The sequence below is a fragment of the Pelotomaculum terephthalicicum JT genome (genome assembly GCF_022410535.1).
Classification (GTDB): Bacteria; Bacillota; Desulfotomaculia; order Desulfotomaculales; family Pelotomaculaceae; genus Pelotomaculum_D; species Pelotomaculum_D terephthalicicum.
The window spans coordinates 1-57,671 of sequence record NZ_JAKNBL010000006.1; the positions used below are offsets into that span (position 1 = coordinate 1).

Below are 57,671 nucleotides of genomic sequence, written 5' to 3' on the forward strand. Positions count from 1 at the left end.
TCTTTGCCATGCCCATTTTTAGGAATGTCGTGAAAAGGACAGTCTTTTTAGCCTGGCATGCCAGAATTTCCAGTTGCTTTATTCCAGATTTAATGATTCCTCCCATCTAATGCCGAGAGCCTATTTATTTAGTTAAGGAGGATGACATTATGGATTACTTTTTAGGACAAATTGTCGTATTTCCATATTCATTTGTACCCATGGGCTGGTTGCTCTGCAACGGCCAAATTCTTCAGATTCAACAATATACCGCGCTGTTTTCCTTAATCGGCAATAAATTCGGCGGTAACGGGACTACCACTTTTGCCATACCTAATTTACAGGGCGCCGAACCGCAGCCCGGCACTGGTTATTATATTTGCATTTCCGGTATATATCCAACCAGAGACTAAGGGTAAATAAGATTATTCTTACAACTCTATCAAGAGATGTGAAAAAGACTCAGAAGGGGTGGAATTTTATGGGTGATAACATTGCCCGGAACAAGTTCGCTAATGCGAGCAGTTTCGTTTATCCTTATGCACCGGCCAAGGCGGTTGACGGTACTTTAACTCCGCTGGGACGGTGGCTGGGTACCTCTCCGTTGCCGCCTGAACCGACGCCGCCATCACCTGTTTGGCTGATTGTCGATCTCGGCGCTTTTTATTGGGTTAACCGCTGGTTGGTCAAGCAGATGGGTTTGATCGGCTGGTCGCCAAATTATAATTTAACCGATTACAAGTTGCAGGGAAGCCTTGATAATGCCAACTGGTTTGATTTGGATTCCGTGACTAATAATTCGGCCAACCAAACCGACCGGGCAATTGCCCCGCACAAGACCAGGTGGGTTAGAGTTTATGTGACCAAGGGACTACGTTGCAATACGAATTTTGCCTCAATCGTGGATCTGGAGATATATGCCGCCGATCCGACCAATCCCTATCTCTCAAATCTGGTATTAAGCAACTCACTGGTGCTTAATCCGCCATTTAGCCAGACGACCAATGCTTATGCCTCAAACGCAGGTTATGATCTGAGCAGTATCACAATAACGCCCACGGTGGCGGACAGTAACGCGACCATAAAGGTTAACGGTATTGCCTGCGCCAACGGGCAGCCCTCGGCGCCGGTCAATTTGAATGCCGGCGTGAATAATCCGATACCGGTGGAGGTATATCCGGCGATTGGAGAGGTGAATACCTACACGGTTAACGTGACCAGGGCCAGCAGCCCGTATTTGTCGGCGATGCTAATTGTCGGGATAAAGGGCGGAGGTCTTACGCCAACCTTCAACAAAACTACTTATGCTTATACTTCTTCTGTGGCCAATACAAAGACAACAGCTCAGATACAGGCAACAGCAGAGGCTGGAGGAAGCATAACGGTGAACGGTGTTGCAGTCCAGAGCGGACAACCATCTCAGGTTATCGACCTGCAGGTAGGAACTAACCTGGTAACTGTTATCTGCAATGCGGCTATAGGGTCGGATTTCAAGAAATATGAAATTACCATAACCAGAGCGGCAACATAAATAAAGTTTACGGTGAAAACCTGTAGCCACGCTGTGGTTGCAGGTTGATTGTTTTAACGGCTCTGGGGTAGGAGTCTTGTGAGAAAAATATCTGTTTCAATAAATGCCAAGCAATTACTGTGCCATTGAAAGAAGAAGGCAAAGAAAAACGCTGTCGCAAACGTAATACCCACTATTTCGAAGTAGTCGTAAAATACGAAGGTGTAGGGGAAGTCAAATTATATTTTTGTCGTTATCCTTACCAGAAGAGATGGAGATTGTTTCTTTCAACTGATAACGCTCCTTTAATATCAAAATTAAGTTCCAACTGGAAAATTAACGAATAGAAAGCAAGCGGATATAAATTCAGGCCGCAGGGGATGTAACTAAATCAGGCAGAGAGAAAGGGGAGAGTTGGGATATTTAGAAGAGTATTCAACAAAATAATGGTAATTTTTATTACAACGCTGATGATTTGCTGCCTGTCGTTCGGACTGAATGAAGGAATTGACAAGGCATTTGCCGCGTCGGAACAGCCGACAGGAAACGGAACAGCTGCAAGTCCATATCTTATCTCTACGGCTGGAAACTTGCAATGGCTCTCAGAAAATATCAGCACGGTCAGAGATAAAAATTTTAAGCAGATCAATGATATTGATTGCTCGGGAGTTACTTTTGACCCTATAGGTACTGAAGCGGACATGTTTAGCGGTATATATGACGGCAGCGGCAGAAGCATATCCAATCTTAATATTACTACTCCGCTTCGGACTGCGGGTTTATTGGGTAATGTATCGAATTTCAATACAGATGCACCGGGAGTAATAAAAAATCTAACTTTGAAGAACTCAGCTATTTTATGTACCGATCCAAGTTCTGTTTGTAGTGTGGGAGGAATTGCCGGATGGAGCAGCGGGACTATCCAGAACTGCAGTGTTGTGAACACAACCGTAGAAGCTCAAAGCGATACTTCATCCGTCGGAGGCATTGCTGGCAACAATCAGGGCACAATAAAGGATTGCTACAGCACTGCTACGCTTCAGGGGGTGTCGGGAGCATCGGTGGGGGGAATTGCCGGATCTGCAAGTAATGCAACGATTCAAAACTGTTACTTTGCGGGATCATTTGCCGGAGCCTCGACACAAAAAGGCGGTATTGTCTCCAATACATACAACGCTACTGTTTCCGGTAACTACTTTCTGGATACGGCCGCAACTTACGGAATCGCTTCGCCTTCCGGTAATACCGGGGCAGAACCGAAGACTTCGGCAGCGTTGCAGCAAGCGGGAACTTACAGCGGCTGGGATTTTAATGAGGTCTGGTATCTTGGGGCAGAATCTTATCCCCAGCTGCGTATGCCACCGACGCCTTCCGGGTCGATCGACAGTGACATCGTGTCGAAAACGGTCATTGTCACAGGATGTGCCGTTGATGATGTGATTAAAATTTATGACGCGGCAACAGGCGGGACTTTATTAGGCAGCGGCACTGTAGCGGCCGGTCAAACTTCCATAACGATTAGCATCCCCACGCTGCCTTCTCTTCACGAAGTATTTGTTTCAACTGCAACTGCTTCTATGCCCGAGTCAGGGAGGACCCAGCACAGGGTATTTTCCGTACCGTTCTCCGAAGGTTTTGAGAATGCGGGTTATTTTCAGGATGATTGGGAAACGGAAGAGGTAATTGGAGGTTCAACTCCTTTAAAATGGTTCAGAGTTGAAACAGAAACGCAAAGTCAGACTGGTTATGATTTGGATCTTACCATCAACCCATATAGTGGTTCCTATATGATGAAGGAAGATATATGGAACGCTAATAGGCCTCTCAGCACGCGGCTGTTCAGCCGGAGCTTTGGTTTACCGGCGGGTTCTTACGATTTGAGTTTCTATCTCTACCAGCATCCGGATGTCTATAATGATGGCGGAACAATCCTCGGTGCGAATGATTATATCCAAACTCAAATTTCTTTTAATGGGGGAGCCTGGGTAGACTTAGGGCCGCAAATTAAGCGTGTGGACGGGACTGGCTGGGTTCAGCATACAGTCACTTTTACATGCAGTACAGGGGATACTGTACGGATTGGTTTGCTGGGTTATTCCGATTGGGGGTATAACCTCTACGTCGATGATTTAAGCATCGTTCAAAATTCTACTCCGCAAATTTGCACGGTGACCTATGACCCGGAAGGCGGAACAGTAACCCCGGCAACACAGACTAAACTGTTCCAATCTGCCTATGGCAAAGCTGCCGATGGAATGACGTCTGAACCAATGCCGACACCGGGTAAGGCTGGGTATGTCTTTGACGGCTGGTATAACGGAGATAACGGAACAGGGGATCAAATAACAGACACCACGGCTGTGGATACGACAAGCAATCATACCCTGTATGCGAAGTGGATAAAGATACTCACGGCGGACACCACAGACAACAACGTGGATAATGACATAGAGATAACCTTCGGGGCGGATGCAGCGTTTGAGGGAGCGATCACGGGAGTAAGCTTTGGCGGAACGGCATTGACAGTGACCACAGACTATGTGGTATCCAGCGGAAAAGTGACCTTGAAGCCAAGTGGTGGAAATGCGGTACTACAAACCCCGGCAACAGCAGATGTAGTGATCACAGCCCCAGGCTATAACAGCTCGACGGTATCCCAGACAATAAATCACGGGGCTGCTATCACAATGGTGGTTACGCAGAACATTACTGCTCCTGATTCTAATGGAGGACAGTTTGCCCAGCAGCCCCAGGTAACCCTGAAGGACACCTACGGCAACACCTGCACAAACGATAACACGACAGTAGTAACAGCATCCAAAGTAGACACAGGTGACTGGATACTCACTGGAACAGTGACCGTGACAGCAAGCGCCGGCGTGGCGACCTTCACCAACTTGGGTGCTACCAACGCGTCGGCAGTCACAGATGCACAACTGGCGTTCGATACCACCGGGCTTACCCGAATAACCAGTGCAAAAGTCAACCTGCCGGCAACTAGCACGCCCACTCTGGCCATTACCACCGTCAGCTTGCCTAACGGCACTGTGGGCGCATTGTATAGCGCAACATTAACAGCGAGCGGCGGGACCGCACCATATACCTGGAGCGCGACTGGTTTGCCGTTGGGTTTAATTCTAGATACCGTATCAGGTCAGGTTTACGGTAATCCTGTTTCCGCCGGAAATTCCACCGTGTCAGCCACGGTATACGACTACTACGGCAGCAGCGACAGCGCTAGTTTCACCCTGACAGTGAACCCGGCATCTGGCTTAACCATCAGTACCAGCAGCCTGCCAGGCGGCAGAGTGGGAATATCTTATAGCGCAACCCTGATTGCCACGGGCGGGACCGAACCTTATACCTGGACCGCAACCGGATTGCCCGCCGGTCTCACCATCAACCAAGCCAGCGGATTGATCAGCGGTATACCTACCTCCGTCGGGACCTCTACCGTGTCCGCTACGGTATACGACAGCGGGGGCCAGAGCACCGGCGAAAGCTTCATCCTGACGATAACGCGCAAATCCAGCGGCAAGGGACCTAGTACATCCCCAACTCAACAGCCGACTTCACCATCGTCAAACGTGGAGATAATGGTCAACGGCAAAGTCGAAGCTGGAATGGCCACCGCCAGTACTACAACGGTCGGTGACCGCGCCGTGACCACTGTCGTCCTGGATCCCGAGAAACTCGAGGAAAAGCTGAAACAAGAAGGCGAAAACTCAGTAGTTACCATACCGGTCAGCACCGATGCCGATACGGTTATCGGACAGCTTACCGGGCAGATGGTCAAGAGCATGGAGCAAAAGAGCGCAGTTGTTGAAATAAAGACGGAGAACGCTTCGTACACCCTGCCCGCGGCGCAGATTAATATTGACGATGTTTCAGCCCAACTCGGCCAGAATGTTGAGCTTAAAGACATCAACGTGAACATTGAGATTGCCAGGAGCACGGACGAGACGGTCCAATTCGTCGAGGACGCGGCGGAGAAAAATAATTATACCATAGTTGTGCCCCCGGTCGACTTCAAGGTGACCTGCACATACGGGAACAAAACAGTGGAAGTGACGCATTTCAATGCTTTTGTTGAAAGAACCATCGCCATACCGGAGGGGATAGATCCCCAGAGGATAACCACGGCCGTGATCGTGAACAGCGACGGAACATTTACGCACGTGCCGACCCAAATTATAGTCAGGGACGGCAAATATTACGCGGTCGTAAACAGTTTGACCAACAGCACCTACATGGTAATCTGGCATCTCAAGGCGTTCAAGGATGTGGAGAGCCACTGGGCAAAGGATTACGTGAATGAAATGGGCTCAAGGCTGGTTGTCAGCGGCGTCGACGAGAATAATTATTCGCCTGACCGGGAGGTCACCCGCGCCGAGTTCGCGGCAATAATAGTGAGGGCTCTTGGACTCGGTGAAAAGGGCAATAAAAATAACTTCAAAGACGTCAGTGACAGTGACTGGTTTAACGGGGCAGTATCCACGGCGTATGCATATGGTATCATCAACGGTTACAACGACGGGACGTTTAATCCCAACAAGGCTATCTCCAGGGAAGAGGCGATGGTGATTATCGCCGGGGCGGCCAAGCTGGCCGGCATTGATGCCGATAGCGCCGGACCGGATGTGGACGCGCAGCTTGCCAAATTCAAGGATAATGAAAGCATCGACAGCTGGGCCAGGAACTCTGCCGCGGCATGCGTCAAGTCAGGAATAATGGTCGGCGACGACAGTATGCTCACGCCTGATCACGACATTACCAGAGCGGAGGCGGCAACCATTGTTATGAGAATGCTGCAGAAGGCAGACCTGATTTAGATATAAACTGAATAGCATTCCATTACTTGGACAGGAGAGTTTACCTGGACAAATAGTTAATTAATCCGCAAAACGGTGCAAACAACAAGCGTTTGCACCGTTTGAGCATTTATGGCCGGAATGTGTCAGGAATGGATTTTTAAAAAAAATATTTTGTAGACCATACCCCGCAACAAGTCATCCTCTTTCGTATATATATAATGGCTGATGATAATTTTCTACAGGAAATGTCATTATCCGGCAAATACCTAATACAATTGGTGGTGACTTGCATAATGAGGGCAACTGGATTTGTGCGCCGCATAGATGAACTCGGCAGGTTCTTAATACCCAAAGAAATCAGGAACTCACTGCGTATTAAACATTACTCATCTCTAGAAATACTAACCGATTACGAAGGTGAGGTCATTTTTAAGAAATTCTCTCCGATAAAAGAGCTGGGCCTATTAGTGGAAGAATACGCGCAATCCTTATATAATTCACTTGGTCACACTGTTTGTATTGCTGACAAAGAAAATATTATTACCGTGGCCGGCTCTAATAAAAAGAGATTGCTAAACAGACAGCTTAACCCGGAGATCGAAAGGATCATGGAAGAAAGAAGAATAAAGCTTTGCGCGACGCCATTGTCATTAACTGCAGACGATGTTGCGATTTCCACTTCGATTATCATTGCTCCGATAATTGTGGATTGCGATGTTATAGGGGCCGTAATTCTTATGTCTAAAAATCCGGATGCAAAGATGGGGCGGCTTGAGCTAAAAATGGCTGAAACTGCGGCAGGATTCCTGGGAAAACAAATTGCGATATAACAACAGGCAATAATATTTAACCCTTTTTTGAAGGTACCGGAATATTCTCGTCGAATTATAACAAAAGAACAATGTGTTGATTGACCGCCCTAACGGCGGTCGTTGTTATTATTGCACGAATCGACATATTTAGACAGATTAATAATGGAGGCGGTTATGTATAAAAACAAGTCAAAAGCAGCCAATGAGCATCATGATGTCTCAGAAAAACATGATCGGAAAAAGACTGAAGAACATACCTTGACACAAAAAAGTTTACACCCCGGCTTTTTACAAACTCAAGATAATATACTGCAGCTGCAAAGAACAATTGGCAACAAGGCTGTTATGCAATTGCTAAAATCCGCAACCGCCTTGCAACCGGCCGCAGATGGCGGTAATCAAGTTAGTGATAACAGCGCAGTGCTTCAAATGGCTATTGAAGTGGATGATCAGTCTCATGAAGAAGATAATGGGCGCGCGCATCATGTAACAGCGACTGTTTACGGAGAAACTTTAGAGCAAGGCGCAAACCAGCCGAGCGTTGATCCAGAAGGCTGGGATGAATTAAAAGGAGATTCGGCTTACAATACGGAAAATTTGGTGAGGATGCATTTATGGAATGGAAGATTAGGAGGACCAGGCGACAAGAAATGGAACCTGACGCCGGGTGAATCGGATTTTAACTTGCACGAAATGAGTCCGGTTGAAACAGAAATGCAAAGTGAAGTAGACGAAGGAAATATAGTTACCATTGATACGACGGTCACATACGGCAATATGGAAGAGCCGTTATACTACTACCCAACTCATGTAAACTTATCCTGGGCATCATTCGATGGTGAAAACGGCGATGCGCAGAATGAAGGCGAGCTTGATGAAGATGTGCCTGCGCTTGAGGAAGAAGATGGAGAGTGGCTTCCTGACAGTTCAGGGAATGAATCTGAAGAATAATGGGACAGTGTTGCTGGAGGGCAAGAATGGTTCCTTTATGATAAGATCAAGAATATGATATAGAATAAAAGTTGTTTAAGTTTAGATCTGGAGGGACTATCCATGGCAGGGTGGCTGATAAGGTGGATCTTAAACTTTTTTGCTGTGATTTTAACAGCAAGCATTATTAAAGGGTTTGAAGTTACTGTTCCAGGCGCAATATTCGGCTCGATCACTTTAGGGATTATTAACGCTATCATAAGGCCGATAGTAATAATGGTGACGCTGCCGTTAAATGTTATTACGCTGGGCTTGTTTACCCTGGTAATTAACGGACTGATGATATGGCTTGCCGCCGCTGTGATCAAAGGGTTTGATATCCATAGTTTTACAGCAGCAATTATTTCCGCTCTTTTCATATCAATTTTCAGTTTTGTTATCAATTTATTAGTAAAAGATTAACCCCTGAGCCTTTGGTAATTATGGAAGGTAAAACTATGGGCAAGATGGCTTTCAAATATGCGCCTGGATGATGTTCCACCCACTTTAGAGCTTGTTCTGATCGGCGTGCAATGGCTGGCCCATTTCTGTTTGCTTTCATCATTATCAATACATTGCGCAAAAGTCAGATGACGACTAAAATTCAAGCGAACGCTAACAATAAAGGAAACATCGAGATATCGGTGGTGAGCAGAAATGAAAAAATATCGTTCGCCTTTGATGTCGGCCTTGTGGTCGGTAGCCATTCCTGGTTTTGGGCAGCTTTATATCGGGGATTACCTTGTCGGCTTTTTGCTGGTCGCAATGGAATTAATAATTAACATTAAAGCAAGCCTGAATCTAGCCATTCTCTATTCATTCAGGGGAGAGTATCAGAATGCTATTGACGTGGCCGACTTTCAGTGGATATTGTTTTATCCGTGCCTTTACGCGTACTCCATTTGGCATGCGTATAACGAGGCAATGGAGAACAATCGTGGCCTTAGCCAGGTTAAAGAAGCCAGAGTCTCTACCAATACGAAATATAACGGCTTTTTTATCGGGGTTGCTATGGGAGGAACATTGGGTGTTATATATAGTTACGAAATCAGCCCGATATTCTGCGGGATTTTAGGCGGAATAACAGGCGGATTGCTGGGGTCTGTTATTGAAAAATTAGTATTGAACTATAAGCAGCGTAATTAAAATGCATCCCAACCAAGATTCAAAAGCCACCGTAAGAATTAACCAACTTAATTCAATTATATAGCGTGGAGAGAGTGTGGGATTGAAAGCAAAAACCCGGCTGAGCGTGCCGGGTTTTTAATGATCTTATAGACGCGTTACGACTGAAGGAACTAAACTAGCGAATAATAACAGCCATGAAAGTGCGGCTAGCGGTCTTATAAACTGATTAATTACCCGTGTTATGAAAGCAGTAAAGAGTAATCCTATCCCGAGAACCTCATCTAATAATGCTAATAGAACCACTCCAATGGATGATAGGGTTAATTGCCCGAATAACATGATTTCCTGCGGAATGGTGTTTTTTGCTGCTTCGGTTATTATCCTTTCACTTCCAACGGCGATATCCGAAATCGGTACCCCCATAATATAATTCCAGCCTGTGCTAAGCCATTGGAAGACTGGTATTCCATTAAAGATATCAGCCAACGCGGTTGAAATAAAAAATATCATTAGGATTATAGATAAACCTATAAACAATATATTGCCGGGACTCAGAATTTTTTTACCGCTCTTTATAGTAGGACGCATGCTAATAAGATGTTGAAGAAAACTAAAAATAAAACTATATTTGCGAATCTTGAAATAACCCAAGTAATTTACCTCCTTTTTATGAGGAATACACTGTTATTATATATTATTTAGGAAAAATTGTAAACTTATACTTTGGGGGACAAATTTTGAAGGATGAGTTAATTATAAAGAGTGCTGTTGCTGGCGGGAGTGTGTGAGAATCGAACTCACCACGGACAGGAGCACTGCCCGACGACTGGTTTTGAAGACCAGGAGCACCACCAGGCACCATCCACCCCCGCTAGAAATTATAACATACATTCTATTACCCGGCAACGAGAGCCATAATGGAATTAATTCTACTATGCTTTTCGACACTGATAAAAACTTTGTTTGTCTGTTTGTTTATGTATTTTCAACTATCTACTTAATATGGGGAGGAATTTAACATAAATCAGCGAATATTTATTAAGGTGATTTAAAACCGATAAATATGGCTAAGCATGCCACTTTGTTGGCATTTTTGTCTTAAAAACGGAGTAATTGCAGGTGGAAAAATGCTGGAGCTCTATAAAGGCATAGAGGAAGACATGCAAGTTGTAGAAAAAGAGTTGCAGGCAACACTACAGGTGCAAGACCCATTTTTGACAGAAACCTCTACACACCTCTTTTATGCAGGCGGTAAGCGATTGAGGCCTGCGCTGAGTCTGTTGGGAGCCAAGTTTTGCAACTTTAAATTAGAAGATGTAATTCCGCTGGCAGTTGCCCTGGAACTAGTCCACATGGCCACCCTAATTCATGACGACGTGGTTGATAATTCACTTATCCGCCGGGGTGTTCCTACAGTGAACGCCAAGTGGGGTCAAGGTATATCCACTCACATCGGAACATACCTTTTCGCAAAATGCTTGGTTCTTATTTCCCAATACGAAAAGAAAAAGCCATTAATCCCAAAAGTTTTATCTGATGTTAGTGTAAAGATGTGTGAAGGTGAGATCCGGCAGATTACAGCTTCCTTTGATACTGGCCAGGCAACGAAGGACTATTTTTATCGGGTCAAACGCAAAACTGCTTTTCTGATTACGGCAAGTGTACAACTTGGCGCGGTAGCTTGCGGAGCAGACAAAAATATATACCTGCCACTTCGTAGATATGGGAATAATATTGGTATGGCTTTTCAAATAACTGATGATATCCTGGATATGGTGGCTGATCAAAGCAAATTAGGCAAGCCGGTAGGAGGCGATCTCCGCGAGGGAATTATCACCTTGCCGGTTATTTATGCTCTTGAAAAATCCGGAGAGAAAAAGCGTTTGGTGGAATTGGTAAGAAAAACGGAAAAAAGTGAAGAGGAAGTACAGGAAGCAATTGAAATAATCAGAAGCTGTGGAGCTATTGAATGTTCATTTGAAGTAGTAAACAGATATTTGAGCAAGGCCAAAGAAGAACTTATGGCATTGCCGGATTTACCCGCAAGAAATAACCTTTCAATGATTGCTGATTTTATTAAAGTCAGAAAGCATTAAATTTAAAAATGTCTTTAATTTGAATATAAACTATTTATCACGGCGGAGGTTATGGATGGGGCATTACTTGATATCTCTGGACTTAAGTGGTAAATTATGCTTAGTAATCGGCGGCGGGCAGGTGGCGGAACGTAAAGTATGCTCCTTGCTTGAATGCGACGCCTCCGTTCAAGTTGTCGGTCCGGAATTAACCCCAGGTCTCAGGGATATGGCGGAATCCGGCCGGATTCTCTATAGACAGGGGCAATACCGGCCGGCGGACTTAGATAATGTTTTCCTGGTAATCTGTGCCACGGACAACAAAGAAGTAAACCAACAAGTTGCAGGTGACTGCACGGACAGAAATCTTTTTGTGAACATTGTAGACGACCCAAAGAAATGCAATTTCTTCGTTCCTGCCGTAGTCAAACGGGGGGCGCTTTCCATCGCGGTATCGACCGGCGGCAAGAGTCCGTTGCTGGCCAGAAAAATACGCGAGGAACTGGAAACGGCTTACGGCCTTCAATATGGTGAATTTTTAGATTTGATTGCTGATATTCGCCAAGACGTAATTAATAATATATCCGACCCAAAAAAGAAAAAAGAAATTCTTGAGAATATGGTTTGCGACGAAGTGCTGTGTTTTCTTAAAAGCGGCAGGATGGATTTGGTAAAGGAGCGAATAGCTAGTGCTTATCGCAGTAGTCGGACTTAACCACAGAACGGCTCCGGTTAAAGTGCGGGAGAAGTTGTCATTCAGCGGGTTTTCCCTGGAGAAAGCTTTGCAGTTGCTAAAAACTTATCCCGCGATACAAGGATGTGTTATTTTATCGACATGCAACCGGACTGAAGTCTACGCCGCCACGTCGGAGGTGGATGAAGGGCTTAACGCCATCCGGGATTTTTTATCCCGCTGGTCGGGTGTGGATGTTTCCGAAATAATCAATATTACTTATTGCCATGCTCTTTATGATGCTGTCCGGCATCTATTCAGGGTCGCGGCAGGATTGGACTCAATGCTGCTTGGTGAGACCGAAATACTTGGTCAGGTGCGGTCGGCTTACATGCTGGCCTGTGATTATAATACGACCAACCGTATAATAAATACCATGTTTCAACAGGCTATCGCTATCGGCAAGCGCGTCCGTACGGAAACCGGAATCGACCGGAACGCCGTGTCAATCAGTTATGCAGCGGTTGAGCTGGCGAAGAGCAGGCTGGGCAGCCTGTCCAGTTGTTCAGCGCTCATTGTCGGCGCCGGCAAAATGAGTGAACTGGCGGCAAAACACCTGGCGGCAAACAATGTTTCAGGTATTATTGTTTCAAACCGTTCCTTCGACCGGGCAGAGCTGCTTGCGTCACAGATTGCAGGAAAAGCGGTTAATTTTGATGAATTGTCCAAATGCCTTGAAACGGCGGATATTGTAATTAGTTCTACCGCGGCTCCCCATTGTGTAATCAAAACTGACGAAGTAAGTCACATTATCAAAAGAAGGCACGGACGGGAAATGATCATGATTGACTTGGCAGTGCCAAGGGATATCGAAACTGAAGTAGGCGAGCTCAACGGGGTTGCCCTCTATGATGTTGACGACTTGGAGATGGTCGTGGACCGCAACCTGGCCGAAAGAAAACAGGCAGCCATAAAAGCTGAAAAAATAATCGAAGAAGAATTAAGTGAGTTCATGAAGTGGTTGGGGACGCAGTTCGTTATTCCTACTATCTCCGCCTTAAAACAGTGGGGAGAAGAGATTAAACGAAATGAGCTGAGACGCGCGTTAAATCGTTTAGAAAAACTTTCCGAGCACGATCAAAAGGTAGTTTGCTCTCTGGCCAATTCGATTGTCAATCAGATCTTGCATATACCGGTAACTCAGTTAAAAAATTATGCCGTGACCAATGAAGGACATCTCTATACCGAGGTGCTGCAAAATCTTTTTTGCCTGAATGTTCCTGGGCAAAAAACCAAAAATAAAACACCAAATGCCAATGTTGAGAACAAAACCGGTCTTGCCTAAAATAATTAGGAGTTTTGAGCTTTATATGAAAAAAGAAATCGTTATCGGCACAAGGGAAAGCAGGCTGGCTCTTTGGCAGGCCAACTGGGTAAAAGACTGCTTGCAGAAGTATGGGCCGGCATATAGTTTCCGGATAGTGGGCATGAAGACTCTGGGAGATAAAAATCTTGATACAGCCCTGGTGAAAATCGGAGACAAGGGACTTTTTACAAAAGAACTGGAACTGGCCTTGCTGCGTGGTAAAATTGATTTGGCTGTGCACAGTATGAAGGATATGCCCACTGTTTTGCCGGAGGGACTGGCGGTAGGAGCGGTATGCCGCAGGGAAAATCCCGGAGACGTGTTGATTTCCCGTAAGGGCAACAAACTAAAGGATTTGCCTCCGGGCGCGCTTATCGGCACCAGCAGCCTCAGGCGCCGCGCTCAGTTGTGTCACTACCGGAATGATTTTAAAATTATCGACCTGCGAGGCAATATAGACACCCGCCTGAGCAAACTGGAAAGCGAAATGATGGATGCCGTCGTACTTTCCTTCGCGGGGGTGCACCGTCTGGGGCTTGATGACAGGATTACGCAGTTGATTCCTCTTGAAGCGTGTTTACCCGCGGTAGGGCAGGGCTCTATTGGTGTGGAAATACGCGCCGGGGATGAAGAAATGCAGAACCTGACCGGTAGAATTGATCATCATGAGTCGCGTTCAGCTATTACTGCTGAAAGGGCGCTTTTGAGGAAACTTGAAGGCGGCTGCCAGGTACCGGTCGGCGCTCTTGGTACCGTTGAGCACGGGCGCTTATTGCTGGAAGGAGCAGTAGCGGGTTTGGACGGCGGGAAACTAGTGCGCTCTTCATGGTCAGGTTTGGCCGAGGATGCGGTGTCTATCGGCGTACAGCTGGCGGAAAAGCTGTTGCAAAAGGGTGCTGGAGAATTGTTGCGGAATATGCGGCAGGAGAATTGCCATAATGTGTGAAGGTGTTGTTTACCTGGTGGGCGCGGGCCCCGGTAACCCGAAATTAATTACCGTGCGCGGTCTTGAGTTAATCAAAAAAGCCGATACAATTATATATGACCGGTTGGTCGCCCACAGGCTCCTGGCGTTTGTCCGGCCCGGGGCTGAAATTGTTTATGCGGGCAAGGAACCCGGCTGCCACGCTTTAAAACAGGAGGAAATATGCCGGCTGATGGCAGAGAAAGCCGGCGCAGGGAAGGTGGTAGTCCGGCTGAAGGGAGGAGATCCCTTTGTTTTTGGACGTGGCGGAGAAGAGGCCGAAGCTCTTCATGCAGCGGGAGTGCGTTTTGAAGTTGTACCCGGTGTAACCTCAGCCATAGCGGCACCCGCTTATGCCGGCATTCCGGCGACTCACCGGGATTATGCGTCTACCCTGGCTATTATCACCGGAAACGAAGACCCGCTAAAGGATGATTCCAGTATAGCCTGGGACAGAATCGCCACGAGCGCGGATACTTTAATTTTTTTAATGGGTATGGCGAACTTGCAGGAAATAACGCAACGTTTAATAAATAGCGGCCGTTCTTCCCAGACACCGGCGGCGTTGGTGAGATGGGGCACGAGACCGGAGCAGCGCACTCTGGTCGGAACACTGGAGAACATTCATGAGCAGGCCCAAAGATCGGGTTTCACAAACCCGGCTGTAATTATTGTGGGCGAGGTCGTTCTATTAAGGGAAAAACTGAAATGGTTTGAAAACAAACCTCTATTCGGCAAGAAAATATTGATAACCCGTGCAAGGGAACAAGCAAGTGTTCTTTCAGAGATAATTGAAGCCTTTGGCGGTGAAGCAGTGGAATTTCCCACGATAAAAATTGCTGAGCCCGAAGATTTTGCGCCTTTGGACCAGTCTATTAAAGAACTGAATAATTTCAATTGGGTTGTGTTTACCAGTGTAAATGGTGTTGGAGCCTTTTTTAAGCGACTGCGCCACCACCGGAAGGATATCCGTGAACTCCATAATGCCAGGCTTTGCGCTATTGGACCCAAGACAAGAGAATCGCTGGAAAAATACGGGCTTTTGGCGGAATACATGCCCGGTGAATACCGGGCTGAAGAAATAGCCAGGGGGATGCGCGGCAAATTAACATGTGGAGAACGTGTGCTGTTGCCGAGGGCGGCAGAAGCCCGTAAGGTATTGCCTGCGGCGTTGAGCGAAATGGGAGCTGTTGTGACTGAGGTCGCTGCTTATCGTACCGTGCCGGAGTCCGGCAGCGGCGCTGCGTTAAAGGAAATGCTCCGCCGGGGAGAAATAGATCTGGTTACCTTTACCAGCTCCTCCACCGTGCGATATTTTGCTGATATGGTTGGCGGCACATTAATTAACAATATGCGGGGGAAATTCGCTGTCGCCTGTATCGGACCGGTTACAGCCGGCACTGCCCGCGAATTGGGCCTCCAGGTTGACGTGGTGGCGAAGGAATACACAATCGAAGGATTGGTTGAAGTCATTGTTAAATTGCAGGAGTCAGGAGTCAGAAGACAGGAGTCAGAATAAGAGCATGGTTTTTTTATCTTCAAATATTCTGACTCCTGACTCCTGAATACTTGAACAAAGGTGTTGGAATAAATGATCAGCGTGACTAAGCTATTGTGCGGCGGTGACTATTTCGGCGACTCCCTGCGTTACAGCAGCGGAGCGGGAAGCCAGGCACACGGCGTAACTGCGGGATATGGGCCGGTGGTGGTATGGAACAGCACCCGAACCTGCAATTTAAAATGCATCCATTGTTATTCCAGTTCAGACGCAAAAAAATATGAAGGCGAACTGACCACCGGGGAAGCGCGGCGTTTTATCGAGCACCTGGCGGAGTTTAATGTACCTGTTCTCTTGATTTCAGGCGGCGAACCGCTTCTAAGAAATGATCTGGCTGAACTGATTGCTTACGCGGTCGGCAAGGGCATCCGGATAACTTTATCATCGAACGGCACATTGCTGAATGAGGAAAGAGTTAAATTATTCAATGAATTGGGTATCGGTTATATTGGTGTCAGTCTTGACGGCACCGGTGCAATAAATGATCGCTTCCGGGGCCGCAACGGTGCTTTTAACGCTGCCCTCAACGGCATCAGGAACTGTGTCACCGTAGGACAGCGGGTAGGATTGCGATTTACTATTAACAGGCATAATTATCATGAAATAAATGATATTTTTGACTTGATTGAAAAGGAAAATATACCCCGGGTTTGCTTCTACCACTTGGTCTACGCCGGCCGGGGAAGCAAAATGGCGGAGGAGGACATATCCAGGGATGAAACACGAGCGGCAGTAGACTTGATTATGGAGCGTACGGCGGACTTCCACCGGCGCGGTATCAAGAAAGAAATATTGACGGTGGATAATCACGCCGACGGTATATACATATATCTAAAGCTTAAAAAAACCGACCCGGCAAGAGCGGAACAGGTTTTAACGCTGCTCCGGCTGAACGGCGGCAACCGCACCGGGATGGCGATTGGAGCGGTAGATTGGAACGGCAACGTCCACCCCGACCAGTTTACCCAAAACCTTACTTTTGGCAATGTGCGGGACAGGAAATTCGGGGAAATATGGACCGATTATTCTCAGCCTGTTTTAGCGGGGTTGAAAAACAGGAAGCCCCTGCTGAAAGGGCGCTGCGCCGCATGCAAGTGGCTGGATCTCTGCAACGGCAACTTCCGGGCCCGCGCCGAAGCGGTAACCGGTGACTTCTGGGAAGCGGACCCGGCCTGTTACCTGACCGACGAAGAGATCGGACTGCAATAGAAGAAAGGACAAAGAGGACAATGGGGACGGTTCTTATTGTCTGGTACAGAACCACAAACAATGCAAACAATGAGAACCGTCCCCATTATCTTCTCACATTGTCTTCTTGTCCCACATTAATAACTATGGAGGTCTTATACAATGTCTTTCCCCGAGCAGCGTCCAAGGCGTTTACGGTCGAATGAAATTATCCGCCGGATGGTACGTGAGACGGCTTTATCCGTGGACGACTTCTTATATCCCGTTTTCGTTACTCATGGGAAGGGTATCGCCCGGCCTGTCGAGGCTATGCCCGGCATATACAACTACTCGATAGACAGACTGCTGGAAGAGTTGACGGATGTAACAGGGCTGGGAATACCCGGTGTTCTTCTTTTCGGCATCCCCGCAGTTAAAGATGAGCTTGGCTCGGAGGCGTACGCCCGCGACGGTATTGTCCAGAAAGCGGTGCGGGCAATTAAAAAGACCTTTCCCGGTTTATTGGTTGTTACCGATATATGTCTCTGTGAGTATACCAGTCACGGTCATTGCGGCGTTGTTGAGAACGGCAGTGTGTTAAACGACCCAACTCTTGAATTGCTGGCGAGGACAGCAGTGTCTCACGCGGCGGCAGGAGCGGACATGGTTGCTCCTTCCGATATGATGGACGGCCGTGTGGGGGCGATTCGCGCGGCGCTGGATGCCAAAGAGTTTGAAAATGTTTTAATTATGGCTTACTCCGCCAAGTACGCCTCGGCCTTTTACGGACCTTTTCGTGAAGCGGCGGGCTCGGCCCCGCAATTTGGCGACCGCAAGACTTACCAGATGGACCCGGCCAATGCCGGTGAAGCGCTGCGGGAGGTCCGGCTGGATATCGAAGAGGGTGCCGACATCGTCATGGTCAAGCCCGCCCTGGCTTATTTGGATGTGATCCGGCGGGTCAAGGACGAGACAGGTTTTCCGGTGGCGGCGTACAATGTCAGCGGTGAATACAGTATGATCAAGGCGGCCGCGCAAAAGGGCTGGATCGATGAGCGAAAGATTGTGCTGGAGTTGCTCACCGGCATCAAGAGGGCGGGAGCGGACATTATTCTCACTTACCACGCTAGAGATGCGGCAAGATGGCTGCGGGAAGGGGAACAGCCGTGATAGTATCCTGGAATACCACCAACGCCTGCAACATGTACTGCCGGCACTGCTACCGCGATGCCGGGGAGAGGTCAAATGAGGAACTGGATACAAAGGAAGGCCTGGCGCTGGTAGATCAGATAGCCGAAGCCGGTTTTAAGATCATGATCTTCAGCGGCGGCGAGCCGCTGATGCGCGGCGACATTTATACATTGGTAGCGCGGGCGAAGGAAAAAGGTCTGAGACCTGTTTTCGGCACCAACGGCACTTTGATCAACGGGGAAGTGGCCCGGCGGCTCAAGGAATCCGGCGCTGCGGTAATGGGAATCAGCCTGGACAGCGTCGACCCGGCCAGTCATGACGACTTCAGAGCCGCTCCGGGAGCGTGGCAGGGGGCGGTGGAAGGGATGCGCGCCTGCCGGTCGGTTGGCCTTCCTTTTCAGATTCATACCACCGTGATGGAATGGAATCTGCCTGAAATAGAGAAATTAACCGACTTTGCAGTGGATATAGGCGCTGTCGGGCATCATATTTTTTTCCTGGTTCCATCCGGCCGCGCTGTCAACATTGAGGCCGAATCATTAAAAGCCGCTCAGTACGAGGCACTGCTGCACCGGATAATGCGCAAACAAGCTGAAGTTAAAATTGAGCTAAAGCCGACATGTGCCCCTCAATTTATGCGGATTGCCGCCCAGTTGGGGGTAAAGACTCGTTTCAGCAAAGGCTGCCTGGCCGGAATATCTTACTGCATAGTCAGCCCTAAAGGTATCGTCCAGCCGTGCGCCTACCTAAATATCCCGGCCGGTAATGTCCGCGAGAAGACTTTCGGTGAAATCTGGCATAATTCTAATATTTTCCATTCATTGAGAAAAGAGGAGTACGAAGGAAGCTGCGGCTCCTGTAAATACAAACAGGTTTGTGGCGGTTGCCGGGCCCGCGCCTATTTCTATCATGGTGATTATCTGGCTGAAGAACCGTGGTGTCTTTACCGGACCGAACACTAAAGGTTATAAGTCTGAAGGGGTCTTGGTTTATGCGTTTGGACAAGATCGACCGGAAATTATTAAATTTGGTGCAGGAGAAATTTCCTCTATTGTCGGAACCATACCGCAAGCTGGGGGAAATTATCGGTATTAGCGAGGGTGAAGTCCTGGCCAGGCTGAAGCAAATGCAGGACGAAGGAGTAATCCGCCGCTTGGGCGCCGTTTTTGAATCAAGAAAACTTGGCTATAGCGGCACTCTATGCGCCATGCGTGTTGAACCGGATAGAGTGGATGAGGTAGCGGCTATAATTAATTCTTTCCCCGGCGTGACCCATAACTACCTGAGAGAACACCAGATTAATATATGGTTTACCGTGTTGGCCGGCAGCGAAGATGAGTTGGGAGAAATATTAAATCTAATGCGGGAAAAAACAGGTATTAGGGAAATAATGGAACTTCCCGCGGAAGAAGTATTCAAAATTAAAGTGAATTTCAGTCTCAGTTGAACGAGGTGGATAAAATCCTAACCGAACAAGACAAAAAGATAATCAGAGCTCTGCAAAACGGCCTGCCTCTGGTTACCCGTCCCTATCAGTCGATAGCGGAAGAATTAGAGATGACCGAGGATGAGCTTGTAGAGAAGATCAGAAGTTTTATTACCGACGGAAAAATCAGACGTTTTGGAGCGACCGTGCGGCATTTTGAGCTCGGCTTCGTGGCAAACGCCATGGTGGTGTGGGATGTGCCGGAAGAGAAGGTGTCTGAGACAGGCCGGATAATGGCTGGTTTTAAAGAAGTCACTCACTGCTACCGGCGTCCGCGGCGTCCCGGTTGGCCTTATAACCTTTTTACCGTTGTTCATGGGCAAAGCCGGGAATACTGTGCAGGAATCGCCAAAAGGCTGTCCCGGGCCACCGGGGTAACAAATTATTCCCTGCTGTACAGCACCGCTGAGCTTAAAAAAAGCAGCATGCGTTATTTTGAATAGAAAAGAGGTTAGCATCAGGTGGCCAGGAATTATACCAGGTCGGTTGAGCTTTTTGAGCAAGCGAAAAAAGTTATCCCCGGCGGTGTCAACAGTCCGGTGCGCGCCTTCAAATCGGTGGATTCAACCCCGCTTTTTATTGAACGGGGTGAAGGACCGTTGGTTTATGACGCTGACGGGAACGAATACGTTGACTACGTGGGCTCGTGGGGGCCGCTGATCCTGGGGCACCGTCACCCGCGGGTGGTTGAGGCGCTGAAGCGCTGCCTGGACGAGACCGGGACCAGCTTTGGGGCGCCGACTGAATTGGAGAATGTCCTGGCCGGCATGATTGTTGACGCCGTACCCTCTGTGGAAATGGTGCGCCTGGTTAATTCCGGCACCGAAGCCGTCATGAGCGCGCTCCGGCTGGCCAGGGGATATACGAAGAGGAATAAAATCGTCAAGTTTGAAGGATGCTACCACGGGCACGCCGATTATCTGTTGATTAAGGCTGGTTCCGGAGCGCTGACGCTGGGTGTGCCCACTAGTCCCGGAGTAACGGCCGGTACGGCTGCCGATACTATAAACGCGGCATACAACGACTTAACTTATTTGGATGAGTTGTTTAAACGACAAGGCGAAGAAATCGCGGCGGTGGTTGTGGAACCGGTAGCGGGAAATATGGGTGTCGTTCCGCCCGCCCCGGGTTTTCTGGAAGGGCTGCGCCGGTTGACCCGGGAATACGGCAGCCTGTTGATTTTTGACGAAGTAATGACCGGGTTTCGTGTGGCTTACGGCGGGGCGCAGCAGCTTTACGGAGTAACCCCGGACTTAACCTGCCTCGGCAAAGTGATTGGAGGCGGTCTGCCGGTGGGCGCATACGGCGGCAGTGTCAAAATTATGGAGCAGGTGTCACCTGCGGGGCCGGTATACCAGGCCGGAACGCTATCAGGAAACCCCCTGGCGGTGACGGCCGGTATCGCCACTCTGAAAATTTTAAGCCGGCCGGGTGTTTATGAAAGTCTCGAAGAAAAGTCGGCAAAACTTGCCGGCCAACTGGCTGACGCAGCCGGGGAAACCGGCGCGGAAGTTTGTTTCAACCGGGTCGGGTCGATGTTGTGCGCCTTTTTTACCGGAGCAAGAGTTAATAATTATTCCAGCGCGTGTTCATCAAATACCCAACGCTACACCGCTTTCTTTAAATCCATGCTGGAGCAGGGAATTTACCTGGCCCCTTCCCAATTTGAAGCGGCGTTTATTTCCCTGGTGCACAGCGACAAGGAATTGGCAAGAACTGCGGAAGCGGCGCGGAGCGCTTTCCGGGCGGCAATGACGGCAGCCGGGGCCACAACCTAAGAGCCGGGATTATTTCTGGGCTGAAAAAGGGCGCAGGCGTTAAGGTGTTCACCACAGCAGGTAACGGCGTTCTGCAGCCCGACTTTGCCGATTTCCTTCAAAAATTCCCCGATATCAATTTCAGACGGAATTTTTCTCTTCATGGCAAAATACTTGGGGATGAGGGCGGCGCACCCCATTTTTTTCTCCTCTCTGCCGATAATTATGATGTAGAACCGGCATTTTCCACAGGTGTTCACCGCTTTTTGTTTGGATTCCGGGATAAAGAGCCGGTGACTTGAATACAGGTAATTTCTCCTGTAGTAATTCGTTGTGTTGGACACTGTCAGTCCCCCCACCTGTTCTGGAGCATTACGCTGACGCCGGTCAGGGATGTCGCTTTAAAGACTGCTGTTTCACCATGGCGGTCTTTGATTTTATCCAAAGCGCGTGTAAGCTTCCTCTTTTTTTCGGTGATGCCGAACAGATCCAACTGCTCTTCTGAATTTTTAATCAAGTGGGAAAGAGTGAGACCTACCATTCTCACCGGCTTCCAGTGCGGCCAGTGCCGGTGCAGAAGTACAACGGCGGTACTGTAGATGTCCTCCGATAAGTCAGAGAAATAAGGCATGGATTGAGTCCGGTGCAGGTATTGGAATTCGGTATCCTTAAGGGTAAGCCCGACGGTTTTGCCGGTATAGCCTCCGATACGCACCCGTCTGCCCACTATTTCCGAGAGTTCGTGAATAATCACCTGGATGTTTTCATGCCCGGCCAGATCTTTGGGGAGAGTAATTTGGTGGCCGGCTGATTTAACCACCTCCAGGCTTGCCGGGTTGACCGGTGAATAATCCACGCCGTTAGCCGAGTTCTTTAAGATTAACCCGATTAGCCCGAACCGCTTTTTTAAGATATTGGCCGGATAGTTGGCCAGGTCTCCGATGGAATGTATATTAAGGAGCCACAGTTTTTTTTCCATCCGGCGCCCCACGCCGAAAAGCTTTTTTACCGGCAGGGGCCAGAACACGCGGGGAACGTCCTGAAGATCAACTTTGGTAATGCCCAGCGGTTTTTTAATCTCCGCCGCCATTTTGCTTATAATCTTGTTCGGGCCGATCCCAACGGAGGTGGGTATGCCCGTTTCTTCCTGAATATCCTTTTGAAGACGCGCGGCTATTTCCTCTGAGGAATCTGTTTTATGGAGATACTCTGTGCCGGTCAAGTCAACCCAGCTTTCGTCGATGCTGAATGGCTCCACCAGGGGGGAATACCGGCGCTTGATCCTGAGAATCCGCGCCGAGAAGTCAACGTACAAACTGTGCTGCGGGGAAACGATCACGCCTTTGTCTCCCAGTTTTTCGCGGGCCTCCCGTACCGCCATGCCAGTTTTGATGCCGTATTGACGTTTTGCTATATAGTTGGCCGCCAGACAGATCCCGTGGCGCTTTTTTTCCTCCCCGCCGACAACCACGGGAATATCGGCCAGTTCAGGATTTAAAGCGATATGGCAGGAGGCGAAAAAAGAGTTTGCGTCAATGAGAAGGATAGGGCACTTCAAAACCATCACTCCAAACAAGTGTTTGCGCAATATATTATAACCAAAACACTTGTTCGCAGGCAATGGATAATTATAGCACCATTTAAAATATAAGCCGACAGCTGTTATGCCGCCGGTCTTTATTCATGATTTTTGGGCCAAGCCGGTAAGTTCGTCGATGTTTTCGATGCCGTTTTCACAAAGGTAGTTCTCTATACCTTCAAGCACATCCATGGTTGCCCGGGGGTTGACAAAGTTGGCGGTACCCACTGCCACGGCAGTGGCCCCGGCCAGGATAAACTCAATTGCATCCTCGGCTGTCGTAATACCGCCCATGCCGATAATAGGCAGCTTTACCTCCCGGTATACCTGCCAGACCGCCCGTACCGCCACCGGTTTGACTGCCGGGCCGGAGAGCCCTCCCAGCAAGTTTCCCAACACCGGGCGTTTCTTTTTTATGTCGATGGCCATACCCAATACGGTATTAATCATGGAAAGGGCGTCTGCTCCCGCTTCCGCCACTTTTTCGGCCACCGCCACGATGCTGGTTACATTAGGTGAAAGCTTAACAATCACCGGCAGGCCTGTGCTTGCCTTCACCGCGCGGGTGACTTCCGCCGCCATGGCCGGGTCACTGCCGAACTGCATGCCGCCTTTTTTAACATTGGGGCAGGAGATGTTCACTTCCAGGCCGCCCACACCGGAGGCGCGGCTGAGTTTTTCAGCCAGCAGGGCATAATCATCCACAGTGTCGCCGGCAATGTTGACAATAACCGGCAGGTCATAATCCGCCAGGAAGGGGAGTGCTTCGGAGATGAAACGCTCCACGCCGGGATTTTGCAGGCCGATGGAATTCAAGATGCCGGCCGGTGTTTCCGCAAGCCTGGGGGTGGGGTTGCCGGTTCTCGGCAGCAGGGTAATACCCTTCACCACAATGGCGCCCAAACGGTTTAAGTCAAGGTAAGGCGAGTATTCCGGCCCGAAGCCGAAGGTTCCCGAAGCGGTGGTGACCGGGTTTTTCATCAGAATACCTCCGACGTTTACGGACAGATTCGGCTTGACTCCGCTCATTCCCATACCACCTCCCCGGCCGGAAAAACCGGGCCGTCCACACAGGCCCGCCGGTATTGCACACCGTTTTTCCCGCCCCGGGCTTTGCAGGCGCAGGAGAGGCAGGCCCCTACACCGCAGCCCATCCGTTCTTCTAGGGATACCTCGCCGGGAATGCCGGCTGCGGCAATAATATCTGTCAGCCGTTTAAGCATTCCGGAAGGGCCGCAGCCGTAAACCTTTGCATCATCGCCGCGCCGGACCGGGCCGTTTTGATTATCGCTCTTCCGTACATATTCCTCAAATAAATCGGCAACTGTTCCATGGTAGCCGGTTGAACCGTCGTCGGTGGAAGGAACAACCCGGTGACCCGATTCCTTAATTTCATTCATAAAGAATAATTGTTTTTGGGTGGCCGCTCCCAGAAAGACATCGGCGCTGATTTCTGAAACAGCTATTTCCTGCAGAAAAAAATAGAGCGGGGCAATGCCGATGCCGCCGGCCACAACGAGAACCCGCGCGTGACTTTGGGGCATCGAAAACCCGTGACCGAGCGGCCCCAACAAGCTGATCGTGTCACCGCTATTATTTTTCGATAGAAGGGCGGTGCCCCTTCCGGCAACTCGATAAAAAAGAATAACCTCGCCCTTTTCCCGATCCACGGCGTGGATGCTGACCGGTCTGCGCAACAGCGGGTCTAAAGTATGCCCGCAGCGTACGTGCACGAATTGCCCCGGTCTCGCCGCTTCAGCAATTTCCGGCGCAAATAGGTATAATCTGAAATGACCTGGCGCTATCATATTTTGCTTTATAACTTTCGCGTCGGCAACCGGCGACAATTTTTTCCCTCCACACCACATATTATGGAATAAACATCCATAATCAAGTTTTGTATCTCACACAATCGATTATTTTAACTAACAACCACCAACTATTAACCATTAGCCGCTCTTACTGCATGTATTCCTGCAGCGGTACCAGTCTGTTATGTTCTTTTTCCTTTTCTCCCGCTAGCACATCAAGGACTGCCCGGGTGGTATCCAGCGATGTCAGGCAGGGAACACCGTATTCAACTGCCGCCCGGCGGATTTGGAAGCCGTCCCGCTCGGGCGCTTTACCTTTGGTTAAGGTGTTGATCACCAGGTTGATTTTATTTGCCCGGATCAAGTCAACAATATGCGGGGAACCCTCATGAACCTTCTTCACTTGTTCCACCGGCAGGCCGGCCTCCCTGAGCAGCGCCGCGGTTCCGGAAGTGCCCAGGATACGGTAGCCCAAGTTTACCAGGCTCTGGATGATCGGCAGGGCTTCTTCTTTATCCCGGTCGGCAATGGTGACCAGAACAGTTCCTTTTTTCGGAAACATGCTCCCGGCCGCGACCATTGCTTTGAACAGAGCTACCTTAAAGTCATGGTCGACGCCCATGACCTCTCCGGTAGACTTCATTTCCGGACCCAGGGAAATATCCACCTGGAGCAGCTTGGCAAAGGAGAAAACTGGAGCTTTCACCCCGATAACATTACTTTCAGGATAGAGCCCGCTGTGGTAGCCCATTCCCTTTAAAGTACCGCCCATAATAATTTTTGTGGCCAGGTTTACCATCGGAATACCGGTAATTTTGCTCAGATATGGCACAGTACGGCTGGACCGGGGATTGACCTCAAGCACATAAATTCCGTCATCATGCAGCACGTACTGAACATTTATCAGACCTTTAACGTTTAAAGCCCGGGCCAGTCTGATGGTATAATCAACAACTTGTTCTTTTATCTTTGGACTCAGTGTCTGTGGCGGATAGACCGCGGTGCTGTCGCCGGAATGAACACCCGCCCGCTCAATATGCTCCATGATGCCCGGAATCAGAATATCCACTCCGTCGGAAATGGCATCAACCTCCAGTTCCTTGCCAAAGAGGTACTTATCCACCAGCACCGGGTGCTCGGGTGTAATCTTGACCGCTGTGGCCATGTAATTCAACAGCTCGTCATTGTTGTAAACAATCTCCATGGCCCGGCCGCCCAGGACATAAGAGGGTCGCACCAGCACCGGGAACCCGATCTCGGAAGCGATTATGACTGCTTCATCCACCGAAAAAGCAGTGCGGCCGGGCGGTTTGGGTATACCCAACTCAATCAGCAGGCTGTCGAACCGTTCGCGGTCTTCGGCCCGGTCAATATCTTCCACAGTAGTTCCCAGTATCTTGATTCCGGCGTTTTCAAGAGGTTTGGCCAGGTTTATGGCTGTTTGTCCGCCGAACTGCACAATCACTCCCTCAGGTTTTTCCCGGTCCAAGATGTTTAAAATATTCTCCGTGACCAAAGGCTCAAAGTAGAGCCTGTCGGCGGTGTCGAAATCAGTACTCACTGTTTCGGGGTTATTATTGACAATAATCGCTTCAAATCCTTCTTCCCGCAGCGCCCAGACAGAGTGCACCGAGCAGTAGTCAAACTCGATACCCTGTCCGATCCGGATCGGGCCGGAGCCCAGCACCATAACCTTGCGCCGGGATGTGGCCTGGGATTCATCTTCTTGATCGTATGAAGAATAATAATAGGGCGTTTCAGCTTCAAATTCGGCGGCGCAGGTATCCACCATTTTAAAAGTGGGCAAAATCCCGTTTTCTTTGCGTCTGGCTCTTATTTCACATTGATCCAGTCCGGTCAGCTTGGCCAAGTGGGCGTCGGAAAAGCCAAATTTCTTGGCTTGTTCCAGCAGGGCAGGGGATATGCCGTCTGCAGATGTGCGGCAAATATCATTTTCAAGCTGCAGGATACCCTGGATTTTATCAAGAAAAAAGCGGTCTATCTTGGTAATTTCATGAACCCGTTCAATGGTCAAGCCCCGGCGTAAAGCTTCGGCGACAAGGAAAAGACGTTCATCTTCCGCGCAGGCCAGTTTGGCTTCAAGCTCCTCGGAACTTAATAATTCCGCTCCAGGCAGTTTCAAATAATCCAGCCCGATTTCCAAAGAGCGGACGGCCTTTAAAAGCGCGCCTTCAAAAGTACGGTTGATCGCCATCACCTCTCCGGTGGCCTTCATCTGAGTGCCCAATTCCCGGTCGGCCAGGGCAAACTTGTCAAACGGCCAGCGGGGGTATTTGATAACCACATAGTCCAATGCCGGTTCAAAACAAGCATAGGTCTTACCGGTAACTGCGTTTTTAATCTCGTCCAGGGTCAAGCCCAGGGCAATTTTAGCCGCTACTTTGGCAATCGGGTAGCCGGTAGCCTTGGAAGCCAGGGCTGAAGAACGGGAAACCCTGGGGTTGACCTCGATTACGTAATATTGAAAACTGGCGGGGTCCAGGGCAAATTGCACATTGCAGCCGCCTTCAATACCCAGAGCGCGGATAATCTTCAGCGATGCCGTTCTTAACAGCTGGTATTCTTTGTCACTCAGGGTTTGGGAGGGTGCCACCACAATGCTGTCTCCGGTATGGATACCCATCGGATCTATGTTTTCCATGTTGCAGATGGTGATGCAGTTATTGGCGCTGTCCCGCATCACCTCGTACTCCAATTCCTTCCAGCCTACCACGCAACGCTCAATCAGCACCTGGTCAATGATGCTGTATTTTAAACCTCTGGTGGTGATGTTGCGCAGCTCATCCATAGTGTATGCGATACCGCCGCCGGTGCCGCCGAGAGTATAGGCCGGGCGCACGATTAAAGGCAGCCCGATTTCGCGGGCGAAGTTCTCAGCTTCTTCCAGCGTTGATACAATTATGCTTTCGGGAATAGGTTCCCCGATTGTCTGCATCATTTCCTTAAATAATTCCCGGTCTTCGGCGCGCTTGATTGCTTCCAGAGAGGTGCCCAGAAGCTGCACTCCTTCTTTGGCCAGAACACCGTTTTCCGCGAGTTGCAAGGCCATGTTCAAGCCTACCTGCCCGCCCAGGGTGGGAAGCAGGCCGTCCGGTTTCTCCTGCCGGATCACTCTGGCCACAAATTCAGGCGTCAAGGGCTCGATATAAACCCGGTCAGCCATGTTGGCGTCTGTCATGATCGTGGCCGGGTTGGAGTTGACCAGAACCACTTCCACTCCTTCATCCCGCAAGGAACGGCAGGCCTGGGTGCCGGCGTAGTCAAACTCGGCAGCCTGACCGATAATAATGGGACCGGAGCCGATAACCATTACTTTGTTGATGCCTTTTTTAAGCGGCATGTTACCTCGCCCCCTTATCCATCATAGCCAGGAATTGTTCGAAGATATATTCCGAGTCCCTTGGTCCGGGTGAGGCTTCGGGGTGGTATTGCACGGAAAAAACCGGCAGATATTTGTGCTTCAGACCTTCCACCGTGCCGTCGTTCAGATTGCGGTGGGAGACGACAATGTCCAGCCCTTTCATTGATTCCTCATCAACTGAGAATCCATGATTATGCGAGGAAATGTAAACCCGTCCGGTTTCCAGATCCTTCACCGGGTGATTGGCTCCCCGGTGGCCGAACTTCATTTTATAGGTCTTGGCACCCAAAGCAAGGCCCAGAATCTGGTGGCCGAGACAAATGCCAAAAACGGGAAGTTTGCCGATTAATTCGCGTACCGTTTCAATCGCGTAAGGCACGTCGGTAGGGTCGCCGGGACCGTTGGAGAGCATCACCCCGGCCGGGTGCAAGGCCAGAATGTCGGCGGCTGTTGTATTTGGGGGCACAACTGCCACTTCGCAATTGCGCTCCTGAAGACAGCGAATAATATTCAGCTTCGCGCCGAAATCCATCAAGACAACGCGGTGGCCGTCACCCCGCAGGGTATAAATTTCCGTGGTGGCCACAGTTGGGACCAGATCCTGGCCGGTGAGATGAGGACAGATGCGCGCCTGCTCCACAAGTGACTGCACATCGGCAACGCCGGTGCTGATGATGCCGCGCATGGTGCCAAAACTGCGGAGACGTCTGGTTAGAGCCCGGGTATCAATACCAGCTATGCCAATCACATTTTCTTTTTTTAAAAAACTGTCAATAATTTCGGAAAGTCTCCAATTGCTGGGCCGCTCGCACTCCTCCCGCACGACAAAGCCGCGGACGTATGACTTTTTTGACTCAAAGTCCTCTTTCATGATGCCGTAGTTGCCGATTAAGGGGTAGGTCATCACAACGATTTGGCCGCAATAGGAAGGGTCGGTGAGCACCTCCTGGTAGCCGGTCATCCCGGTATTGAAAACTACTTCTCCCCATCTTTCACCTGTCGCGCCAAAAGCCTCGCCGGTAAAAACGGTGCCGTCTTCCAGGGCCAGTACTGCTTGCATAATAACACCTCCGCAATATTTGGGGCATATATTTAAAAGAAAGATTATTTAACTTTTTAATTATGGTTATTTAATGATTCCATCACGCATTACTATCCGGCCGCTCACTATCGTTGCATAGGGCAGGCCCTTTAAAAGGCGACCGGTGAAAGGGGTGTTCCGGCCTTTGCCGGCAAACTGCGCCGGTTCTACTGTCCAGGAAATCTCCGGGTCAATAATGGTAATGTCGGCGTCGGCGCAGGTCATTAATGTGCCTTTGGAGAGTCCTAGTATTGAGGCCGGGTTTATGGTCAGCTTAGTTATTGCCTGTAAAGGCGTTAGCGCGCCGGTAGCGACAAGTTCGGTCCAAACCAAGCCTACCGCTGTTTCCAGACCCACCAGACCAAAGGGAGCGAGTTCATATTCAACATCTTTCTCCTCGACAGTGTGTGGAGCATGGTCGGTGGCAATAACGTCGATAGTCCCGTCGGCCAGCCCTTCCTTTACCGCGGCCACATCGGCGGCAGTGCGCAACGGCGGGTTAACTTTAGTGGATGTATCGTAACCGGCCACTGCCTCGGCGGTCAGGCTGAAGTGGTGAGGCGTGACCTCGGCGGTAACTTTGACGCCTCTGGCTTTGGCCGCGCGGATCAGCCGGACGGACCCGGCAGTGCTGACGTGAGCGATGTGCAGGCGGCAACCGGTTTCTTCAGCCAGCAGAATGTCCCTGGCCACCATCACGTCTTCCGCGGAAGACGTGATGCCTTTTAAGCCAAGTACGGTGGACATATATCCCTCATGCATCGCCCCGCCGGCGGAGAGATTTTTGTCTTCACAATGGGAAATTATTGTCAGACCCAGCATCCGGGCATACTGCATGGCCCTGCGCAGCAATCCGGCGTTCATCACGGGCATCCCGTCATCGGAGAACGCTACCGCGCCGGCTTCCTTCATATCACCCATTTCAGCCAGTTCCTCGCCTTTGCTTTCTCTGGTAATAGCGCCTATAGGAAAAGCATTTACAGCTCCCTTGGCACGTGCTCTATCTTTTATATATGCAATGATCGCGGCGTTATCGGCCACCGGATTGGTATTGGGCATGCAGGCCACAGTGGTAAAGCCTCCGCGGGCTGCGGCGCGGGTGCCGCTGAAAATGGTTTCTTTGGCTTCAAATCCAGGCTCGCGCAAGTGCACATGCATGTCAATCAAACCCGGCGCCACCAGCTTGCCGCCCGCATCCAGCACTTCAACGCCGCCGGCGCTCAAATCAGTTCCTGTTTCAGCGATCTTGCCGTCAGCGAGCAAAATGTCCTTTTCGACAACTTTTCCTGCGGCAGGGTCGATTACCGTTCCGCCTTTAATGAGTAATTTCATGCTGGTTACCACCTCCCGTCAGTAGGTAAAGCAAGGCCATGCGCACCGCCACCCCGTTAGTTACTTGTTCATTAATAACGGACTGAACTCCGTCCGCCACCTCCGGGGCAATTTCCACGCCGCGGTTCATCGGACCTGGGTGCATCACCAGCGCGTCCGGCGCGGCTAGTTTGAGACGCTCTTTATTTATCCCAAAAAGCTGGCTGTATTCGCGCAGCCCGGGGAATAATCCCTGTTGCTGCCTTTCCTTTTGAATCCGAAGAATATTGATTACATCAGCGCCGGTCAGAGCTTCCTCAATACTGGCGCAAGTTATCGCACCCATTCTTTCTGTTTCCTGTGGGAGCAGTGTAGCCGGCCCCGACAATCTTACCTCGGCTCCCATTTTGGTGAAACCCCAGATATCGGAGCGGGCTACCCGGCTATGCAATATATCACCGATGATTGCTACTTTCAGCCCTTCCAAACGGCCCTTTTTCTCTCGCACCGTGAACAGATCCAGCAGAGCCTGGGAGGGGTGTTCATGGGCACCGTCTCCGGCATTAATCACCGGGGCGCCAATTGTCCGGGCAAGCATATCAGCCGCGCCGGCCATCGGATGTCGGAGCACCACCACATCCGCACCCATGGCGGCGATGGTACGGGCGGTGTCTTTTAGCCCTTCTCCCTTGCTGACACTGCTGGTGCCTGCGGCAATATTAACGGTGTCCGCACTCAAGTACTTGGCCGCCAGTTCAAAGGAGACCCTGGTGCGAGTGCTGGCCTCGTAGAAAACAGTAACTACGGAACGGCCACGCAGGGTAGGCACTTTTTTAATTTGTCTTTTGATTATCTCTTTCATCGGCACGGCAGTATTCAGAATTAATTTTATTTCCTCAACCGGAACAAACTGCAGGCCAAGTAAATCTTTGCCACTGAGTCCCATTTTTTTGTCTTACCTCCTAAGCTCAAAAATAAAGACCCCTGTCTGGTTTATTACCGGGTTGGGGCCTTAAAAAGGGAAGCTTTCCGGAACCTGTTCCCTTTCCGGCCTCACAGGACCGTACTTTATTAGGATGGAGCCGGATAGTCGTCAGATTGACGACCTGATTTTTAATTTAGCCAGGAGGCTCGAATATTACCACTTTGTCCTCACCGTCTATCTCGGTTAAACGTACTAATACTGATTCTTTGCTGGAAGTTGGTACATTTTTACCGATATAGTCGGATCTGATAGGCAATTCGCGGTGGCCTCTGTCAACAAGAACAGCTAGTTGAATTACTTTAGGTCGTCCCAGATCCATCACCGCGTCAAGGGCGGCTCTTATGGTGCGGCCTGTAAAGATGACGTCATCCACCAGGATCACTTTTTTACCGGAAACAGGGAAGGGGATTTCCGTTGATCTGACCAGAGGTTGATGGGCTAGAGTAGTCAGGTCATCGCGGTAAAGAGTGATATCCAGAATGCCAACCGGTGTCGTACACCCTTCGATCTCCTTGATCCTTTCGGCGAGACGCTCTGCCAAAGGAGCCCCCCTGCGGCGGATACCAATCAAAACCAGGTTATCTATACCCTTGTTGCGCTCAATTATTTCATGGGCGATGCGGGTTAAAGAGCGGCGGATCCCTTCTTTGTCCAGGATCTGCGCTTTCTCTTTGATCATGCCAAACCTCCGGTGTTTTATAATGAACTCTAACACATGCCGGCACAATCAACTTGCCGGGCGGTAAACTGCAGTAAAAAACCTGCTCACAACCGGTAAGCAGGCATAGTTGGCCTCATTTAACCATTTCTATGAATCCTTACCGGTCTCACGGGACCGATTTCAAGGTGTTTATCCTTACTAAGCTTATAAAAAATTAAGCAGCATGTCAATAGATAATTCTATTTCTATTTGGCAATGCGCTTATTTTTTGAAACGGACATCGCGCCGTCTTTATTTAACTCTGCTTTGATATTGCTCTGCATCGAGGGGAAGCTGATTTGGCGATCGCCAATTTGAATGCGTACACCTTCATTGGCTTTATTAATGTAGACTTTTCTTTTTTCATCCGTCCTGATCAGCGTTTTAGCGCCCAACTCGGAGCCTGCTTCGTTGATAATAACGTCGCCCCCGGCTGTTATTTCACCGCCGCGGAACACGCCGACAACGTTTACATTACCGCCGGCGCGAATAGAGGTATTAATGCAACCGCGGCCACTTACTTTTACATCCCCGGAAGCCTCGATTTTACTGTTTACGGCATACGCGAAAGAGACACCGGCTTTTTTCTGAGCCATACTATTTATGACCTCATGCGCCGCGTCCATTTTTTGGAGGATGCTTTGCAAACAATCAGGCGACTCAATTTTCAATAAATTTAAACCCCTGAGATACCTGCCGATATCCACCATTAGTTCTGTTATTTCTTGAGGCAGACCTAATGAGTTGTCACCGGTAAATTTGAACAACTCGTTAATTAGGTTGGGAACACGGGAGTATTTCTTGTCAATTAAAACCTGGACTAACTGGCCGGTTTTAACACCCTTCAACTGCGGGTGCTGGGCAAGTCCGGGAAGCAGTTTGCAAATTTCAGTCAAGTCGGAATGAATAGGGTTAAGTATTTTAAAAAAATTATGGTAAAATGTGTTATTTCCCCCGGCTACCAGGTTGCTGCCGGTAAGATTTTGTTTTACACTAATTCCATCCAGGGCGCTGATGTTAGCCTCGTAAACCATACCGTGAATGTCGACTTTGCCCGATGCCTGCACGGACATGCCCTCACGGACAGTGCCTTGTATTACTACGTCGCCTTTGAAACGGATATTGCCGGATGAGATATCAACATCACCTCTTTTTTGCAGCACAGGGTTAACATCAATTATATATTTGTTGCCAAGTCTCTTTACCACAGGACTACCGCTAATCTTAGCTGTTACCTTGCTGCCGTCGGAAGTGACTTCCGCTCCTTTGCCGGCGGAGAATTCCCAAACCTGGGGTTTGGCCGGGGCGATGATGTCGCCTGTGACCTTTTTTCCTATGGTTCCCTGGACTCCCGGATGTTTAACCGCCAGCAGCGTGCCCGGATCAACTGAAAGTATTTCAACCATATCGCGAAAATTTACTTTACTATCATCAATCTTTTGATCAGCTTTTTCACCGTCTGATTTTTTCTGAAAAGTTAGTTCAACTTTTTCATCTACTGTAGTTCCTGGAGGATCGCCTTCGGCTATGACATACGTTCCGCTTTCCGGTTTTGCCAGTAAGTCGTGGACAACATTGTGCTTTACCCCGTAATTAATATTTTTTTTCGAAATCTCCTGCATTATATCAGCCAGGGTGAAAGGACAAACTTCTTCACTCTCGCTGGATAGTCTCAACATTAAGTCGTTTACAGGTTCGTTATCCTGCACATATTGACGGTTAATAATACTTGTCTTCATTTCAAGCACGGCCTCCAAACCGCTGGAGGAAATCTTTAACTGATACATTCCCTTTTCTTCTTCTCTTGTTTCAGTTTTTAATTCGATGATATCTTTTTCACTAACGGTAGTTTTTTCTTCAATTTTTGTTCCGTTAATCAAAAGTTCTATGCCGTTACATGGAGTGAGCGTAGGTAATTTTCCGTTTTCACCAGGGTTCTTTACGAATATTTTCCCTTCTTTTACCCATACTTTACCCAAGTTGTTTTTCTCGCTATTGTTTTGACCAGTAGCAGATTCCATGGATAAACCCCCTTACGGCGTTATATTATTTGTGATATAATGCCATTCAGTCAGGAAATGTAATCCTTACTATTAGTAAAAAATATTATAACATAAAATTAACAAATATGTAAGATGTAAATAACAACTTAGCCATATTATGTTTGACAAACCATAAAAAGTATTATTTGATACAATGAGAACGTCCGTATTAATTTTGGAGGTAAAACAGTGTCATTAATTAAAAATCCACTGATTATTGCTCTAGATGTTGATACAATTAAGGAAGCATCTATTTTGGCGAATAAGTTAGGCCCTTATGTCGGTGCTTTTAAGGTGGGCATGCAGCTTTACAATTGTGAAGGTCCGGAAGCAATTCGCATTCTCAAAGAAAAAAACTTTCCGGTTTTTATTGACCTAAAGCTGCACGATATACCGAACACCGTGGCAGGAGCCGCCCGGGTACTCACCAGGCACGGGGTCTCGATCCTCAATGTGCACGCAGCCGGGGGGATGGCGATGATGAGGGAAGCCGTCAAAGCTGCGCGGGATGAAGCCGTCAAGATCGGGATAAATCGCCCCTTGGTGGTCGCGGTTACTGTTCTTACAAGCATCGACCAGCAAGTGTTCAACAATGAGATGGGGGTTCCCGGTTCTATTCAAGAGCGAGTCGTTTTATGGGCGAAGATGGCTAATGAAGCCGGACTGGACGGTGTGGTCGCTTCGCCTCATGAAATTACGGCGATCAGGAAAGCGTGCGGAAATGATTTTGTTATTATTACTCCCGGCGTGCGGCCGGCGGGAGTAATGGCAAACGACCAGAAAAGGATCATGACTCCCGGTGAAGCTGTGCGGCAGGGCGCCACTTACCTGGTGGTGGGAAGGCCGGTTACCGCGTCTCCCGATCCGGCGCAGGCGGCCAGGGCTATTCTGAAAGAGATAGAAGAAATCAGAAGTTAGAAGATAGAAGCCAAAAGATAGAAAATAGAAATTAGGAGATAGGAGTAAGAATGAGGAAAATGATTTATTATCGCGAGATATTCTGAATTCCGACTCCTGAATACCTAAGAAAGAGGTGTATTGATGCTTACAATGAATGAAGTTCAGTCAATATTTCTTGAAACCGGAGCTATGCTCAACGGCCACTTCCTGCTGACTTCGGGTCGTCACAGCGACAGGTACTTTCAATGCGCCATGGTTTTGCAGCATCCCGGTTATACTGAATATCTTTGCCGGGAATTGGCCGGGCGGTTTGCCGGCGAGAAGATTGCGGCGGTCGTTGGTCCGGCCATGGGCGGGATCATTGTGTCCTACGAAGTGGCACGGGCACTTGGAGTCCGCAGTATGTTCGCCGAACGGGAAAACGGCGTCATGAAATTAAGGAGAGGTTTTTCTATTAAACCCGGTGAAAAAGTACTGGTTGTGGAAGATGTAATTACCACCGGCGGGTCTGTGCGTGAAGTAATCGAAGTTGTCCGGGAGCTGGGCGGTGAGGTCGCCGGCGCCGGAGTGCTGGTGGACCGGAGCAACGGAACGTTGGACCTGGGCGTAAAAACTGAAGCGCTCCTGGTAACCGAGGTATTATCCTATGCGCCGGAGGAATGTCCGTTATGCAAAAAAGGGGGCGCGGCGGTAAAGCCGGGGAGCAGAAATATTTGATCAGTAACTTAATCAATCTTCCTTATTATTAACGATAATGAGCCTCTCAACCAACTCCCCGTCAGGTGCGCCCATTATCGTTTTTTGTCGCTCATAAACAACCATTCCCGGCCGCGCGTTTTTAGGTTTACTGACATATTTTATTCTGGTATAGTCGACAGGAACATTACCCGATTCCCGCGCTTTGCTAAAAAATGCCGCTAAACTTGCCGCTTCCATCAACGTTGTTTGGGGTACTTCCTTGCCCTCTGTCCGGATAATCACATGGGCGCCCGGAATGTCTTTCGTGTGCAGCCACAGGTCATTCTCCCGCGCAAATTTCAAGGTCAAAAAGTCATTTTGTCTGTTGTTTTTTCCTGCAAATAACTGAAAACCCTCTGAAGAAAGAAAAGATAAAAATACCGGTTTGTGTTTTTCCATCTTCTTTTTCCTGACGCTTGAAGTAAGCGGCTGTTTGATAAAACCCTGTTCGATGAGTTCCTGTTTTATTTCTTCTAAATCGGCTATTGCGCCGGTTTGCTCCACGGCTGTTTTGACTCCTTCCACATATTCCAGTAACTCGCGGGTCCGGGTAATCTGTGACATGAGCGCCAGACGCGTATTTTTGGACTTCAAGTATTTTTTGAAATAAAGCTGAGCATTCTCAGCCGGAGAACGGTGCGGATCAATAGGTATGGTAACAACCTCTGGTCCGTTTTCGTGATAGTTTTCTAAAGACACCTCCCGGATCCCCTTTTCCAACCGGTAAATATTCGCGGTGAGCAATTCTCCGTACAGCTTCAGCTTACCGGCCTCAGCGGTTTCATCCAGTCCTTTCGTGTGCAACGCCAACTTTTTCCCCAACTTGTTAATTTCTTTATTAAGCAAGCTTAGGATGATCTTTTTTTCTTTTTGAATTCTTTCCCCTTTTTCATATTCAGAAAAGAAAAGGTCTAACAGGAAGTTCATTTCCCCTTTTTTTCTCATTAACCCGGTATGCGCCAAATCAATCGCGGCAAAATCCACGAATCTTCCTTTCGTACTGCTTGTTAGACATGGCTCAAAACAACCCTTGCCGGCCGGCACGATAAATTCGCGGAATGCTCTCCACAGTGAACTGAACTCATAATCGCCGCACTGGTCCAGGATAGTGTCCGGCGATAGATTGGCGCGAAAAACAATTTCCCGGCAAGTGACGGTGCTCATACCCCCCAGGCATTTTTGCAGAAGCGCCGGAAGGGTGGTTTCCAGCGGCAATTTGAGGCAGGCAAGGCGGAACTGCTCCTCGTCAACCTGATAAGGGTTCAATTTTTTTTGACGCGGCGGAAACAGGTACTCACGTCCCGGTAAAACTTCTCTGTACCTGCTGACAGCATGTGAATAACGTTTTATACCGTCAACTATAGAATTATTTAATGGATCAAGCAGGATGATATTGCTGTGCTTGCCCATGGTTTCACAGATCAGGTGCTTGGGTGAAGGGTTGCCCAGCTCGTCTCTAGACTCAATTCTCATTAAAAAAACCCGTTCCAGTTCTGGCTGCTCAATGCCAATGACGCGGCCGCCCTCCAGATATTTACGCAAAACCATGCAGAAGAGAGGCGGGCTGGCGGGGTTTTCCCTGGCTGAAGTAGTTAGGTGGACACGCGCGTTTTGGGCGTTTGCCGATAGAATTAAACGGCCCCGGAATCCTTGCCGGTGCATTAATAGGATGATCTCGTCTTTACTTGGCTGGTATATTCTCTCAACTCGCCCGCCCACCAGCTTTTCCTCAAGTTCTTTTGTTACCGCCGCCAGCACAAGGCCGTCAAAAGGCATCCTAGCTCCCCCTCCCAAAACAATTTGTCGCTGATTAACGTCTGTTTTTTATTTTATAACAAAAGCCGTGCATTGAGAAATAATTAGTTTTGCAACTGTTTGGTGCTGTGTGATAATGGTATTTATTTCAAGTGATATGAATATGTTTAGGAATAATCAGGAAAAAGGACAAGGGGTGATTGTATTGCCCGGCCAATGGTATGCCTTGACCGAGAAAGAGATCTTGGCACATTTTAAAACTGACCCCAAGAAAGGGTTGTCTGATCTGGAGGCCGCTGAAAGATTATCCAGATTTGGTCCAAATCAATTGCTCAGGACGCCAAAAGTTTTATTTCATCAACTATTTTTTAAACAATTTAAAAGCTTTGAATTTTTGGCTCTTCTTGCGGCAGCTGCTGTGTCGGTTCTGTTTCTTGAATGCACTATTGCCGCAGCTCTGATTGTTATAATAACGGCGGCGGCGCTTCTTGGCGGCATCCAGGAACACCGCGCGCAACGTTTGCTCAGTACGTTAAAACAAAAAACCATGCCTGCGGCGAGGGTAATACGTGGCGGACACGAGCGCGAACTTCCTGCAGCGGAGTTGGTGCCCGGGGATGTCGTGCTCTTGGCCGAAGGGGATTTGGTTCCGGCAGACCTTCGCCTGCTGCAGGCTGACAAATTAGAGGTCGATGAATCAATTCTTACCGGAGAATCAGTACCGGTCAGTAAAACAAAAGAAGCTCTCGCCGGCAAAGAACTGGCCTTGAAAGATACCCTGAATATGGCCTATATGAACACTGTGATCGTTAAAGGGCACGGCCGCGGCATTGTTGTCCACACCGGCATGGCAAACGCGATAGGTTATGTTAATGGAATGATGCAGGCCGGCGGGCGAGATCAGACACCGGCACAGCGAAGTTTGGAGTTATTCAGCAAAAGTCTGTCTGCTTTTTGTTTTTTTACCTGTATGATGGTGCTGGCCGCGTTGATACTCAAAGGCGAGGAGGTCCGCGAGATATGCCTGGCGGTTTTAAGCCTGGCTGTAGCGGCTGTCCCTGTCGGTCTTCAAACACTTCCCGCCGGAATACTTGCCGCCGGTGCGAAGCGAATAATCAAGCGCGGCGCTATTATCCGAAAATTCACGGTGCTTGATACTCTTGGCTGCACCACAATGCTCTGCTTAAACAGAACAGAAATCTTTACAAAGAACGAAATGACCGTGCGCAAAGTTATGGTCGGCGGACATACTTTTGAGGTGACCGGAGACGGTTATGATCCCAAGGGCGAGTTTACCGGAATAGGGGACAAGCAGGATATGCGGTTTACCTTATTGGTTAAAGCGGCTGCACTCTGCAACAATGCGGTTTTAAAACGCGGCAGTATTAATATCACAGGTCTTTTTCGAGGCCTGACAGGAGGCCGGTCAAGCAAGAAATGGTCGATAACGGGAGACGCCACAGAAGGGGCGCTTCTTGTGATGGCCGCTAAAGCTGGATTTTGGCGGGAAAGATTGGAATTGGATGAACAGCGGGTGGCCGAACTGCCGTTCGGACCCGAGCGCAAACGGATGTCTGTGGTATACCGGGAGCCTTCCGGAACTATGGCGGTTTACGTAAAAGGAGCGCCGGAAGTGCTGCTGGAACATTGTACTCATATTTACCTTAACGGAAAAATAGCGCCCCTGTCGGCCCGGGACAAGGGGGAGATCATGGCTTATAATACCTCAATGGCTAAAGAAGCGCTTCGGGTGCTGGCTTTTGCTTATAAGCAGATTCCCGCCGGTACCGTGGATTTTACTGCAGAGGTAATTGAACAGCAATTGATTTTCCTCGGTTTAACCGGGATGCTTGCTCCGGTTAAACCGGCAGCGGCAAAAACGGTACGAACTTGCCACCGGGCCGGTATTAAAGTAATGTTGATTAACGGTGACCAACGGTTCACCGCGCATGCGCAAGCAATAAAAATGGGAATTATTAGTAAGGAGGAAAATGTCCTTACCGGTAGTGAGCTGGATCGTATGTCCGATGAGCAGTTGCGGTCATATATCGATCAAGTTACTGTATGCGCCAGGGTTGCGCCGAAGCAAAAGCTGCGCATAGTAAGAGTATTGAGACAGTTGGGACACGTAGTGGCGGTGACTGGAAGAGGATTGGCAGATGTCCAAGCGGTCAGTGAGGCGGATATAGGGATCGCTATGGATTATTCCGGTACCGGCATGCTCAAGGATGTTTCCGCCATGCACCTCGAGGAAGAGCATTTTGGCGGTGTCGCCGCGGCGGTTGAGGAAGGACGTGGTATCTATAACAATATCCGCAGATCGATATGTTTTCTTCTTTCCTGCAACGCAGGAGAAGTATTCACCACGTTTCTCGCTTTGCTGGCAGGTCTGCCTTTACCTCTGATACCAGCTCAGCTCTTGTGGGTTAACGTCATAAGCAATGGTCTCCCGGCAATGGCTTGGGGATTGGGTCCCAACGAGCGCGAGATCATGAGGCAACCGCCCCGTCAATTAAGGAACGGCATTCTTGACGGAAAACTGGCCTGGCGGATTATTAGCGGCGGGGCGGTTATTTGTTTGACTACAATGCTGGCGTTTATCACGGGGTATGCCACGGGAGACACGTTACTGGCCCGCACCATGTCCTTCAATACGCTGGTTTTTTCCCAGTCGTTTTTCATTATCGCCTGTCATTATGAATCGCGTGCCAGTCTGCGTGAGAGTGTTTTTGTCAATCTCTATTTAACCGGTTCAGTGTTAATATCGTGCGCGTTACAGGTAGCGATGAATTGCGCGCCATTCGCGCAATCATACTTCCATGTCGTACGTCTGAACTGTCTGCAATGGGCTTATGTTTTGTCTGTTTCTATGATACCTGCCGTCTTTGGTTCCTTATATCGACATATTTTTGGTAAAATTGAGAAAAAAATAATGTACCTGCGGGTGCGATTAGGGTAAAATAATAAATATCAAATTTGGAGGAATAAATATTGCGTTTTACAAAAGTACAGGGTCTTGGCAATGATTTTATTTTAGTGAATTGCATGGAAGAAAATTTCCATCCGGAGGAGTTTCCCGGCATTGCCGTGAAGGCTTGTGACCGCCATTTTGGAGTTGGAGCTGATGGTCTGGTGCCGCTTTTTTCTTCGGAAGTGGCTGACATAAAAATGCGCGTTTTTAATGCGGATGGAAGCGAAGCTGAAACGTGCGGGAATGTGCTCCGTTGTGCCGCCAAGTACCTTTACGAGCACGGCATAGTGAGTAAGAATAAAATAAAAGTGGAAACTCTGGCCGGGATTATGGTTCCGGAACTGATCATTGAAAACGGACGGGTAAGTTTGATCCGGGTGGATATGGGCGAGCCCCGGTTGCAGCGCTCAGAAATACCCATGGCAGGACCGCCCGGAAGGGTTGTAGACGAGCCGTTGGAAGCAGGCGGCGTGCTTTACAACATAACCGCTGTTTCCATGGGTAACCCGCATTGCGTCATTTTTGCGCCTGATGTGGAACAGATCCCTTTGCACGTAGCCGGTCCTTTGCTGGAGAAACACCATTTATTTACTTTAAAAACAAATGTGGAATTTGTTCAGGTAATCAATCATGATCAGGTGAAGATGAGAGTCTGGGAAAGAGGAGCCGGTGAGACCATGGCTTGCGGCACAGGCGCTTGTGCCGCGGCAGTGGCTGGGGTAATCAATGGTTATACCAAACGTCAATTATCTGTTCACATGAAAACCGGTGCTCTTTTTATTGAATGGGCGGCAGACAACCATTTGTATATGACCGGCCCCGCGGAAGAGGTTTTTATCGGGGAATACCCGATTTTAAATGCTAAATAAATGTTTTATGAAAAGCAGGTGAGGAATATGGAAAAAATTGAATTTAATATTTCATTCTGCACCTTTAGGCTGGAAAGCATTAATGCTTTGCTGAAAATATTTATGGGAGAAAAGAAAAGAGCTGTAGAAGATTTAAAAAACATCTATGAAAAATACTTTGTTGAAAAAAGCCAACCGGAAGATGAACAGGATTGGCAAGACGGACAAGATTGGAAAAAGGAAATAGTTGATAAAATAAAACAGTTCGAGGATTTTACAAATAATTCCGACCTGGACGATATATTTGCTAAGTACGTGAACTTATCATTTTCTGTTACTACGGGAGATAGGACATTGTCAACAAGTGGCAGCAACTGGTTGGAATTATTAAGTAAATTAAAGATATCCGTTAATGCGATAAGAATTAAATTTGAATGCGCAAGTTTAAGAAGAAAAATATTATTTGTTATTAGAGAACACAGTGGAATTGTTAATACTTATGATAATAGATATGAAATAAGAGGAATCAATTCAGAATGGGTTAGTGAAGTCGCGTCATTATTCGATAGCACTATTAATTATTGTTACAATAAGAGAAAAAATTGGTATGAAATGAGTTTCTTCTTGGAACTGATATTCAGCGTTGTGCTTGCTGGTTCTATTTTTTCTTTGTTAAAGGTCTGTATGATCTTTTTTGATCAAAACCTCTTTGATTCAATTGATAATTATATAATAATATTCTTAGTTAACTCATTGATATATATATTTATATGGTTATTATTAGCGATAACCCTTACCACAAAGTTATTTGAATATATGATTGATTTGTACCCCTCAGTTGAAATTATGCTGGATGAAAAAAGAGTTAAAAAAAGGAAGAAGCTATACTACTCACTTATTGTCATTTTTATCCCATATGTTTTAATATTTTTTATTAGCTTTTATGGCAGATAGAATCCGTTTCTTCCGGTTAATTGGTGAGTAATGGTTTGATTATGGAAGTATTTGTTAGGTTTTTGCAATAATAATGTATACATATTAATATAGTATTGCACCTAAATAGCATTATGGCTAAAATTGAATAAGCTGTATATGGGAATTATGCGTTTAATTACACGTTCTTGTCTAATTAAGTGTAATGACGACTTGGTTCGGTGTTGAGCAAGGAGGAGCAATATGAGATTATCCAGCAGGGCGCAAATGATCAGTCCATCCCCGACTTTGGCCATAGATGCTAAGGCAAAGGAAATGAAAGCTCGCGGTATTAATGTTATTGGTTTCGGAGCAGGCGAACCGGATTTTGACACGCCTGCTCATATTAAAGAAGCCGCTGTTGCCGCCATGTGGGGCGGTATGACTAAATACACGCCTGTGGCAGGGACAAATGAATTAAGAGAAGCTATTTGCCAAAAATTTAAGATTGACCAGGGCCTGGACTATAAGCCGGCCCAGATTGTCGTGTCCGCAGGCGCAAAACATTCTCTTTACAACGCTATGCAGGTTCTTGTGCAACCGGGAGATGAAGTGATTTTACCATCTCCGTACTGGGTGAGCTATTTGGAACAAATAAAACTCGCCGGAGCTGAAGCAAGGATCGTAGAAACGAGGGAAGATAACGATTTTAAATTAGCGCCGGCGGAGTTGGCATCGGCAATTAATTCACGCACCAAATTATTAATATTGAATTCCCCCAGTAATCCTACAGGCGCTGTTTATTCTGAAACAGAGCTTAAAGCTCTTGGAGAGGTTATCGTTAAATATGATATTACCATAATTTCCGATGAAATATATGAGAAGTTGATTTACGACGGTATCCGGCATGTCAGCATAGCGACTCTTGCGCAGGAACTAAAAGAGCGGACAGTAATAATCAACGGCGTTTCCAAAGCCTATGCGATGACTGGCTGGCGAATCGGTTATGCGGCCGCAACAGCTTCTGTAGCGGGGGCGATGACCGATCTGCAGAGTCACTCCACCTCGAATCCCACCTCAATCGCGCAGGCGGCCAGCACTGTCGCGCTTACCGGTGATCAGGAACCAGTCAGCAGGATGGTGGTTGAATATACCAGGCGGAGAGATTATGCGCTGGAGCGGCTACGGGGTATTCCTGGTGTAACTTGTTCCAAGGCAGGCGGCGCTTTTTACCTGTTCCCCAACGTTAAGACCTGCTTCGGCAAGTCGTATAAAGGAAAAACTATTAATAGCGCGAGCGATTTGGCCGCTGTCCTGCTTGATGGAACTCAAGTAGCAGTAGTACCTGGATTGGCTTTTGGAAACGATGATTATATACGGCTGTCATACGCCATATCCATGGATAGTTTGAAAGAAGGTTTGGACCGGATTAACTGGTTGTTCGGTGAATTAGAATAAGCTCCGGGATCATTTAGAGTGAAGTGTAAAGCGCATAAAATGCGCTTTTTTTTGTCAATGCTTGCTCTAAGTGACTTGAACATGATGATAATTTACCAAGATATTTTTTTGATTCTGAAGGAATTTCTTTTACCAAGCGCGAATAACACCCCATTCCTTGACAAAATAATTTTTACAGAATAGATAATAATAAATAATTGTTAAAAATAGTTTTAAAACCGGGTGGTGGGGATTTGTTAAAAAGCATGACTGGATATGGGCGTGGAGAGGTAAACGCGTTTGGAAAAAGATTCAGCGTTGAGTTGAAAGCGGTAAACCACCGCTTTTGTGAAGTGGTTTTAAGGATGCCGCGCTCGCTTATGTCCATGGAAGAGCAAATTAAACGATTTATCCAGTCGCAGGTGGCTCGCGGACGAATTGACTGTTTTTTAGGAATAGAGAAAAGCGCTGAAGGTACAACTGCCTTAGTCAAAGTTGACAAAGACCTGGCAGCGGCGTATTATAAGGCAATGAAAGAACTGCAGGAAGAGCTTGGTGTCGAGGGCGAAATCAAGCTAAAGCACCTTACAGTGCTGCCTGGTGTGATGGTATTGGAAGAAGCCCCCGAAAATATAGAAGAATGGTGGCCCGCTATACGGGAAGCAGTGGAAATCGCCCTTGAAGATTTGATAAAAATGAGAGTGACAGAAGGAGAACAACTGGCTAAGGATATTGGGAAAAGAGTAGGACAAATAGCTGGCTATAATGTTAGAATAAGAGAAAGAGCGCCTTATGTCGCAGAGGATTACCGGACAAGATTAGAAACACGCCTTAATGATTTTCTAAATGACGGCGGGTTGGATCCGGAACGTCTTGCAGCGGAAGCGGCGTTGTTTGCCGAACGCTCCAATATTACGGAAGAGACTGTCCGATTAGACAGTCATTTGAGTCAGGTTTATGCTTGTTTTGACACAAATGAAGCTGTCGGACGCAAGCTTGATTTCTTAATTCAGGAAATGAACAGAGAAATCAATACAATTGCTTCAAAGGCAAACGATCTGGAGATTAATCGTTTGGTTATAGAGGTAAAGAGTGAGTTGGAAAAAATAAGAGAACAAGTTCAAAATATTGAGTAAGATAATGGTTATATCTTAGGGAAGATAATACTAAGGGGGAAGTTTTGTGGAGATCAAGTTAATTAATATTGGTTTTGGCAACATTGTTTCGGCTAACCGGATTATCGCCATAGTCAGCCCGGAATCTGCACCTATTAAAAGAATTATTACGGAAGCCCGGGATCGAGGTATGCTGATCGATGCTACCTACGGGCGCCGTACCAGAGCTGTAATTATTGCCGACAGTGATCACGTCATTCTATCCGCTGTTCAGCCGGAAACCGTGGCCCATCGATTGGTGTCCAAGGAAGTAATTACCCAGAACGAAGATTCATCTGATTAAACATGAGGGAAACAGCAGTGCGGGAAAAAGGCGCGTTACTGGTAATATCCGGTCCTTCCGGTGCGGGAAAAGGAACCATTTCCTTAGCTCTTCAAAAGGATCATCCTTCATTACGTCTTTCTGTTTCGGCCACCACAAGAGCGCCAAGGAAAGGTGAAGTGGATGGATTACATTATCATTTTTTGCAAAGAGAGGTTTTCAAAGATTTAATTAAAAATGACCAGCTTCTCGAATGGGCAGAGGTTTATGGTAATTATTACGGGACTTTGCGGAGATTTGTGCAAGAAACCCTTGAACACGGGAACGATGTAATACTCGAAATTGATATTCAAGGCGCCCTTCAGGTGAAGCGAAATTATCCTGACGCGGTGCTGGTTTTTATTGCGCCCCCGTCCAAATCCGAGTTAAGGTCGCGTCTTATTTCCAGAGACACCGATTCAAGGGAAGAAATTGAAAAGCGTTTAAGTTGCGCCGTAAGTGAGATGGAATTAGCCCGCCAGTATGACTTTTTTGTTATAAATGACGATATCTCTCGCGCGCTGAAAAAAATCCATGCGGTTATCACAGTTGAAAAATTACGCCCCCGGTATCACGAGTTGTTTATCACGCAGTTCAAATAGTTATATTTAATTGGAGGGTGGATATGAACCAACCAACTCTCGATGAGCTTATGGAAAAGGTAGACAGCCGGTATACCCTGGTAGTGGTTGCGGCGAAGCGGGCCAGGGTACTCACCGAGAGGGGAAATATTAAGCTCGACATGGCTAGCGACAAGCCAGTAACAACCGCGCTTAAAGAAATAGCCCTGAACAAGATTATTTATAAAAGAAACAGGACCGGAATCAAGTAGCAGGGAGGATTGCTAAATGCTGGCGGGTAAAAATATTACCGTGGGAATAACCGGCGGTATAGCGGTTTTTAAAGTAGCGCAATTAGTAAGCAACCTCGCTTCCGGCAAGGCCAGGGTGCGAGTGATAATGACCCGGGCCGCCCAGGAGTTTGTAAGACCGCTGACCTTCCAGACACTATCCGGGCACCATGTGTATACTGATTTATTTGAAAGGCCGGCAGGTGGTATAGTTCAGCATATAGAACTGGCCACCGGCTCGGATCTGATTGTTCTTGCGCCTGCGACAGCGAATGTTATCGGCAAGGCCGCCAACGGTATTGCCGACGATTTGATTTCCACCGTGGTTATGGCTGCAACGTGTCCTGTTCTCATATGTCCGGCAATGAATGTAAATATGTATAATAACCGGGTTGTTCAGCGAAACTTGTCCATACTGCGCAACCTTGGTTACCATTTTGTCGATCCCGGTGTGGGACGTTTGGCTTGCGGCACGGCAGGACGCGGCAGGTTGGCGGAATTGGATTTAATAATGGATAAGATTAATTCCGTTCTTTCCAATAATGAGGATTTGCGCGGGCTGTCGGTAATGGTAACGGCAGGTCCAACTACAGAACCCGTCGATCCGGTGCGGTATTTGACTAACAGAAGTTCGGGCAAAATGGGTTATGCCGTTGCGGATGCCGCGGCAAAAAGAGGCGCCCGTGTTTTATTAATTAGCGGGCCGGTTGCGTTGAATCCGCCGCCGGGGGTTGAAGTAATCTATGTGCAAACGGCAAACGAGATGTATGCCGCGGTGATGGAGAGTTTTTCAATGGTTGACGCTGTAGTTATGTCCGCGGCCGTGGCAGATTACAGGCCGAAAACAGCGGCAAAGCAAAAAATAAAAAAACATGAGAGTTCTCTAACAATAGAGCTTGAAAAAAACCCCGATATTCTCGCTGAATTGGGTAGAAAGAAAAAACAGCAGGTGCTTATTGGCTTCGCCGCTGAAACTGAAAATTTGGAAAAGAATGCTGTATTGAAAGTGGAAGGCAAAAATTTGGACATGCTGGTGGCTAATGATGTCACTCTGCCCGGCGCCGGATTTGGCACAGACACAAACATAGCGAAACTGGTCTTCCCCGGCGGCAGGATTGTTTCCCTGCCTAAAATGGACAAGTTATCGCTGGCCAATCATATTTTGGATGAACTGACGGTTTTAAGAAAAGGTGAAGAAAATAATTTGAAAGTTTAGCTCCAATTCAAGAAATGTGAGTGAAAGGGCCTGCAAAATACCTGAATATTGAAAATATTTTAACGGTAATCCGGTAATCCATGAAGCTTGATTTCTTAAATATTTCAAGAGGAATCTATTATTACATGTAGAATATTTATAGTATTTAATTAATTATTAACTCGGGCAGGAGTTAATTTATGGTTCATTTAAATAACATTCTCGGTGTTTTTTTACGTTGGGGACTTGTCCAGATAACGGCTGTTCTGATAATATTTCTAGTCAGTCCGGAGCCCCGGGAGATTGTTATTTTAATGATTATTTCCAGTTTAACGGCTACCTGCCTTGTTGCCGCCTACATCTGGAAACATCAAAATGCCAAAATAAAAAAAGCGGAACTAGATTTCCTGCATGCCCAGATAAACCCGCACTTTTTATTCAATACCCTGAACACCATAGTATCTTATTGCCGGACTAACCCCGAAACGGCACGCCGTCTCTTAATACGCCTGGCTTCCTTTTTACGCCATGCGTTAAAAAGACACGGGCATTTTAACAGTCTAAAAGAAGAGATTGAATATATAAACACATATCTGATTCTTGAAAAGGCGCGTTTTCGCGAAAAATTAATAATTCAAAGAGATATTGACCCGGATTTGCTTGGTTGCCGGGTACCTGCGTTAACGCTGCAACCTATTGTTGAAAATGCCATAAAACACGGTATCCAGCCTAAAATTGGGGCGGGGACGGTGCATATAAAAATAAACGCGTCAGCAAAAGAAATGTTTTTTGCGGTAATGGATAATGGTATCGGGATGAACAATGATCAGTTAAAGAATATACTGCTTCCCGGTTTCGGCTCCGGTAACGGAATTGGTTTAAGCAATGTTCATGAACGACTGATCAGTTTGTTCGGCAAGGATTGCGGTCTCCGTATTGAAAGTAGTGAAAATAAAGGCACCTGTGTATATTTTAAGGTTCCTTTGATAATGAATGAGGATTTTGAAGGGGGTCTCACCGGTGAAGCTCAAAGCGCTAATCATTGATGATGAGTATCCTGCCAGGCAGGAACTTCGCTTAGCCTTGAGCGACTTTGGCAATATTGAAATAGTAGGTGAGGCAACCAATGCCAACGAAGCATTGGAATTAATCAAGGCGCTCAATTATCAGGTTCTTTTTCTTGATGTTTCCATGCCCGGGATGAGCGGTTTGGAAGTTGCGGCGGCAATTCAGGAGATGGACCCTAAACCATATATCATATTTGTAACTGCCTATAAAGAGTATGCTGTTTCCGCTTTTGCGGTAGATGCCGTCGACTATTTATTAAAACCCGTTGAACCGGGACGGTTGAAAAAAGCAATCAGTAAAGTAAATAAGATGGCACAGGATAATATTGTGCTGACTGAGTTGGCGGCAACGGCGGACAGTTCCCCCGGCAAGCAAACCGGCGGGCAGAATCGCGAAAAAAAAGCGGATGCCTGTCAGCGTCAACTACAGGATCACATAAAAATAGACCGTATTCCGGCGGGCAAACAAGGTAAAACTATATTGGTCACTGAATCTGATATATTTTATGCATTTACTCTGCAGGATAATGTTTATATTAAAACGGAATCCGATAAACTTTTTACACGTTTCACATTAAAAGAGCTGGAGGTAAGACTTAATCAGCAATGTTTTTTCCGGACCCACCGTTGTTATTTGGTTAACCTGCACAAAGTAAAAGAAATAGTGCCCTTTTTTAACGGCACATACAACCTTATTGTTGCAGATAAGGAAGGTAGTGAGGTTCCAGTTAGCAGGGCTCAAGCAAAAAAACTTAGAAGGATTTTAGGATTTTAAATTATTAATAGCTTGAAAAAGCTTATATGCACTGCCTAACGTGTTTAGAAACGGGTGGGTTGACCCGTTGTTAAAGGGTAATAATCACTATTGGCAGGTTTTTTCTTTTTACTGACGAAAGATTAAGGTAAAAAATAGGAGTTGGGTACTTTTTGGGAGTTGATTGCGTTAAACTGCCGGCGGAAGGTTTGGCCGGCATTGGGGTGGACATTGTGGAAATTGACCGGCTGAAAGATGCGGTGGAACGTATCGGTGACCGGTTTCTCAACAGGATTTTTACACCTTCTGAACAATGCTACTGCGACAAGAAACGGGATCGTTATGCCTGCTATGCTGCGCGATTTGCCGCCAAAGAGGCTGTTTTCAAAACTATGGGTACTGGTATCGCCGGTGCCCGCTGGACCGATGTCGAGGTCTGTAAAAAAACAGGCGGTTGTCCGACTGTGCGTTTGCAGGGCAATACGGCTATTCTGGCTAGGGAGAAAGGGATTTGTGAGATACTTATAAGTCTATCGCATGACCGGGGCAGGGCAATGGCTTTTGCCGTTGCTATAAGAAAGGAGGCGTAATAAATGCGGGTTGTTACTGCCGAGGAAATGAAGAAACTCGATCAAACCGCTATCAAGGATTATGAAATTCCAGGTATGGTTTTGATGGAAAATGCCGGCCGCCAGGTGGTGGAAGTAATAAGAAGAGTGCTGGGTAGTGTGCGCGGTAAAGTGATCACTGTATTTGTAGGTAAAGGCAACAATGGTGGTGACGGCTTCGTAATAGCGCGTCACCTGCTTAATATGGGTGCGGAAGTTAAGGTGATGGCCGTCGCAGAACTGGAAGAGGGCACCGGTGATGCTGCTAATAATCTTAACATCTGGCGGAAAATGGGGCAGAAGGTGTACTCTTTGCAGCATGGGGACGGGATTAATATTGTCCGTTTAGTTCTCATGAACACGGATCTAATCGTTGATGCTATTTACGGAACTGGCTTTCGAGGGAAAATGGTTGAAAAAACGGGGCGGATAGTAGAGGTGCTGAACGGAAGCGGCAAACCGATAGTTGCCGTGGATATACCGTCGGGTCTTGAAGCGGATACCGGTAAGGCAAACGGACCCTGTATTCAAGCTGCTCACACGGTTACCTTCGCCCTCCCCAAATTAGGGTTGATTCTGGAGCCCGGCGCTGATTACACCGGCGAACTGCACATCGCCGATATTTCTATACCGGCCGTTCTTATAGAAAAAGAAGCGCCGCAAAGATATTTAATTACCAGAGAAATGATTAAGGAATGGCTGCCTCCCCGCCTGTCGGCCGCACATAAGGGCAACTTCGGGCGGGTGCTGGTTGTGTCTGGTTCGCGTGGAATGACCGGAGCGGCTTGCCTGGCAGGTGAAGCCGCCCTGCGGGCGGGAGCCGGGCTGGTCACCGTGGCGGTGCCTGAATCGCTTCATGATATAATGGAATCAAAGCTGACAGAAGTAATGACTGTGCCTTTGCCTGACACCGGAAAGGGAAACTTGAGCCGTGGCGCGCGCCAAAAGATTCTATCCTTGCTGGAAAACGCGGATGTGTTGGCTTTAGGTCCAGGTCTGTCAACTGTGCCCGAAGTTGTTGCCATGGTTAGAGAACTCTTGCCGTCAGTGCGAATTCCGTGTGTGATTGATGCCGACGGTTTAAATGCCCTGGCTGGAGAAGTAGAAATCCTAAGGAAAATTCAGGCCCCGGTAGTAATCACCCCACATCCCGGTGAAATGGCCCGGCTTATGGGTGTTACGACAAGGAAGATTCAAGAGGATCGTCTTGCGGTGGCGGCAAAAGCGGCTACTCTTTGGAATGTGGTCTCGCTGCTCAAGGGTGCCCGGACAGTGGTGGCCGCTCCGAACGGAGCAATTTATATTAATCCTACCGGCAATCCTGGTATGGCCACCGGCGGCAGCGGCGACGTCCTGACAGGAGTAGTTGCGGCGCTTATCGCACAAGGCCTGAGTCCGGCCCAGGCGGCTTCCGCCGGAGCTTATGTGCACGGCCTGGCCGGTGACATGGGAGCCAGATTAAAAGGAATGATCGGCTTAACCGCGGGAGACATATTATTTAACCTACCGGCGGCAATGATGAACGTTCTTGACACCGAATGAATATTTTTTTTCAGGAGGTGTTATTATTGTGATTATCGGAGTACCCAAGGAAATAAAAATAAATGAGGACCGTGTCGCGCTTACCCCGGCCGGTGTGCAGGCATTTACCGGAGCCGGACACCATGTTTTGATAGAAGAAAAAGCCGGTCTTGGCAGCGGTATTACAGATGAAGCGTATATTTCGTCGGGAGCTGAACTGGTTGCCACCGCCGCCGAAGTCTACAAACGGGCAGCTATGATTCTGAAAGTGAAAGAACCGCTCCCCAGTGAATTCCAGCTATTAAGAGAAGGCCAGATTCTTTTTACTTATCTTCACCTTGCACGTGAGCCGGAGTTAACGGCCGCTTTAATTAATGGCAAAGTGACAGCCATAGCCTACGAAACCATCCAGCTGGACAACGGTGTTTTGCCTTTGCTCACCCCGATGAGTGAGATTGCGGGAAAGATGGCTGTCCAGGTTGGCGCTCATTTCCTGGAAAAGCCTTATGGGGGTAAGGGAATATTACTGGGCGGGGTACCAGGGGTGGCAGCTGCGGATGTGGTGATCATCGGCGCCGGATCGGTGGGTGCCAGTGCGCTCAAGGTGGCGGTTGGCATGGGAGCGCAGGTTACCATTATCGAGCAAAACGCCGAACGGCTTCACTACCTTGATGATCTGTATGGCGGGAGAATTAACACCCTGGTGTCAAACCAATACAACATCAGGCAATCTGTTCGTTACGCGGATCTTTTGATTGGGGCTGTGCTCGTGGTTGGTGCAAAAGCGCCCAAGCTGGTAAGTGAGGAAATGGTCAAAAAAATGAAGCCTGGAGCAGTCATTGTCGATGTTTCCGTTGACCAGGGAGGCTCAATTGAAACGATCGACAGGGTTACCACTCATAATGATCCTGTTTACATTAAATATAACGTGCTTCACTATGCAGTTGCCAATATGCCTGGCGCCGTCGCAAGAACCTCCACCTTCGCCTTGACCAATGCCAACCTTCCTTATGCTTTGGCGCTGGCGAACAATGGTTTTTCTGAGGCCGTCAAGAATAATAACGCTTTAATGCGCGGGGTAAACACATATAAAGGCAATCTCACCTGCCGGGCGGTAGGAGAATCCTTGAAAATAAATTATACTGATATAGCTGATTTATTGTAATCATTGACAATTAATATTAACTGCTTTTTCAGGAGTGGAACTTGAATGTCTGCATATCCGGTTTGGGCTGAAATCGATTTAGATGCGATTGCCAATAATGTAAGGGAAATTCGCCGGGTTACCAAGTCTACAGCTAAAGTATTGGCAGTGGTTAAAGCTAACGGCTACGGTCATGGCGCCGTTGAGGTAAGCCGGGTCGCTTTGGCCAACGGCGCCAGCTGGCTTGGTGTCGCCAGAATATCGGAAGGAGTGGCGCTTCGTAAAGCGGGGTTGGAAGCGCCGGTGCTAGTTTTAAGCTATATCCCCCCGGAACAGGCCGGTGAAGTTGTGCGCCACCGCTTGTCTCAGGCAGTTTATACCCGCGAGATGGCCCTGGTACTGGCGGAAGCTGCGGCGCGGCGCGGGACGCGGGCAAAAGTGCATATAAAGGTTGATACCGGTATGGGGAGAATCGGCTTAATGCCAGGTCCGGATATTGTAGAAGAAATATTGCGAATGGCCAAAATACCAAATCTTGAAATAGAAGGCATATTTACACATTTTGCTGACGCGGACGCTGCAGATAAACATTATACTAATATGCAATTGGAACGTTTTCTCGGCATAACCGAAGAGCTGCGCAGGGGCGGCCTTGATATCCCGCTGAAACATGCCGCCAATAGTCCGGCGTTGATGGAAATGCCGGAAGCCCACTTGGACATGGTAAGGGCGGGAATTATTGTCTATGGGCTTAGTCCCTCTGACAGATTTAAGCAAAGCAGCTTGAAACTTATTCCGGCCATGAGCTTAAAGGCTAAAGTCGCTTATGTTAAAAAGGTGCCGGCTGGTTTTAAAGTAAGTTACGGGTGCACCTTTACAACTGTTCAGCCAACTGTTATCGCCACTTTGCCCCTGGGCTACGCCGACGGCTATCCGAGGTCGCTTTCTTCAAAAGGGGAGGTTTTGTTGAATGGACGCCGGTCGCCTGTAATAGGCAGGGTTTGCATGGACCAAATTATGGTTGACGCCGGCAGCGCCTCAGATATAAAAATGGGTGATGAGGCTGTCATCATTGGACGACAGGGTGACGAAGAAATCACTGCTGACGAGACAGCGATGAAGTTAGGCACGATCAATTATGAAGTTGTCTGCATGATTAGCTTGCGAGTCCCTAGAATATATGTGAAGTAAAAAAAGGAGTGAGAATTCAGGAGTCAGGAGTCAGGAGTCAGAATAAAAGATTATTTATTGTCTTTATATATTTTGAATACTGACTCCTGACTCCTGAATACTTGAATGGTTATTGACAAATAAAGTTTCGAGTGCCATAATGGTAATGTTTACCAGGGGGGAGTGTCGGGAACACAGCGAGGTCCGGAGCCCGCTACGCGGTTCGATTCCGGTTCTTCCCTAAAAAGGAAGCCCTGGCTTTTAGCTGGGGCTCTCCGATTACACCGGCCACTTCCGGTTATTCACATGTCATACTCATAATAGTATTTTTAATATGGTATTCTTAAGAAAGCCCTACCCCGAATACTCCCCCAATCGTACCGCTACCCAATATTATTAATAATTTGTAAAAGATATTAAGTCCGGCCTGCCCGGGTACAAATAGTGCCGCTGCCGCCCAAACGACTATGAAAAACAGGAGACCTACGGCTAATCCATGATAAAGTCCCTTATTCCCGGCTTGCCTGCCGGCGGTTAGAGAGCCGCCGAAAGCGCCTGACGCCAGGATTATTGCCGCAAGCAGGGGAAGAGTTTTTTCAGAGAGTGGTGATAAATGATAAATCAGACCGGCGCACAAGCTTAACAGCAAGGCAATGGACAACGCGAAAAGAATACCTTTTACCACCGGACCAGCACTAATAGGAAACTCAAAGTTATCCATATTGACGGATGGCATTGCAACACCCCCGGAAAATTATTATAATTATTTTTATGTAAGTATTTGATGTATTATGAATAATTGTATCTTATTAAATAAACAATTAGGAGATTATTCTATTGACTGAGAATGTTTATGCTTATAAAATTGGTGATTCGTTATATCTAAATATAACCAACAAATGCACAAATGAATGTGTGTTTTGTATCAGGCAGACCAGTAATAAACTCACTGAATACAGTCTCTGGCTGGATAAAGAGCCGGATCTGAATGAACTATTGTCAGCCGCGGGGGATGTTAGCCGGTACCGGGAAGTGGTTTTTTGCGGCTATGGCGAGCCGTTGATTAAGGCCGATCTGGTTATTGCGGCATCCCGTGCGTTAAAAGAGCGGGGGGCGGCGGTAAGGATCGATACAAACGGCCAGGCCGACCTTATCCATGGCCGTGATATCGCCTTGGAATTAGCCGGTTCGGTTGACGCTGTTTCGATTAGCCTGAATGCTTCCGACGCCATGCAATATGTGTCGATTTGCCGGCCGCAGATGGGAGAAAAGGCTTATTGGGCAATGCTTGATTTTATCGCCAGCTGTAAAACACATATTCCCAAAGTTACATTGTCGGTAGTCAGATGGCCGGGTGTGGATATCGAAAAGTGCCGTGCGATAGCACGTAACCTCGGAGTGGAATTCAAGGTAAGAGAATATTTCGGTACGTTTACTTATTAGATGTTTTTGGGGAGGGCGGTATTTTATTTTTCTCCGATTCTCCGTCTAGATTAACCATTGGAGCTGAACCTGTCATTTCGCGCAAGAAGGCATCGCCTTTTTTATTCTTGTTTTTTTTGCCCATGATTAAACCTCCATGTCTTTGACCCTAGCTTTCTCTATCTGGTTTTTTTTATGTATGGCACATATAGGAAGAATACTCCTGGGTGGTAACGGAAAAATTAAGAAATATAGAGAATAAGCAGCAGCAAGTACCGGTTATAAAGTCGTGATATAACACAGGTTGTCTGTGACGGCACTAAATAGAGTGAGGGAGGATTACACCGCTATGTATGAGCTAACTGTACGAACACGTTTCGCGGCGGCGCACTCATTAATGAACTATGATGGGCCATGTGCCCGGCTGCACGGCCATACATGGCAAGTAGAAGTTGTTTTTCAGGGGCACCAACTGGACCAGAGAGGCATGCTGGTTGATTTTAAAGAATTAAAAAGTAGTGTAAAAGACGTAATCGATGAACTTGACCACCAGAACTTGAATATGCTGGAACCATTTAAACAAAACAGCGAGAACAACCCCACTGCGGAGAACCTCGCCAGGTACATATTCAATAGTTTGAAAACTAAATTTACTAACTCGCTAATGGAGGCGAAAATAGCGGTAGTACGTGTTGGTGAATCTCCGGAAGCCTCGGCTGCGTACCGGGAGGAGGATTGATTGTATTGAAAGGCATTGTGCTTCTTTCCGGCGGTTTGGATTCGGCCGTGTCCCTCGCCTGCGCTTTGCGGGAATCTGATATTGTTTTATGTCTTACTTTTGATTACGGGCAGCGCGCCTCGCAGAATGAAATAAAGGCAGCCGCGTCCCTGGCGGGCCATTATCGTTTGCGTCATCAAGTTGTTGAAGTTCCTTTTTTGCGGGATATCACCGGTACGGCACTGGTAAAAAGCGATTTGGAACTGCCGGAACCGGAAATAACAGCTCTTGATGAAAAAACAGCGGCCGGCGCTTCCGCCGCCCAGGTATGGGTGCCAAACCGAAATGGTCTTTTTATCAACATTGCCGCCGCTTTTGCCGAATCCAACGACGCCCAACTGGTTGTAACCGGTTTTAACAGTGAAGAAGCGGCTACATTTCCTGACAACAGCGCCGGCTTTGTAAGAGCAATAAACGACTCCCTGTATTATTCCACTCTTAACCATGTTGGAGTGGTCAGCTACACTCAAAGGCTTGACAAAGCAGATATCTTGAAACTCGGCATCAAAATGTCGGTTCCTTTTCAGCACATTTGGAGCTGTTATCGCGGGGGAGAAAAAATGTGCGGCCGTTGTGAAAGCTGCCTGCGCCTAAAACGAGCCGCCGACCTGGCCGCTTTTGATTTGAGCGGCATGAGTATATTGAGGGGGATCTGATGAAAGAACTTTTTATTAAGGAAACAATTACTTATGACGGCACGCAGCTGTCATCACATTGGGCTTACCGCAATTTCGGCATGCAGGGGGACAGCGTCGTTTCGTTCAGGGGACCCTGCCGGGTTGAGTTGACAGAAATGGTCGACATTAAAGACGTTTTAAGCAATTCGCCCATATTTAGCAAGGACATGCTCCATTTTATCATTGAGCACTTTGATCTCGATTTGGAGAAGACGATAGTCAGGCAGCGGCTGCTGATTGCTATCTTAAAAGACATCATTATTGAAAAATCAGGGGCTGCTCTGAGCCGTTCCGGAGATGACCTTTTTTTTCACGATCGTAAGCTGACCGTGTCGATAGCCACTCTTACCCCTGTTTCGACCATGATTCACACAGGTGTTAACGTTACCGGCGAAGATGCGCCCGTACCGGCCATTGGACTGGCGGAAATTGGGCTAAAACCGGGAGAAATCGAGGCTGTCGGCAAGTCGCTGTGTAGTGAGTACATCAAAGAGTATCAGCAGATCAAAATGGCGCGCTGTAAAGTGCGGGGGGTAAAATAAATGCCCTGTCAGGTCGCGGAGATTTTTTCCTCAGTGCAGGGTGAAGGACTGCTGGTCGGCTGCCGTCAGGTATTTATCAGACTGCTTGGCTGCAATATTAATTGCTCATACTGTGACACGCCTGCCGGCGAGTCCGGTTTCTGCAGAATCGAGCAGCATCCCGGGCACAAGGATTTTAAACAGCTTCCCAATCCCTTGTCGGCTGCAGAAGTTGCCGCCGCGGCACACGCATACGATCTTTCTTTACACCACTCTGTCAGCCTTACCGGAGGAGAGCCGCTGTTATGGACATCATTTATCAAGGAATTGGTTCCGCTGCTCCAGGGCACCAGGCACGGAATATATCTTGAGACTAACGGCACTTTACCTGAGAAACTTTCAGAGGTAATCGAGCTTATTGACATAGTCGGCATGGATATAAAACTGCCAAGCATTAGCGGTCAGCCTCCTTTTTGGGAAGAACATAGATTATTTTTAAAAGTAGCTGCCAAGAAGCAAGTTTTTGTTAAAGTGGTTGTCGGAGAAGATACCACTGGGGAAGAAATCGAGCAAGCCGCCGGTTTAAT

At 48.0% G+C, this 57,671-nt stretch carries 54 protein-coding genes and 1 tRNA gene (1 of these 55 running past the window's edge); 40 read left to right on the forward strand and 15 right to left on the reverse strand.

Going from position 1 to position 57,671, the window contains the following annotated elements; all coding sequences use genetic code 11:
- Positions 1-149 precede the first annotated feature (149 nt).
- The 7 genes from L9W92_RS05905 (at position 150) to L9W92_RS05935 (ending at position 9,230) form a co-directional block, all read left to right on the forward strand.
- A complete protein-coding gene (locus L9W92_RS05905; RefSeq protein ID WP_240082820.1) occupies positions 150-392 on the forward strand; it encodes a phage tail protein in 243 nt (80 codons plus the stop codon).
- A gap of 68 nt (positions 393-460) precedes the next feature.
- A complete protein-coding gene (locus tag L9W92_RS05910; RefSeq protein WP_240082821.1) occupies positions 461-1,510 on the forward strand; it encodes a cadherin-like beta sandwich domain-containing protein in 1,050 nt (349 codons plus the stop codon).
- A gap of 425 nt (positions 1,511-1,935) precedes the next feature.
- Positions 1,936-6,321 carry an S-layer homology domain-containing protein gene (locus L9W92_RS05915; protein WP_240082822.1) on the forward strand — a complete coding sequence of 1,462 codons (4,386 nt, stop codon included), beginning with the start codon at positions 1,936-1,938 and terminating at the stop codon, positions 6,319-6,321.
- A 275-nt stretch (positions 6,322-6,596) separates the two neighbouring features.
- A complete protein-coding gene (locus tag L9W92_RS05920; RefSeq protein ID WP_240082946.1) occupies positions 6,597-7,133 on the forward strand; it encodes a stage V sporulation T C-terminal domain-containing protein in 537 nt (178 codons plus the stop codon).
- 156 nt (positions 7,134-7,289) lie between these two features.
- A complete protein-coding gene (locus L9W92_RS05925; protein WP_240082823.1) occupies positions 7,290-8,066 on the forward strand; it encodes a DNA/RNA non-specific endonuclease in 777 nt (258 codons plus the stop codon).
- Between the two features lie 102 nt (positions 8,067-8,168).
- A complete protein-coding gene (locus tag L9W92_RS05930; RefSeq protein WP_240082824.1) occupies positions 8,169-8,507 on the forward strand; it encodes a phage holin family protein in 339 nt (112 codons plus the stop codon).
- A gap of 234 nt (positions 8,508-8,741) precedes the next feature.
- Positions 8,742-9,230: a hypothetical protein gene (locus L9W92_RS05935; protein WP_240082825.1), complete on the forward strand. Its 489-nt coding sequence runs from the start codon at positions 8,742-8,744 to the stop codon at positions 9,228-9,230.
- Between the two features lie 126 nt (positions 9,231-9,356).
- On the opposite strand, the gene L9W92_RS05940 is transcribed toward L9W92_RS05935, so the two are convergent.
- Positions 9,357-9,863: a hypothetical protein gene (locus L9W92_RS05940; RefSeq protein WP_240082826.1), complete on the reverse strand. Its 507-nt coding sequence runs from the start codon at positions 9,861-9,863 to the stop codon at positions 9,357-9,359.
- Between the two features lie 121 nt (positions 9,864-9,984).
- Positions 9,985-10,082: transfer RNA gene (locus L9W92_RS05945), tRNA-Sec, on the reverse strand.
- A 257-nt stretch (positions 10,083-10,339) separates the two neighbouring features.
- Between L9W92_RS05945 and L9W92_RS05950 the strand changes: the two genes are divergently transcribed.
- The 11 genes from L9W92_RS05950 (at position 10,340) to hemL (ending at position 21,470) form a co-directional block, all read left to right on the forward strand.
- Positions 10,340-11,308: a polyprenyl synthetase family protein gene (locus tag L9W92_RS05950; protein ID WP_240082827.1), complete on the forward strand. Its 969-nt coding sequence runs from the start codon at positions 10,340-10,342 to the stop codon at positions 11,306-11,308.
- A 55-nt stretch (positions 11,309-11,363) separates the two neighbouring features.
- On the forward strand, positions 11,364-12,002 hold the full coding sequence (locus L9W92_RS05955) for a precorrin-2 dehydrogenase/sirohydrochlorin ferrochelatase family protein (RefSeq protein ID WP_240082828.1): 639 nt from the start codon (positions 11,364-11,366) through the stop codon (positions 12,000-12,002).
- Positions 11,977-13,305: a glutamyl-tRNA reductase gene (gene hemA, locus L9W92_RS05960; RefSeq protein ID WP_240082829.1), complete on the forward strand. Its 1,329-nt coding sequence runs from the start codon at positions 11,977-11,979 to the stop codon at positions 13,303-13,305. The genes L9W92_RS05955 and hemA overlap by 26 nt, the downstream gene beginning before the upstream one ends.
- 25 nt (positions 13,306-13,330) lie before the next feature.
- Positions 13,331-14,272, forward strand: coding sequence for a hydroxymethylbilane synthase (hemC, locus tag L9W92_RS05965; RefSeq protein WP_240082830.1), 942 nt, complete (start codon positions 13,331-13,333; stop codon positions 14,270-14,272).
- On the forward strand, positions 14,265-15,809 hold the full coding sequence (gene cobA / locus L9W92_RS05970) for a uroporphyrinogen-III C-methyltransferase (protein ID WP_240082831.1): 1,545 nt from the start codon (positions 14,265-14,267) through the stop codon (positions 15,807-15,809). Before hemC ends, cobA begins: the two co-directional genes overlap by 8 nt.
- Before the next feature lie 72 nt (positions 15,810-15,881).
- Positions 15,882-17,057, forward strand: a complete 1,176-nt coding sequence (nirJ1, locus tag L9W92_RS05975; RefSeq protein ID WP_240082832.1) for a putative heme d1 biosynthesis radical SAM protein NirJ1 — start codon at positions 15,882-15,884, stop codon at positions 17,055-17,057.
- A 141-nt stretch (positions 17,058-17,198) separates the two neighbouring features.
- Entirely contained in the window at positions 17,199-18,185 is a 987-nt protein-coding gene (gene hemB / locus L9W92_RS05980) for a porphobilinogen synthase (RefSeq protein ID WP_240082833.1), read from the forward strand.
- A complete protein-coding gene (gene nirJ2 / locus L9W92_RS05985) occupies positions 18,182-19,168 on the forward strand; it encodes a putative heme d1 biosynthesis radical SAM protein NirJ2 (RefSeq protein ID WP_240082947.1) in 987 nt (328 codons plus the stop codon). Before hemB ends, nirJ2 begins: the two co-directional genes overlap by 4 nt.
- Before the next feature lie 29 nt (positions 19,169-19,197).
- Positions 19,198-19,653 (forward strand): siroheme decarboxylase subunit alpha, encoded by a 456-nt coding sequence (gene ahbA, locus L9W92_RS05990; protein ID WP_240082834.1) that lies wholly within the window; start codon positions 19,198-19,200, stop codon positions 19,651-19,653.
- 14 nt (positions 19,654-19,667) lie between these two features.
- Positions 19,668-20,135, forward strand: a complete 468-nt coding sequence (gene ahbB, locus L9W92_RS05995; protein WP_240082948.1) for a siroheme decarboxylase subunit beta — start codon at positions 19,668-19,670, stop codon at positions 20,133-20,135.
- Positions 20,136-20,153: 18 nt separating this feature from the next.
- Positions 20,154-21,470, forward strand: coding sequence for a glutamate-1-semialdehyde 2,1-aminomutase (gene hemL / locus L9W92_RS06000; protein ID WP_240082835.1), 1,317 nt, complete (start codon positions 20,154-20,156; stop codon positions 21,468-21,470).
- On the opposite strand, the gene L9W92_RS06005 is transcribed toward hemL, so the two are convergent.
- The 10 genes from L9W92_RS06005 to L9W92_RS06050 all read right to left on the reverse strand — a co-directional run bounded on the left by L9W92_RS06005 (position 21,467) and on the right by L9W92_RS06050 (position 34,319).
- The gene (locus L9W92_RS06005; RefSeq protein WP_240082836.1) at positions 21,467-21,793 is read right to left on the reverse strand and encodes a hypothetical protein; all 327 of its coding nucleotides are present in this window, start codon (positions 21,791-21,793) and stop codon (positions 21,467-21,469) included. The two genes, hemL and L9W92_RS06005, sit on opposite strands and share 4 nt — an antisense overlap.
- A gap of 2 nt (positions 21,794-21,795) precedes the next feature.
- Positions 21,796-23,013, reverse strand: a complete 1,218-nt coding sequence (locus tag L9W92_RS06010) for a DNA polymerase IV (protein WP_240082949.1) — start codon at positions 23,011-23,013, stop codon at positions 21,796-21,798.
- A gap of 117 nt (positions 23,014-23,130) precedes the next feature.
- Positions 23,131-24,057, reverse strand: coding sequence for a dihydroorotate dehydrogenase (locus L9W92_RS06015; RefSeq protein ID WP_240082837.1), 927 nt, complete (start codon positions 24,055-24,057; stop codon positions 23,131-23,133).
- Positions 24,054-24,875 (reverse strand): dihydroorotate dehydrogenase electron transfer subunit, encoded by an 822-nt coding sequence (locus L9W92_RS06020; RefSeq protein ID WP_240082838.1) that lies wholly within the window; start codon positions 24,873-24,875, stop codon positions 24,054-24,056. Before L9W92_RS06020 ends, L9W92_RS06015 begins: the two co-directional genes overlap by 4 nt.
- Positions 24,876-24,987: 112 nt before the next feature.
- Positions 24,988-28,200: a carbamoyl-phosphate synthase large subunit gene (gene carB / locus L9W92_RS06025; RefSeq protein WP_240082839.1), complete on the reverse strand. Its 3,213-nt coding sequence runs from the start codon at positions 28,198-28,200 to the stop codon at positions 24,988-24,990.
- Between the two features lies 1 nt (position 28,201).
- A complete protein-coding gene (gene carA / locus L9W92_RS06030) occupies positions 28,202-29,281 on the reverse strand; it encodes a glutamine-hydrolyzing carbamoyl-phosphate synthase small subunit (RefSeq protein WP_240082840.1) in 1,080 nt (359 codons plus the stop codon).
- Positions 29,282-29,347: 66 nt separating this feature from the next.
- Positions 29,348-30,634: a dihydroorotase gene (locus tag L9W92_RS06035; RefSeq protein ID WP_240082841.1), complete on the reverse strand. Its 1,287-nt coding sequence runs from the start codon at positions 30,632-30,634 to the stop codon at positions 29,348-29,350.
- Complete coding sequence (locus L9W92_RS06040; protein WP_240082842.1) at positions 30,618-31,559, reverse strand: aspartate carbamoyltransferase catalytic subunit; 942 nt, start codon at positions 31,557-31,559, stop codon at positions 30,618-30,620. Before L9W92_RS06040 ends, L9W92_RS06035 begins: the two co-directional genes overlap by 17 nt.
- Positions 31,560-31,731: 172 nt before the next feature.
- Entirely contained in the window at positions 31,732-32,277 is a 546-nt protein-coding gene (gene pyrR, locus L9W92_RS06045; protein WP_248285885.1) for a bifunctional pyr operon transcriptional regulator/uracil phosphoribosyltransferase PyrR, read from the reverse strand.
- A gap of 227 nt (positions 32,278-32,504) precedes the next feature.
- Positions 32,505-34,319 (reverse strand): flagellar assembly protein A, encoded by a 1,815-nt coding sequence (locus L9W92_RS06050; protein ID WP_240082843.1) that lies wholly within the window; start codon positions 34,317-34,319, stop codon positions 32,505-32,507.
- A gap of 210 nt (positions 34,320-34,529) precedes the next feature.
- On the opposite strand from L9W92_RS06050, the gene pyrF reads away from it, so the two are divergent.
- The gene (pyrF, locus tag L9W92_RS06055) at positions 34,530-35,258 is read left to right on the forward strand and encodes an orotidine-5'-phosphate decarboxylase (RefSeq protein WP_240082844.1); all 729 of its coding nucleotides are present in this window, start codon (positions 34,530-34,532) and stop codon (positions 35,256-35,258) included.
- 123 nt (positions 35,259-35,381) lie between these two features.
- Positions 35,382-35,957 carry an orotate phosphoribosyltransferase gene (gene pyrE / locus L9W92_RS06060; RefSeq protein WP_240082845.1) on the forward strand — a complete coding sequence of 192 codons (576 nt, stop codon included), beginning with the start codon at positions 35,382-35,384 and terminating at the stop codon, positions 35,955-35,957.
- Between the two features lie 12 nt (positions 35,958-35,969).
- Here pyrE and L9W92_RS06065 read toward each other — a convergent pair whose 3' ends face one another.
- A complete protein-coding gene (locus L9W92_RS06065) occupies positions 35,970-37,754 on the reverse strand; it encodes an Rqc2 family fibronectin-binding protein (RefSeq protein WP_240082846.1) in 1,785 nt (594 codons plus the stop codon).
- Between the two features lie 142 nt (positions 37,755-37,896).
- Here L9W92_RS06065 and L9W92_RS06070 point away from each other — a divergent pair, with 142 nt between their 5' ends.
- The 15 genes from L9W92_RS06070 (at position 37,897) to alr (ending at position 53,707) form a co-directional block, all read left to right on the forward strand.
- On the forward strand, positions 37,897-40,692 hold the full coding sequence (locus tag L9W92_RS06070) for a cation-translocating P-type ATPase (protein WP_240082847.1): 2,796 nt from the start codon (positions 37,897-37,899) through the stop codon (positions 40,690-40,692).
- A 32-nt stretch (positions 40,693-40,724) separates the two neighbouring features.
- On the forward strand, positions 40,725-41,573 hold the full coding sequence (gene dapF / locus L9W92_RS06075; protein ID WP_282442299.1) for a diaminopimelate epimerase: 849 nt from the start codon (positions 40,725-40,727) through the stop codon (positions 41,571-41,573).
- Between the two features lie 27 nt (positions 41,574-41,600).
- Positions 41,601-42,506, forward strand: a complete 906-nt coding sequence (locus tag L9W92_RS06080) for a hypothetical protein (RefSeq protein WP_240082848.1) — start codon at positions 41,601-41,603, stop codon at positions 42,504-42,506.
- A 222-nt stretch (positions 42,507-42,728) separates the two neighbouring features.
- Positions 42,729-43,922: a pyridoxal phosphate-dependent aminotransferase gene (locus tag L9W92_RS06085; RefSeq protein WP_240082849.1), complete on the forward strand. Its 1,194-nt coding sequence runs from the start codon at positions 42,729-42,731 to the stop codon at positions 43,920-43,922.
- A 233-nt stretch (positions 43,923-44,155) separates the two neighbouring features.
- Positions 44,156-45,037, forward strand: a complete 882-nt coding sequence (locus L9W92_RS06090) for a YicC/YloC family endoribonuclease (RefSeq protein WP_240082850.1) — start codon at positions 44,156-44,158, stop codon at positions 45,035-45,037.
- A gap of 46 nt (positions 45,038-45,083) precedes the next feature.
- On the forward strand, positions 45,084-45,359 hold the full coding sequence (gene remA / locus L9W92_RS06095) for an extracellular matrix/biofilm regulator RemA (RefSeq protein WP_240082851.1): 276 nt from the start codon (positions 45,084-45,086) through the stop codon (positions 45,357-45,359).
- 2 nt (positions 45,360-45,361) lie between these two features.
- Complete coding sequence (gene gmk, locus L9W92_RS06100; RefSeq protein WP_240082852.1) at positions 45,362-45,979, forward strand: guanylate kinase; 618 nt, start codon at positions 45,362-45,364, stop codon at positions 45,977-45,979.
- Between the two features lie 23 nt (positions 45,980-46,002).
- The gene (gene rpoZ / locus L9W92_RS06105; RefSeq protein ID WP_240082853.1) at positions 46,003-46,209 is read left to right on the forward strand and encodes a DNA-directed RNA polymerase subunit omega; all 207 of its coding nucleotides are present in this window, start codon (positions 46,003-46,005) and stop codon (positions 46,207-46,209) included.
- A 16-nt stretch (positions 46,210-46,225) separates the two neighbouring features.
- Positions 46,226-47,443, forward strand: a complete 1,218-nt coding sequence (gene coaBC / locus L9W92_RS06110; protein ID WP_240082854.1) for a bifunctional phosphopantothenoylcysteine decarboxylase/phosphopantothenate--cysteine ligase CoaBC — start codon at positions 46,226-46,228, stop codon at positions 47,441-47,443.
- Between the two features lie 179 nt (positions 47,444-47,622).
- Positions 47,623-48,468, forward strand: coding sequence for a sensor histidine kinase (locus tag L9W92_RS06115; protein WP_312038067.1), 846 nt, complete (start codon positions 47,623-47,625; stop codon positions 48,466-48,468).
- On the forward strand, positions 48,443-49,264 hold the full coding sequence (locus L9W92_RS06120; RefSeq protein ID WP_240082855.1) for a LytR/AlgR family response regulator transcription factor: 822 nt from the start codon (positions 48,443-48,445) through the stop codon (positions 49,262-49,264). The genes L9W92_RS06115 and L9W92_RS06120 overlap by 26 nt, the downstream gene beginning before the upstream one ends.
- A gap of 152 nt (positions 49,265-49,416) precedes the next feature.
- The gene (gene acpS, locus L9W92_RS06125) at positions 49,417-49,833 is read left to right on the forward strand and encodes a holo-ACP synthase (RefSeq protein WP_240082856.1); all 417 of its coding nucleotides are present in this window, start codon (positions 49,417-49,419) and stop codon (positions 49,831-49,833) included.
- Between the two features lie 3 nt (positions 49,834-49,836).
- Positions 49,837-51,393 (forward strand): NAD(P)H-hydrate dehydratase, encoded by a 1,557-nt coding sequence (locus L9W92_RS06130; RefSeq protein WP_240082857.1) that lies wholly within the window; start codon positions 49,837-49,839, stop codon positions 51,391-51,393.
- 28 nt (positions 51,394-51,421) lie between these two features.
- A complete protein-coding gene (gene ald, locus L9W92_RS06135; RefSeq protein ID WP_240082858.1) occupies positions 51,422-52,537 on the forward strand; it encodes an alanine dehydrogenase in 1,116 nt (371 codons plus the stop codon).
- A gap of 45 nt (positions 52,538-52,582) precedes the next feature.
- Complete coding sequence (alr, locus tag L9W92_RS06140) at positions 52,583-53,707, forward strand: alanine racemase (RefSeq protein ID WP_240082859.1); 1,125 nt, start codon at positions 52,583-52,585, stop codon at positions 53,705-53,707.
- Positions 53,708-54,029: 322 nt separating this feature from the next.
- On the opposite strand, the gene L9W92_RS06145 is transcribed toward alr, so the two are convergent.
- Entirely contained in the window at positions 54,030-54,422 is a 393-nt protein-coding gene (locus tag L9W92_RS06145; protein WP_240082860.1) for a TIGR04086 family membrane protein, read from the reverse strand.
- 101 nt (positions 54,423-54,523) lie between these two features.
- Here L9W92_RS06145 and L9W92_RS06150 point away from each other — a divergent pair, with 101 nt between their 5' ends.
- The gene (locus L9W92_RS06150) at positions 54,524-55,129 is read left to right on the forward strand and encodes a TatD family nuclease-associated radical SAM protein (RefSeq protein ID WP_240082861.1); all 606 of its coding nucleotides are present in this window, start codon (positions 54,524-54,526) and stop codon (positions 55,127-55,129) included.
- Here L9W92_RS06150 and L9W92_RS18830 read toward each other — a convergent pair.
- Positions 55,119-55,253, reverse strand: a complete 135-nt coding sequence (locus tag L9W92_RS18830) for a hypothetical protein (RefSeq protein WP_282442300.1) — start codon at positions 55,251-55,253, stop codon at positions 55,119-55,121. The two genes, L9W92_RS06150 and L9W92_RS18830, sit on opposite strands and share 11 nt — an antisense overlap.
- 204 nt (positions 55,254-55,457) lie before the next feature.
- Here L9W92_RS18830 and queD point away from each other — a divergent pair, with 204 nt between their 5' ends.
- The 4 genes in view from queD to L9W92_RS06170 are tightly spaced (at most 5 nt apart) and all read left to right on the forward strand, a layout consistent with a single transcriptional unit that may run on beyond the window.
- On the forward strand, positions 55,458-55,847 hold the full coding sequence (gene queD, locus L9W92_RS06155) for a 6-carboxytetrahydropterin synthase QueD (protein ID WP_240082862.1): 390 nt from the start codon (positions 55,458-55,460) through the stop codon (positions 55,845-55,847).
- 5 nt (positions 55,848-55,852) lie between these two features.
- Positions 55,853-56,542, forward strand: a complete 690-nt coding sequence (gene queC / locus L9W92_RS06160; protein WP_240082863.1) for a 7-cyano-7-deazaguanine synthase QueC — start codon at positions 55,853-55,855, stop codon at positions 56,540-56,542.
- A complete protein-coding gene (locus tag L9W92_RS06165) occupies positions 56,542-57,105 on the forward strand; it encodes a DUF366 family protein (RefSeq protein WP_240082864.1) in 564 nt (187 codons plus the stop codon). The genes queC and L9W92_RS06165 overlap by 1 nt, the downstream gene beginning before the upstream one ends.
- Positions 57,106-57,671, forward strand: partial view of a 7-carboxy-7-deazaguanine synthase QueE gene (locus L9W92_RS06170; RefSeq protein WP_240082865.1) — the 5' portion only. 172 nt of this gene lie beyond the right edge of the window; only the first 566 of its 738 coding nucleotides appear in the window; its start codon is at positions 57,106-57,108; its stop codon lies beyond the right edge, outside the window.

Coding starts and splice junctions, on each gene's coding strand:
- L9W92_RS05905 (WP_240082820.1), top strand. CDS start 150: ATGGATTACTTTTTAGGACAAATTGTCGTATTTCCATATTCATTTGTA.
- L9W92_RS05910 (WP_240082821.1), top strand. CDS start 461: ATGGGTGATAACATTGCCCGGAACAAGTTCGCTAATGCGAGCAGTTTC.
- L9W92_RS05915 (WP_240082822.1), top strand. CDS start 1,936: ATGGTAATTTTTATTACAACGCTGATGATTTGCTGCCTGTCGTTCGGA.
- L9W92_RS05920 (WP_240082946.1), top strand. CDS start 6,597: ATGAGGGCAACTGGATTTGTGCGCCGCATAGATGAACTCGGCAGGTTC.
- L9W92_RS05925 (WP_240082823.1), top strand. CDS start 7,290: ATGTATAAAAACAAGTCAAAAGCAGCCAATGAGCATCATGATGTCTCA.
- L9W92_RS05930 (WP_240082824.1), top strand. CDS start 8,169: ATGGCAGGGTGGCTGATAAGGTGGATCTTAAACTTTTTTGCTGTGATT.
- L9W92_RS05935 (WP_240082825.1), top strand. CDS start 8,742: ATGAAAAAATATCGTTCGCCTTTGATGTCGGCCTTGTGGTCGGTAGCC.
- L9W92_RS05950 (WP_240082827.1), top strand. CDS start 10,340: ATGCTGGAGCTCTATAAAGGCATAGAGGAAGACATGCAAGTTGTAGAA.
- L9W92_RS05955 (WP_240082828.1), top strand. CDS start 11,364: ATGGGGCATTACTTGATATCTCTGGACTTAAGTGGTAAATTATGCTTA.
- hemC (WP_240082830.1), top strand. CDS start 13,331: ATGAAAAAAGAAATCGTTATCGGCACAAGGGAAAGCAGGCTGGCTCTT.
- cobA (WP_240082831.1), top strand. CDS start 14,265: ATGTGTGAAGGTGTTGTTTACCTGGTGGGCGCGGGCCCCGGTAACCCG.
- nirJ1 (WP_240082832.1), top strand. CDS start 15,882: ATGATCAGCGTGACTAAGCTATTGTGCGGCGGTGACTATTTCGGCGAC.
- hemB (WP_240082833.1), top strand. CDS start 17,199: ATGTCTTTCCCCGAGCAGCGTCCAAGGCGTTTACGGTCGAATGAAATT.
- ahbA (WP_240082834.1), top strand. CDS start 19,198: ATGCGTTTGGACAAGATCGACCGGAAATTATTAAATTTGGTGCAGGAG.
- L9W92_RS06010 (WP_240082949.1), bottom strand. CDS start 23,013: ATGGTTTTGAAGTGCCCTATCCTTCTCATTGACGCAAACTCTTTTTTC.
- L9W92_RS06015 (WP_240082837.1), bottom strand. CDS start 24,057: ATGAGCGGAGTCAAGCCGAATCTGTCCGTAAACGTCGGAGGTATTCTG.
- carB (WP_240082839.1), bottom strand. CDS start 28,200: ATGCCGCTTAAAAAAGGCATCAACAAAGTAATGGTTATCGGCTCCGGT.
- carA (WP_240082840.1), bottom strand. CDS start 29,281: ATGCAAGCAGTACTGGCCCTGGAAGACGGCACCGTTTTTACCGGCGAG.
- L9W92_RS06035 (WP_240082841.1), bottom strand. CDS start 30,634: ATGAAATTACTCATTAAAGGCGGAACGGTAATCGACCCTGCCGCAGGA.
- L9W92_RS06040 (WP_240082842.1), bottom strand. CDS start 31,559: ATGGGACTCAGTGGCAAAGATTTACTTGGCCTGCAGTTTGTTCCGGTT.
- pyrR (WP_248285885.1), bottom strand. CDS start 32,277: ATGATCAAAGAGAAAGCGCAGATCCTGGACAAAGAAGGGATCCGCCGC.
- L9W92_RS06050 (WP_240082843.1), bottom strand. CDS start 34,319: ATGGAATCTGCTACTGGTCAAAACAATAGCGAGAAAAACAACTTGGGT.
- pyrE (WP_240082845.1), top strand. CDS start 35,382: ATGCTTACAATGAATGAAGTTCAGTCAATATTTCTTGAAACCGGAGCT.
- L9W92_RS06065 (WP_240082846.1), bottom strand. CDS start 37,754: ATGCCTTTTGACGGCCTTGTGCTGGCGGCGGTAACAAAAGAACTTGAG.
- L9W92_RS06070 (WP_240082847.1), top strand. CDS start 37,897: ATGTTTAGGAATAATCAGGAAAAAGGACAAGGGGTGATTGTATTGCCC.
- L9W92_RS06080 (WP_240082848.1), top strand. CDS start 41,601: ATGGAAAAAATTGAATTTAATATTTCATTCTGCACCTTTAGGCTGGAA.
- L9W92_RS06085 (WP_240082849.1), top strand. CDS start 42,729: ATGAGATTATCCAGCAGGGCGCAAATGATCAGTCCATCCCCGACTTTG.
- gmk (WP_240082852.1), top strand. CDS start 45,362: ATGAGGGAAACAGCAGTGCGGGAAAAAGGCGCGTTACTGGTAATATCC.
- rpoZ (WP_240082853.1), top strand. CDS start 46,003: ATGAACCAACCAACTCTCGATGAGCTTATGGAAAAGGTAGACAGCCGG.
- coaBC (WP_240082854.1), top strand. CDS start 46,226: ATGCTGGCGGGTAAAAATATTACCGTGGGAATAACCGGCGGTATAGCG.
- L9W92_RS06115 (WP_312038067.1), top strand. CDS start 47,623: ATGGTTCATTTAAATAACATTCTCGGTGTTTTTTTACGTTGGGGACTT.
- L9W92_RS06130 (WP_240082857.1), top strand. CDS start 49,837: ATGCGGGTTGTTACTGCCGAGGAAATGAAGAAACTCGATCAAACCGCT.
- alr (WP_240082859.1), top strand. CDS start 52,583: ATGTCTGCATATCCGGTTTGGGCTGAAATCGATTTAGATGCGATTGCC.
- L9W92_RS06145 (WP_240082860.1), bottom strand. CDS start 54,422: ATGCCATCCGTCAATATGGATAACTTTGAGTTTCCTATTAGTGCTGGT.
- L9W92_RS18830 (WP_282442300.1), bottom strand. CDS start 55,253: ATGGGCAAAAAAAACAAGAATAAAAAAGGCGATGCCTTCTTGCGCGAA.
- queD (WP_240082862.1), top strand. CDS start 55,458: ATGTATGAGCTAACTGTACGAACACGTTTCGCGGCGGCGCACTCATTA.
- L9W92_RS06165 (WP_240082864.1), top strand. CDS start 56,542: ATGAAAGAACTTTTTATTAAGGAAACAATTACTTATGACGGCACGCAG.